This is a genomic window from Priestia sp. 3CA3 (genome assembly GCF_056836725.1).
In genome coordinates this window covers 1-57,309 of record NZ_JBXENJ010000009.1, presented here as the reverse complement: position 1 = coordinate 57,309, position 57,309 = coordinate 1, and the positions used below count along the sequence as shown (strand labels likewise).

Sequence of the window (57,309 nt, the reverse complement as noted above, 5' to 3'; positions counted from 1 at the left end):
ATTCATTTGATTGAAAACGATACTTTTCCGGTTCTGTTCGTGACTGTAAAATACCTGCAGTTCCGATAGTAAGAATACGATGAACGCCGTAATGCTTCATGCTGTTTATAATAAGCGGAATACTTTTTGAAATGGTCTCTGCACCATCTGTATTTAACGCGCTGACTACGATATCTTGGTGCTTGAGGGCAAAGCTGATATTTTCTTGATCAAGGACATCGCCTTGTAAGATATGTAGGTTTGGATGACTAATCTTTAGCTTATTGCGGTCTCTAACAAGTACCGTAACGTCGTTTTCATCTTTTAGCATCATTTTTAATAAAGACTGTCCAACTCGTCCTGTTGAGCCTAATAGTAAAATTTTCATTGGTTGCACCCCTCTATAAAAGATAGTATCTATTCTTTAGAATATACAATTTGTATACTTATTCATAATAAAAAGCATGTGTAGCATAAAGTAATACAAAGTTGATGAAGAAAATATTCAACATCAAAAAAATTTGATATGATAAAAAGACAGAAAAATCAAAAAATAGGAGAGTGAATGTCTTTTGGGAGACTTGCCTCTGAATCAAATGATGATATTAGTCGTTTTGCTTATGTTATCAGCTTTCTTTTCATCTGCTGAGACAGCCTTTTCAAGCGTAAATAAAATTCGTTTAAAACATTACGCTGAGAAAAAATATCGAGGAAGTAAAAAAGCGCTGCATATTGCTGAACACTTTGAGCAGACGCTATCGACAATTTTAGTAGGAAATGTTGTCGTAAACATTGCTGCGTCCTCTTTGGCAGCTAAAATTGCCCTCGATGTGTTTAAAGGAAACCTAGCACTTGTGATTAGTATCATCGTTATGACCATCATCATTTTGATTTTTGGTGAAGTCTTGCCGAAATCGTTAGCGAAAGAGCATGCCGAATCTTTTGCGCTGAGGATTTCTTCCTTGTTATTTCTTATTATTAAATTATTAACCCCGATTTCCTTCTTATTTTTACAGGTGAGAAAAGGAGCTTCTCACTTGTTAGCGTCTGCTCCCACACCAACGATCACAGAAGATGAAATTAAAGTGATGGTAGATTTAAGCGAAGAAGAAGGAACGATTAATAATATTGAAAAAGAGCTAGTTCATCGTTCACTCAATTTTAATGACATTGTGGTGGGGCAAATTTTAAAACCTAGAATAGATGTCACAGCAGTTGACGTAAATGCTGATATTGATTCGGTTTGTCAAATGTTTCTTGAAGAGAGATATTCGAGAGTCCCTGTATACGAAGATCATATTGATAACATTATTGGCATTTTATCAGAAAGAGAATTTTTAACCTGTTTAGTCCAAAGAAAAGAGATTTTTATTCGTGATTTGTTGAGACAACCTATTTTTGTAGTAGAATCCATGAAAATATCTGTACTATTGCCAGAGCTTCAAAAAAGTAAGGTGCACATGGCAATTGTAGTTGATGAGTTTGGTGGAACGGCCGGTCTTGTGACCTTAGAGGATATATTAGAAGAAATTGTGGGAGAGATTTGGGATGAACATGATGAAGCTGTTAAGTATGTACATCAGGTAGGGGAAAAGGAGTACGAATTTAACGCAGACATCCCTATTGATGAATTTTTAACCTATGTAGCAGTTAGTTCTCCTGACAGTACGTGCCATACCTTAGGGGGATGGATATATGAGCAGTTTGATCATATTCCTGCTAAAGGAGACTTTTTCTCATATGAAGAGATATTGTTTACCATTAAGGAAGTAGAAAATCGACGCATTCGCAAAGTTTCTGTAAAATCATTTGCGAATAAGAATGAGGAAGCTGATTAAAAGAAATTAGAAAGCGCTCCAAGAGATCTTGGAGCGCTAAAGCCATAATATGAAATTAGTTAATATTAGTACTTGCCGCCTAAGTTTTGCTCAGCTAATTGTACTAAACGTTTTGTGATTTCGCCACCAACAGATCCGTTCGCACGAGCTGTTGCATCTGGTCCTAAGTTTACACCAAACTCACTAGCGATTTCGAACTTCATTTGATCGATAGCAGCTTGAGCACCAGGCGCTACTAACTTGTTTGATGAATTTCTGTTTGATGCGTTTTGATAATTTGCCATGTGTATTCATCTCCTCGTTAGATAAAATAGATTTAATGGTTGAGTTAGCTGGAGTTGAACCAGCCGAGCAGATGCATCGATTAGATCTGCTTGCCTACCGCGGCGTAACTCAATGTTTGCGAGCTGTTGTGCTCGGTTGTTACTAGTATTATGGCGAAAGGGAAAAAAACATATACATAGAATTTTATTGGTAATTTATAGAAATTTTTGTGTGGAGTTTGATAAAGAGTAAGAGAGTTTTATTCCGTGCATATTATAGGTACATATTGATCAGGTAAAGCGAGGTGTGCGGATGTCGATTTGTTCTTTATGTAATGGGTTTAGTGATGTACAAATGACGTGCAAAGCATGTGGAGAAGTGCTAGGGGATATGGGAAAAGTCAGCGATTATTTTGATGATTACAGTGCTTACATGGAAATCGATCAGTTAAAAGTAGAAAATGGGTATCCTAGTGATTTAGCAAATCACCAATGTATTCATCTCTTTTACTGCTCTACTTGTCACAGTGAGGAATTGAAGCAAATACAGGAATAAAAAAAGACCCCTAAGGGTCTTTTTTATTCGTGTTCAGCACGGATGCGCTGTTCAGATTCTGCATCAAAGAAATGCGCTTTGTTCATATCTAATGCTAAGTCTAGAGACTGAAGCGGTTTAATATCTGTTCTTGAATCTACGCGTGCTACAAAATCTTGTCCGCCAAGTTTAGAATAAAGCATGGTTTCAGCTCCCATTAACTCGGATACATCGACTTTAATGGTAACTTTTGTGCCGGGTGAAGATTCAATAAATACAGGCTCATCATGGAAATCTTCAGGACGGATGCCTAAAATAATTTGTTTATTTAAATATCCTTGCTCGCGAAGTATTTTCATTTTACCTTCCGGAACTGCAAGAAGAGAATCGCCTACTTGAACCTTTCCGTCTTTTAACGTTCCGGTTAAGAAGTTCATAGCAGGAGAACCAATAAACCCGCCTACAAATACATTTTCAGGTTTTTCATATACTTCTTTTGGTGTACCAACCTGCTGGATAATCCCATCTTTCATAACAACCAGACGAGAAGCCATTGTCATTGCTTCGGTTTGGTCATGTGTTACGTAAATTGTTGTTGTACCCAAACGCTGGTGAAGCTTCGCAATTTCAGAACGCATTTGCACACGTAATTTCGCGTCTAAGTTTGATAAAGGTTCGTCCATTAAGAAGACCTTAGCATCACGAACGATTGCACGACCTAGAGCTACACGCTGACGCTGTCCGCCGGATAATGCTTTTGGCTTGCGCTCTAAATATTGCTCAAGTCCTAAAATACGAGCGGCATCTTTTACGCGGCGTTCGATTTCATCTTTTGGTAATTTACGAAGTTTTAAGCCGAAAGCCATGTTGTCATATACGCTCATATGCGGATACAATGCGTAGTTTTGGAATACCATTGCAATATCGCGATCTTTTGGAGCAACGTCATTTACACGCTTGCTGTCAATATAAAAATCACCTTTGGAAATTTCCTCTAGCCCTGCAACCATACGAAGCGTTGTCGATTTCCCGCAGCCTGAAGGCCCAACAAATACAATAAATTCTTTATCTTGAATGTGAAGGTTAAAATCTTTTACCGCCGTCACATCTTTATCATACATTTTATAAATATGTTCTAAACGTAATTCAGCCATTTCCATTTCCCCCTTGTATGTACTCTGTGAAACCGTTTTCTTAACTCTAGTGTAATTTTTTTTAATGAAACGGTAAATGGCAAACATGCACAAAAAAAAGAAAGAGTTTTCGTGCACTATTTACGAAAACCCTTTCATTTTATTTTTTATCCTGCGAATTTTTTAACGCAAGAATAGCTAAGTAAGCAGACACAGCTCCTGTGAAGTGTTTGATATCAAGGTGTGTGCGATCAATAAATTTCTCAATTCTATACTGCAAGCTGTTGCGATGCATGTACAAATTCTTAGCAGCAAGAGATACGTTTAAATTACATTCTAAATAAACTTTAATCGTTTCTAAAAGATCTCCATCATCTTTTACTAAGTCAAGTAAATGTATCATATGATTTTGGATTGCCTCTGAAGACTCTTGCAGAACCAAATGGGGTAAAACGTCGGTAAAATGGATAACATGGTTTTGTTCGACTGTATGCTTAATTTGATAAAACCATTTCTTTTCACGCTCAAAAATTAATCGCGGTGAAGACGGAAAAAAGTGAATTTGTCCTTCAAAGAACTGAATTGAAGTTTCAAAATCATGACATAGCACCTCGATAGAATCTGATAAATTTTCAGTTAAGTCATTAGGATCATCAAAGGTTTCGATAACGATACCTGATTGTTTATCAATCCACAACACAGTAATCGAGGTAGAATACAAGGCGTGAAGCGCATTTTCAAACTCTATTTTTTGTTCAAACAAACGTTTAATTAAAAACTGGGTAAAGCGAAAAGAATGGTGCGTATGATGAGAGTGAATGACTTTTTCAGGTGCTTTAAATAACAGGTTTGACCAATACAATTGTTCTGGCGTCAGGAAAGAAACTTCCTCATCATAAGGCGTTAAAAAAGCAGAAAGTAATGCCTGCTCTTTTTGAGACAAAGCCGTGTGTTCAATTCCAATGAAGCCTTCATCACATGAAAACCATTTGTATCGTTCAAATTGAGAAGGGATTTTAGCCTTAATCATTTTATCCCCAAATAGTGTGTGCAGCTGTTTCATCTGTGCTCGTTCCCTTCGGTGAAAGCTTACTATTCATAAACGTGAAAAAGCATAAGCTCATGAATATAATCAATTAATTGTGTTTCATCTATTTGATTAGAAAGCGCAGTTTTCCATACAATTTGTCCATCTTTTAAATAATCAGCCTCGTAATAAACCCGATTCATATAAAACGAGATGTGCCAGCCCGGCATTCGATTATTTTGATACAGTGGTTTAACCTGAAAATGTGCAACCATAAAGAAAATCTCCTTTCTCAAGTAGTTATTATAAGCTTACCATGAGAAAAGGAGATGAAAAATCATTTAATCTAAAAATTTTGTTAATTTGTAAAATATGTTGCATATGTGTTTAGCACCTTGCGTTTGAATGTCTGTTTCATCAAAAATCATCGGTTTTGCATTCACTTCAAACAGATAATAATGACCTTGGACTGACTTTGCCATATCAAGAGAAAATTCTTCAATGAGAGGGAAGGACTTTTGAAGGACTTGCCCGCACGTATTTACAAAAGACGAAAGAAAGGAAGTATCTACTTCATCTTCAAGATCTTGAGAAGGTGAAATGCTTCCGCCGTTTAACGTATGTGTTGTAATGGAGTGATAGGGACTATGTCGAATACCGACGCCGCTAATAACATACCGGCTATCTTTGTGATGCGCTAAAATACGTAAGTCATAGCGCCGGTCTTTGAATGGCTGCGTCTCAATTGCTTCTTGAATGAGATAAGCAGACCTGGGAAGGTCAATTGCTTGTAAAGAAGAAAATTCTTCTTTGCGTGTATGATCTTGATAAATAATCGTATGCTTATCGGAAGATAATCGGAAAATTCCAGCGCCTTTACTGCTGTTAATAGGCTTAAAATAAAGAGAAGAGTGTTTTTGCAGAAGCTTAGCAATATCAATTTCTGGTGTTAAACGATAGGTTTTAGGAAGGTGAGAAGATAATAGTGGATGTTTTGAAAATAACTGATACACTTTCCATTTTGAAAAAAAAGCGGAATTAAAAAGGGGGATGTGCCTGCTTTTTATTTTTTTGTGTAAAGATTTCAGCTTTTTGGTTTCTGATTTTCTTCCTGGATAACGATTATATATAACGTTTGGCAGCGGCAAAGTTGTTTTGATCCACTGCTTTTTTGCCCCGTCAAAGCAATACCCTTCAAAGAAGTGATGAGACATTGTTTCTTCAGCGAATAAAGCAAGAAGCCCGCCTTTCTCTTGCAGGGTATGATGTAAGAGTTCTAATAAAGGACGCTGTTTTACATTCAGTTTTTCCAAAACAGCTTTGTTCGTTAAAACTCCCACAATAGGACCTGCTTTTTCTCCTTTTAAACGAAGAAAAGCTTGAGTAGAAGAAATGCTTTGAATAAAGGGAAGTTCAATTTCTTGAACTCCCCATGTGTAAGAGGCTGAAGGATTATTATGAAACCACTGCTGCTTTTCTTTGTGATAGTAAATTGTAATCATATGCTGATGCCTTCAGGTGTATTTAGATAGTATCCAGATAAGTAAATCGCATATTCTAGAGAAAGTTTTCTAGTTTGTTGATCCGCTTTTCGTAAGGCAGGGTGTGAAAAAATAGAGCGACCGGGCTTAGAGTTAGCTTCAAACAGCCACACGTTTCCTTGATAATCCACTCCAAAATCGAATCCAAGCTCTCCAATTAATCCGTTCAACTCCTGTTCAAGCACATGACTAATTGAGATAGCGGCATCTTTTAGCTTATTTTCAATTTCTTTTTTGTAAGAAGGGTTAGTGAATATTTTGGCTGTAGCTTCAATTTCTCCGCCGTAATCAAGATGCGTAGTGATGCTGTTGGGACCGGCTACTTTAGCAGCTAGAGCAGTAAGCACCCATTGGTTATTCCCGTCTTTATTCGTATGCACGCGAAAGTCTACACAGCGCTTTTCTTTTTTGATTAATGAAATACCTTGCTGAGCAATGTATGAAGGATTAGCAAGTAAATATTCAAATTCTGATAATAGTTCCTCTAAGGTTTCTTTTTCTTGAACATGAAGACCTTTTTCTCCTTTGTAAGTCAGCGTGTACATGGAATCCTTAAAAGCTAGCGTATAAATGCCGCGGCCTAAGCTTCCGTTTTTCGGCTTTAAATAAACGGTTTGATGAAGAAGCAGAAGTTTTTTTATTTGCTCACACGAAGGACTTTCAACCGTGTAAGGTAACAAATAGGCTGTCTGCTCGTTCAGTTTTAAAAGCTCATGAATTTCCCACTTGTTGAAAAAATCAGGATTAAAAAATGGAATGCCGTAATCAGTCATCATCTTTTCTTTAATGAACTTAAAAGGAGCTAACCCCTCTGTTTTTCGATTTGGCAAACGGTTATATACAACGTTAGGAAGCGGGACTTCATGCTGTGTCCAGCCGCTTTCTTCGTAAAAATAGCCGTTTATGGTCCCGGTTTCCCAGTTGATATGATGAGTTCCAAAAATAAAAGGAAGTCCCCCTGTTATACTTGCAGTAGAAAGAAGTTTAGCTAAGTGAAGGGAACGCTTTCCAATTGGCCGTAGCAGAGAACCAGTAAAACCAGCGGATAACACACCGATTAAAGGTCCTAAGTGAATGGTCTCATTCACAATAATAGGTTGCATCATATGGGCGAAAGGAATTTGAAGTTTTGTCATTAGCTCAGCTGAAATCTGAATTTCTTCACGTTCTGAAGATTGTATAAGGCATGGAGCTGTCATTGTTCCAAAAGCTGCTTGTTTCAAGGAGTCTTTGTAAAGAGATGCAGGAACAGAAAGATCGCAGCCTAGCTGCTCTACTACAACAAGGCGAGTAAGAGTTTTTTTCATAGCATTACTCCTTACGATACGATAGTGTGTTAGCTAAATAGACGCAGTAAGACAGGACATTTTTATACATGACTTCTTTTTGTTCAGGTGCTGTCTCCATTACTATTTTTCTTCCCGGTTTCGAATTTAAATCTAGAATCCAGATGCTGAAGTCTCTCGAGATACATAAATCAATACCTAATTCAAAAAGAGAAGGGAAGTGATTTTCCAGCACGGACGGAATCGTTTTACAAATGGTGTTGATTTCATCCATTACATATTGACGATGAACGCGAGGGATGCGAGGTAGCAAGTTCTCAAAAGGTACAATAGATGCTCCTGAACTTACATTTGTTACGATGGAGTCCCGTTCACCTTGTCTAATTCCTCTTCCAATTTCTTTCCAAGCACCATCGTTTCCTTTTTGTAATAGCAGTCTTATATCAAAAGGAGTGCGCTCATAAGGGAAAAATGAAATATGGGGCTGAGCAATATACAATACATCACGGGCCGTTTTCGTAAACCAGTTCTTAAACTCCTGAAAAGAGGAAAATAGAATGGTGTTTACAATGTCATTTTGTTGATAAGAAGCTTCAATTTCACGTCCACGCTGTCTTAATTTCACAATTCCTTTACCTTGTGAGCCGTTGGCAGGCTTAATCATTAGGCTATCGTTTGTTCGAAGCAGCTGAACAAGCTGCTCTACACTTTCGATTGGAGTGGTAGGAGGAATATATGAAGATAAATAGCTATCTTTTTTAATGGCTTCATAGACATCTAGCTTATTGGGCAATCCATGGCCTAAAAATGTAACATCTTCCCGCTGTTTAAGCCAGTTTACAATAGGGCGAGCCTTATTAGACAGCGAGTCTTTTCGATAAAAGCAGCGATCGTAAATAAACGAAGGAAGTAAAAAGGAATCTTCTATCCATTTCTTTTGTTGTAAATCGTAGCGGAAGCCTTCAATATTTTCGGTGTTAGGATGAATGTTAAAAGGAGTAAAACGGTATATTTCAATTGAAAACTCAGAAGCATGTTTAGCAATTTCGGTCACATACTCCACTTCTTGCTGTGGGTGAATCGTTAAAAAGCCTAATGAAATCATCGTAAATCCTCCTTGGCAAATTGAAAATTCGTTGCATGCAGACAATAATCAAGCAGTGCTTTTGTTGAGGGACGAACAGAGAAAGCGCTTGAATCTAATTGTTTGGAAGGTTTGACATTTACTTCAATAATCCAAGGCTTTCCTTCTTGATCAATCGCTAAATCAATACCAAATTCTGCATAAAGTTCAGACGGGTGAGAAAGCTGTGTGCAAATTTCAATCGCAATCTCTTTTAAAAGTGAAAGGATATGGCGCGTCGTTTTTGAATCATAGAGCTGAGTTAAAACTTGCTGAGGAGGATGAATATCCCCTCCACGAGCAAGATTTGAGACGAAATTGCCGGGTTTTGATACACGTGTGACAATGGACGTGATTTTCCACGTCAAGTCGTCTTTTTTATGACAGAGAATGCGGAAATCAAAAGGGCACTGTTTGTATGTTTGCAGTGAAATTCCTTCTTGGATGAGAAATCCTTGCCTTTTTAATTGACTATAAAGCGTTTCAAATAAGTCATAGAGAGATTCATATTCTTTTTCATACGTGTGTGTAAACGTTGTATAGTCTAAAATATACTTTTCTTTCTTTGAAATTTTAAAAATATTTTTTCCTTGGCTACCATGAACAGGCTTCAGAAAAACATCGTCATGAAGTTCCAAAGCGTCAAGAAGATCTTGACGTGAACGAAGCTGATACGTTTTTGGCAAATATGGAAGCAAGTGTACAACATCTTTAAGCTGTTGAAAAACCGTCCATTTATTTAAGTAGCGTGCGTTAAAGAAAGGAACGTCATGCTCTTTCAAAAATGTTTTAAAGGTTTGAAAATCAGCGCTTTGCTCGGTTTTCCTGGCATGAATCCGGTTGTGTACGATTCCCGGAAAGGGAACGTCTGAATAAACCCATCGATCACCGCGATAAACATATCCTTTAGGGGACAATGACTTCACGTCGCTCAATTTGCTCACATAGCAAAAACACCCTAACTCCTTGCAAGCTTGAACAAATTCCTTACAAAATACAGAAATGGAGCCAAAGGGTTCTTCATCTTCTCGAACTTCTGTTACGATGCTAATCACGGGTCCCATCCTAAACGTGTTCTCTTCGTAAATGCCTCTCAGCTGATGCGTTTCATACGGAAAGCAAAAGTCTGCAAATAGAGCTTCCGACATCATGAAGCAGCATTCTCGATGCTGAAAAACAGTGGCTTTGACTTCTTTCGTGATGGAGCCTACTGTTAACGTAAACTCGTGCTTGCATTTCACACGTGAGAACAGAGCAGAACTAATGTAAATGTCGTCGCTCATATGGTTCTCTAGTGGTTTTAGAGAAATGGTAAAAGTATTCATAAACGAATCCTCTTTTTCTTTCCTTTAGTAGGCGAATGCTGATATATACTATGAGGAATTAGCCCAATCTGTGAAGAGAATTTATCGTTTTCTGAGAAAATAAAGGTCTTAAGCTGAATTTTATATAATAATTTGTTATAGTTAGGGAAGTCAAGAAATTATAGAACTGAATTAGGAGGAACTTAACGTGTCTGTAAACTTACATGATGTAGCAAATGATTTAGAAAAAGCAATTCGTCAAAGCGACGATTACACAAACTTAAAAAACTTATATGCAGCAGTAAACGCTGATCAAGGTTCAAAACAATTATTTGAGCGTTTCCGTACAATGCAAATGGAGCTGCAACAAAAGCAAATGATGGGCCAAGAGATCACTGAAGAAGAAGTTCAGCAAGCTCAACAAACAGTTGCAATCGTTCAACAAGATCAAAATATCGCGAAGCTAATGGAAGCTGAGCAACGTATGAGCATGGTAATTGGTGAATTAAACAAAATTATCATGAAGCCACTTGAAGAACTTTACGGTGCGGCTGAATAAGAGATAGAGAAAAGAGGAAAAGAGAAATCTTTTCCTCTTTTTTTATGCGGAAATTCCTTCTAATTGTGCAGTTCTGCTCATAAGCTTAGTAACAAGGCTACACATGCCGACTATCATGAAAAGGTCATTTATAACCGTATCCTAACGGATTAGACATCTATGAAAGAAGGGGTTTTCATATGGCTTATCGATTGCTAGCGTTGAATATTGATGGAACCATTTTAAATAGCCAAGGGCGCGTTACAAAAGAAACGAAAGACGCAATTCAATTTGTGAAAAATAAAGGGGTTTACGTTACGTTAGTAACAAACAGGCATTTTCCGTCTGCTAAAAAAATTGCTCGATCACTTAAAGTTCATCCAGCAATGCTCATTACTCATAGCGGTGCCTTTATCGGAACATCGATAGACAAACCGATACTAGATAAGAGAATTAGCGAGGAAAAAACATTTAATCTCATTCAGCTTTTTGAAAATTTTAATTGTCATGTCCGCATTTTGCATGAAAGGTTTTCAATTGGAAATCGTGTAAAGCTTCCTAATAATATCGTAGCTAAAAGCGTGTTAAAAACGGGAGAACCGCTCTTTTATCCCGTGCAGTTCGTAGATTCATTAGGAGATACGCTTCGTGATGAACCTGTTTCTACTCCAAAAATAGAAGTGTATTTTGCAGATCGTAGAGAAAAAGAATACGCTGAGCAAACAATTGCCAGTGCAGTTCCGGATATTGAATGGTTTTCGTATCCAAATGAAAATAGATGCTATATTACGCCAAAAGGAGCCACAAAAGCTGCCGGCGTTCGTTATGTAGCAAATCGTCTAGGGATACCGATGGAAGACGTAGTAGCCATTGGAAATTGCTATGATGATGTAGAAACGATTGAACACGCGGGAATGGGTGTGGCCATGGGCAATTCACCAACGGAATTAAAAATGCTTGCGGATTGGGTTACTCGTTCTAATAATGAAAATGGTGTAGCCTATATGGTGAAAGAATTATTTAGAAAGCAGCAGCGTCTTGGTTATCTTCATCAAATTGACAGCTTTCGTTTAAAATAAATAAAAGTATGTTAGTTGAAGGGAAATCCGAACGAAGAATCCAACTCGTTCGGATTTTTTTCATTGGTAGGATAAACGTCAGCTTCACGTATGTAGCTGTTTCTAACTGTTGATTGAAGGGCAAGGCGAAGACTCCTGCGTAAATCAACAGAAGTGTAACAAGCAATTCATATGAGCTTATTTATCCCATTTGTTCGTCTGTAGGTTGAATTAATGTAATTATGGCTCAATCTCTTTTTCCGTTTGTTTCCTGTCCGCGTATTCCCTTGAGCTGAGCACCTTGACCGGACATACGTAGGTTTTGTAAACTGATTACTTAGATAGAATTGATTTGAAAGGTGATTATATTGAACATTTATATAAAAGGTATAGAAGATGAGCGTTTTTTACGTCCGCTTCACCGAATTTCAGATTTGTTTTTTGAAGAAAGCAACGTCTCCTTTGAGGATGATAACGAAGCTCAGCTGAAGGTTGAAGTAGAGCTAAAAGTTCATGAAGAAATTTATGCGAAAGCAGTGCTGCATGATGCTGCAACGGACAAGGTGTTTACAGAAGAGCTTTCTAAATCGTTTACGCCGTATGAAACAGAAAAAGAAAAATTTAAGCAAATAAAAAATGTGGTGCTTCGCGTCTACTTATCTGTGTTACAGGAGTATACAAACATTGTTCAAAAATGGGGTATTTTAACCGGTATACGTCCAACGAAGTTGCTTCATATGAAACTGCAGTCAGGCAAAAGTAAAGAACAAGCACATCGTGAGCTAAAGGAAGAATATTTAATCACTGATGACAAAATTAATTTAATGCAGCATATTGTGGATCGTCAACTAGCAGCTATTCCCGATTTACATGAGTTAAAGAACGAGGTAAGCATTTATATAGGCATTCCGTTTTGTCCGACGAAGTGTGCATACTGTACATTCCCAGCCTATGCGATTAACGGACGTCAAGGATCTGTTACGTCATTTTTAGGCGGCTTGCATTATGAGATGCGTGAAGTAGGGAAATGGTTAAAAGACAATGACGTCAAGATTACAACCGTCTATTATGGCGGAGGCACACCAACGAGCATTACGGCTGAAGAAATGGACATGCTGTATGAAGAGATGTATGAATCGTTCCCTGATGTACAAAATATCCGTGAAATTACGGTAGAAGCAGGAAGACCCGATACGATTACGGAAGAAAAGCTAGCTGTTTTGAACAAATGGAATATTGACCGGATTAGTGTAAATCCGCAGTCTTATATTCAAGAAACCTTAAAAGCTATTGGACGTCATCATACAGTTGAAGAAACGATTGATAAATTTCATCTTTCTCGAAAAATGGGGATGAATAACATTAACATGGACTTAATTATTGGGCTTCCAAATGAAGGTGTAGAAGAATTTCAGCATACGCTAGACGAATCTAAAAAATTGCTTCCTGAATCTTTAACTGTTCATACGCTATCGTTTAAACGCGCGTCTGAAATGACTCAAAATAAACGGAAATACAAAGTAGCAGATCGCTATGAAATTGGTAAAATGATGGATTTAGCGACTGAGTGGACTCAAGAACAAGGATATGAACCTTATTATTTATATCGCCAAAAAAATATTTTAGGTAATTTAGAGAACGTTGGATATTCATTCCCTGGTCAAGAGAGCCTGTACAATATTATGATCATGGAAGAAAAGCAGACGATTATTGGCCTTGGGTGCGGGGCATCCAGTAAGTTCGTGCATCCAGAAACAGGCATTATTACAAGGTTTGCGAATCCAAAAGACCCAAAATCGTACAACGATGGATTCGAGCACTATACGCAAGAGAAACTCAAGATTTTAGATGAATTGTTTAGGAAATAAAAAGGTCACTTTTTAGTGATCTTTTTTATTTTCAGCAGGGAAATGTCGGAATCTGTTGAATATATAAGAAAGTTGTAAGCGTTTTCTTATTATGACGATGCGAGGTGCCGCTTAATGATGAATGTACAGTTAACCGTACCATCTATGATGGAAAGAGCTGAAAAGCTGTTTGGTAAAAAAGAAGTGGTTTCTAAATCTTCAAAAGGGATTCAACGTTTAACTTATAATCAGTTAATAAAACGGACTCGGCAGCTCTCTAGTATGCTAGAACGAATTGGAGTGAAGCGAGGAGAAAGAGTCGGAACGTTTGCATGGAATCATCATAGACATCTAGAGGCTTATTTTGCTGTACCGGGAATAGGCGCTGTGCTTCACACAATTAATATCCGGTTAGATTCTGAGCAAATTGTATACATCATTAACCATGCACACGATAAAGTCATTTTACTTGATGAATGCTTTTTACCTTTATTTGAAAGCATTCATCAAAGGCTTCCACATGTTGAAGCCTATATCCTTATGTCAGATGAAGGTGAGCTGCCAGAAACAGAGTTGCCAGTGTATCATTACGAAAATTGGATTCAGCAAGGGGATGCATCGCATTCCTTTGTTCAAGATTTAAGCGAAGAAGAACCAGTAGGCCTTTGTTATACCTCTGCTACTACAGGAGAGCCAAAGGGCGTTGTATATTCTCATCGCGCTATTTATTTACACTGTATGGCGCTAGGACTTGCTGATAGTGCTGGATTATCAGAAGGTGATACCGCTATGCCTATCGTTCCAATGTTTCATGTAAATGCATGGGGAATTCCTTTTGCTGCGGTCTGGTTTGGGACAAAGCTCGTGCTGCCGGGCGCTTTTTGTACCTCAGAGACGATTGCCTCTCTCATTGAACAAGAGAAAGTAACTCTTGCTGCAGCAGTACCTACCGTTTGGTTAAATTTTTTACAAGAGTTAGAAAAAAAGCCTTACGCAGTTGATAGTTTGCGGGCTATTTTATGCGGCGGATCAGCGGCCCCAAAAAGCGTCATTCGAGAATTTCAGGAAAAATATCAAATTGAATTTATGCATGCATACGGAATGACGGAAACAAGCCCTGTTGTAACCGTCTCCCGCTTAAAAAGCTATCAGTACAGCGAAGACCCTGAGTATCAGCTCAGCGTAAAAGCGAAGCAAGGTTTCTTAGTTCCTGGCGTTGAAATGAAAGTAATAGGTCAAAATGGAGAAGTTGCTTGGGATGGAGTGGAAATGGGTGAGCTATTACTAAAGGGGCCATGGGTAGCTTCTGAATATTACAAGGATAAAAGAACAGAAGATACGTTTAAAGACGGCTGGCTGTATACGGGAGATATTGTGACGGTTGACGAAGAGGGAACGATCAAAATTGTAGACCGAACAAAAGATTTAATTAAAAGCGGAGGAGAATGGATTTCATCGGTTGATCTAGAAAACGCGCTGATTGCCCATGAATCTGTTTTCGAAGCCTGTGTCATAGCAGTCCCTCATAAGGTGTGGCAAGAGCGTCCAGTTGCTTGTGTCGTGTTAAAAGATGCATATAAAGGTGTCGTTTCGTCAGAAGAGCTGCTCAAATTTTTAGCGCCGCAGTTCGCAAAATGGTGGCTTCCAGATGACATTTTATTTATGGATGAAATCCCAAAGACAACGGTCGGAAAGTTTTTAAAACGTACGCTTCGTGAACAAGTCCTCAATCATTATCAGAAAGGGTGAGTAAATATGACCGTCGAATTAAAAGTAGTAGAACTAGTTTTGCAAGAGCGTGTCGCCACAATTTCGTTTAACAGGCCGGATGCGTTAAATGCATTAAACGAAGAAGTGCTAGAGCAGTTTATTCAATGTTTAAAAGTTGTCGAAGAAAGTGAAGTGGACTTCTTAGTAGTAAAAGGAAACGGAAAAGTGTTTTCAGCAGGGGGAGATATTAATATGATGATGTCACCTTCACAATCAGAACGTTTTGAGCAGGTGATGGATTTAATTAATGAAGCCGTGCTGACTTTATACAGCCTGCCTCAAATGACGATAAGTGTACTGCACGGTGCGGCAGCAGGGCTAGGGCTCAGCATTGCGCTTGCTTCTGATTATATTATTGCAGAAAGACACACGAAAATTGCGATGAACTTTATCGGCATTGCTCTAATTCCAGACGGAGGCGGTCACTTTTTACTAGAAAAGCGCATCGGTTCTCATCGTGCGAAACAGCTGATTTGGGAAGGAAAGACATTAAAAGCAGAGGAAGCTCATCAATTTGGCATAATTGATGAAATAAAAGAAGGAGATTTGGCGAAGTGTGTAGAAGATTATCTCTCATATTGGCTAAAAAAACCTTCACGTGCTTTGAAGGAAACAAAGCGAATTTATGTGGAGACATCTATTTCACAATTAAAGCAAGTGCTTGCGCTTGAGAAAAGAAGTCAGTTTGCTATGAGCCAAAGTTCGGATCATAAGGAAGGTGTACGTGCGTTTCTGGAAAAGCGAGCGCCTGTTTTTAATCAAAGTGAAAAAGATATTTCCGAAAATTAAGTGAACTAGTTTAAAAGCCAATATTTTTGTCTATCATATTGATAGAGCATGTTTAAAAGTTGCAAAACAGTGGTAACACAAGATAATGTAGAAACTAATGAGGTGATTGGAAATGAACAAAACAGATTTAGTAAACGCAGTGGCAACAAAATCAGAGTTAACAAAAGCAGATGCATCTAAAGCAGTTGACGCATTACTAGAAACAATTTCATCAACGCTAGGTGAAGGTGAAAAAATTCAGTTAATCGGCTTTGGTACATTTGAAGTACGCGAGCGTGCTGCTCGTACAGGCCGTAACCCTCAAACGGGTGAAGAAATGCAAATTCCAGCATCAAAAGTACCGGCATTTAAAGCTGGTAAAGAACTAAAAGAAGCTGTAAAGTAATATAAAACGCCGGAAAGCTAAACCTTTCCGGCGTTTTGTATTAACGATGAAATAATACAAGTTTTCCGCTAGAGCTAACGCATCGATGTGTTTTTTCTAAGTAGGCAAGCTCTTCTAACTTTTTGGTGCCGATTGTCTTTGCTTCTGTTTCAGAAGCTGCTTCGAAGCTTTCATCTATTAATTTTTCTCCAGTCTTTTCAAAAGCGGTTAATGTATAAGTACTCATAAAATCTACTCTCCTCTTATAGTATAATTGTAAGCGTATTCAACATATTTCTCGTCTTATTCCTCTAAATCCTGCTAAGGTTTACAGATATCATTTTTTTCCATACAATAAACATAGGTTTATTTACAAAGGAGGAATTAAATGTCTCTTTCTATCCGTGAAGTTTCAAAAAGGTACGGTGAATTTACAGCTGTAAATGAACTATCCTTGCAAATTCCAAAGGGTGAAGTGTTTGGTTTTTTAGGTGCAAACGGTGCTGGCAAAACAACGACGTTTCGAATGATTTTAGGGCTCATTGAACCAACCTCAGGTCACATCCAATGGAATGATAAATCTTTAACTTACAGTAGAAGCCATCTAGTTGGTTACCTTCCAGAAGAAAGGGGATTATATCCGAAATTAAAAGTCAAAGATCAGCTTGTTTATCTAGGACGGCTGCGCGGGATGAAAAAAGCTAACGTGCTGCAAGAAATGGAGCGCTGGTTATCTCGATTTAATATTCCTCAATATGCTTCAAAAAAAGTAGAAGAGCTATCCAAAGGAAATCAGCAAAAAATTCAATTTATCGCTTCCGTTATTCATCGTCCCGAGCTGCTTATTTTAGATGAACCTTTTAGCGGCTTGGATCCTGTAAACGTAGAGGTACTAAAAGAAGCGGTACTTGATTTGAAAAAACGCGGGACGACGATTGTTTTTTCAAGTCATCGAATGGAACATGTGGAAGAACTTTGTGAATATTTATGTATTATGCATCATGGTACGCCTGTTGTATATGGAAGACTGCCGGAGATCAAGCGTTCATTTGGCAAGAAAAACGTCATTATACATGGGAAAGGTCCGTTTGAGAGAATTACGGAGCTTGAAGGTGTTGTAAAGGTGAAAAAAACGGTTGAAGGCATGATTGTTCAAATTCAGCATGAATCCGTATCGCAACTCATTTTTCAAGAACTTAAACATTTTTCATTTGTATCTAAATTTGCAGTGGAAGAGCCTTCATTAAATGATATTTTCATTGAACAGGTAGGTGCTTCCTATGAATAAATTTTGGGTCATCGTTTTTCATACATATCTTAATAAATTAAAAACAAAATCTTTTATTATTACGACGATTATTACTGCTCTTATTCTAGTTGCTCTTACAAATATGGAGAAAATTATCGACGTTTTTAATTCAGACGATAATGGCACAAATGTGGGTGTCATCTATGAAGTGGAAAGCGTATATACGTTGTTCAAACAAAATGTAAATGCTATGGATTCAGACATTCATTTAAAAGAATTTACGTCTGAGGCTAAGGCAAAGCAAGCGGTAAAAAGCGGGCAGCTCGATAGCTATTTACTTTTATCTTTAAACGATAAGCAGCTGCCTCAAGCTGTGTACAAAGCTAACTCTTTGGCCGAATCAAATCTTTCATCTACCTTAGAACAGGCGGTACAGCAAACAAAAGTGGCTATGGCTACAGTGAAAATTGGTTTAGAAGAAAAGCAAATTGATCAGCTTTACAGCCCTGTTTCATTTAAAAAAGAAGCGTTAGTTGAAAATGCCAAAACAGAACAAGAGCTAAATCAAGCAAGAGGTCTTGTGTATGTTCTGCTGTTTGTTATTTATTTTGCCGTTATCATGTATGGGAGCATGATTGCGATGGAAGTAGCTACTGAAAAATCATCCCGCGTTATGGAGATCCTCGTATCGAGCGTATCACCTATTACACAAATGTTTGCTAAAATCATTGGAATTGCACTGCTCAGCTTAACACAGCTTGCAGTGATACTGAGCGTGGGCTACACATCGTTAAAAGCCAGTGTGGAAACAAATCATAACGGCATCTTTTCTTATCTCGGATTTAATGATGTTCCGCTGACTACATTCGTGTATGCATTTGTCTTTTTCATATTAGGGTACTTTCTTTTTGCTACGCTCGCGGCTTTTTTAGGTTCTCTTGTGAGCCGTATTGAAGATGTACAGCAAATGATTACGCCCATGACCCTTGTGATTGTGGCCGCTTTTTTAATTGCTATGTTTGGACTTGGTGATCCTGAAACCACAATCATTACGGTCACATCTTTTATCCCGTTTTTTGCTCCGATGATTATGTTTTTGCGTGTAGGTATGTTAAATGTTCCTATGTGGGAAGTGAGTGTATCGATAGGGATTTTGGTTGTGACGATTACTGCTTTAGCTATATTTGGTGCCCGTGTGTATAAAGGAGGGGTCCTTATGTATGGTCAATCTACCTCTTTTAAAGATATTAAAAAGGCGCTGCAGTTAACGAAAAAAGAAACATAAAGAAGTGAGAGGCTGAGACAAAAGTAGATTAGTTGAAGGGAGGTCCGGACGAACAATCTAGATTCTTGATGGAGAATCCAACTCGTCCGGATTTTTTTATTGGTATGGTGACCATAGTTTGCATGTATGTAGTTGTTTCAAGCTGTGTATTGGAGAGCAAGACGAAGACTCCTTGGGAGAAAGCGGAAGCGACGAGGAGGCTCAGCGGCTGCCGGAAAGAGAAGTCTTGCACGGAAATCAACAGCGGTGCCTCAAGCGATTCATACTAGCTCCTTTATCCAATCTGTTTGTCTTTAGATTGTATTGATTTTGTTGTGTCATAATCTCATCTCTTATGAAAAAGCGTCTACCCGTGCATTCGGTGCCAAGCGATGGTAAAATGAAATGTAAAGAGCTGTAAATAAGCGGACGAAGCGATAAGAGCTTTGCTATCAAATACATAGAATGAAGTGGTAAGGAGGAAAAGGGCATGACAAAAGGAATTGCTCAATACGAAGTAGGAGAGCAAGTTGATCTTTATTTTTTAATTAAATCCTCAACGAGAGGAATTGCAAGCAATGGAAAACCATTTTTAACGGTAATCCTACAGGATAAAACAGGTGATATTGAAGCCAAGCTGTGGGATGCATCTCCAGATGACGAGGAAAATTATGCTGCTCAAAAGATTGTGCGAGCTGCTGGAGAAGTAATGAATTACCGCGGGCGCAACCAGCTGAAAATACGCAACATTCGTCCTGCACAGCCCCAAGACGGAGTGCGCACATCTGACTTTTTAGAAGTGGCGCCTTTATCTCAAGAAGAAATGGTGGAACATATTACAAAGAGTATATTTGAAATGAAAAATTCAAATGTCCAGCGCATTACTCGCCATTTGTTTAAAAAATATCAAACGGAATTTTTAGAATATCCGGCAGCAACTAAAAATCACCATGAGTTTGTATCGGGGCTTGCCTACCATGTGGTGTCTATGCTGAAGCTGGCTGAGTCATTTTCAACCCTTTATCCAAGCTTAAACCGCGACTTGCTGTACGCTGGAGTTATTCTTCATGACCTTGGCAAAGTATTTGAACTTTCAGGTCCTGTTTCGACGATATACACAGTCGAAGGGAACTTGCTTGGCCATATCTCGATTATGGTGAATGAAATTGGAAAAGCGGCGGAAGAATTAGCGATTGAAGGAGAAGAGGTCATGCTTCTTCAGCACCTTGTATTATCGCATCACGGTAAAGAAGAGTGGGGAAGTCCGAAAAAGCCGTTAATTAAAGAGGCTGAGATGCTTCATTTGATTGACAATGTAGACGCTAAAATGAATATGCTGGACCGAGCATTAACAAAAGTGAAGCCTGGTGAATTTACAGAGCGTATTTTTGCACTTGATAATCGTTCATTTTATAAACCAACTATTGATTAAAAAGGTATAAGTCTTTCTTCCTTCGCATATAGTGGTTGTAAATAACTGTGATGGGGGATCAATATATGGTGACACTACCAATTTGGATTTATTTAGTTGTAGCAGGCATTTTCTTTAGTGGATTTATGGCAATTCGTGCTGCACAACATGATAAGCAAGTGGATGATTCGTTTATTGAAAAAGAGGGACAAGTCTTCATCGAAAGAATGCAAGTGGAAAAAGAAAGACGCAACAGCGATTCTATCTGATTATATAAAAGAGCCTGTCACATGAGTGACAGGCTCTTAGCATTACTGCTGAGGAGTTTCTACGCCAGATTGACTATCTGTCGCACCTTCTTCGAAAATTGGTTTTACATTTTTATCTTTGACTTCCACTTTTGCTTTATCAAGCTCTTTTTGAATCTTCTTGTTCGCTTCTGCTTGATCTACTTTTGAACGTTTGATTTGCTGCTCAAGTTCGGGTTTCTTTTTCTCAAACGATTCTACTTTCTTTTTATCGACTAGTTTAATGATATGGTAGCCGTACTCTGTTTTGATTGGTTTACTTACTTCACCTTTTTTCAGCTTGTAAGCCGCTTCTTCAAATTCTTTAACCATTTGGCCTTCACCGAAGTAGCCTAAATCGCCGCCGTTAGCTGCAGACTGCTGATCCGTTGAATATTCTTTTGCTAGACTAGCAAAGTCCTCGCCTTTTTTGATTTTCGCTTCTACTTCGTTTGCTGTCTTTTCGTCTTTTACTAAAATATGACTTGCGCGAATTTGAGGTTTTTGAGCTTTATATTCATCATAAGCTTTTTTCAGTTCTTTGTCCGATACTTTAATGCCTGCCGTAGCAGCTTTTTCACGGAGGATATCTACTTTTAGCATATCTTTGACTTCTTTTTCGCCTTTTTGCTTAATAACTGAATCCACCTGATCACCGTATTGTTCTCTTAGAATGTTCAGCTGCTGATCAAGCTCTTTATCCGTTACTTTATATTTTTTACTCAATACTTTTTCTTCGGTAACGCTTCGTACGAGTGTATTAAATTGGTCTTGTCCGATTGTATCTTTCATTTGCTTATACAAATCACCTTGAGTGATATTGCCTGCTTTTGTTTCTACAATTACTTTTGAAGAATCGTTTGCATTTGAAGCATCATTTCCCCCACTGCATGCTGATAAAGCAACGAGGCTGGCTGCCGTTGTTAGTGCAACTAAGCTTTTTTTCATACGTAAACACTCCTACTCATCATTTTTACTTATGTAGCTTGACTCAAGATTTACTATATCACATTTCCTGATGTTAGCAAATGAAGTTAAAACCACGTAAATTTACATTTATTTTCCACTAAGCGTGGAGTGATTATACGCTTATGATGGCTTTTTTATAAAGCGTTTTCAAAATGGTGGACAAACTCACAGAGTAATCTCCAAACGAGAAGCAAGAGAAATAAATTATGGAGTTTGGGCTAAAAGCCTAGACGTTTTTTGAGCTGATGCATAAGATGCAGTATTAGTAAACAAAGGGGGTGCTCAAATGAGCGGATGCGGATATGGAGGCGGTTTTGCACTATTAGTTGTACTGTTTATCTTATTAGTCATTGTTGGTTGTGCATGTTACCACTAGGAAACAGGTGAATATAAAAGGAAAGGGGCGATAGATATGGGTTCTTACGGATGCGGATACGGCAGTGGATTTGCTCTATTAGTCGTATTATTCATCTTATTAGTTATCATCGGCGCTAGCTGTTTTTGCTAAGCCTATAAAAAAGCGGTGAGACATCTCACCGTTTTTTATGTAAATGATACTTCAATATAAGATGAAACTAATAAAATGGTAATTAATACATTAATCGTACGAAAAACTTTAGGCTGTTTTTCAGCTGGAATTTCTTTTTGAATACACAATGTATTTGTTAGTGCATTGATGTAGAATAAAATGAATAGTGCAAATACAATAAAGAATATGTACATAAAAATCCCCCTAACAAAATCAGTGTGACGAAGACAAAAAGTCTTATAGTCATTTATATAGTACAGCTTTGTATGAATTTACAAATATCTATATTAACATTACCAAAAAAGCGGTAAAATAGATAGTTATATATACAGTTGAGCAAAGAATTTCAAAAGGTATTTACACAGAAATGCGGTTTTTATTTTATAAAGGGTAGTTAAGAAGTTGAGAAATAGGTTTTAAACGAAATAGCAAAGTGAATGGATAAGAAATGAGTAACAATCAGCCATTGTGCAAAAGGATTGTTAAAAAGGACAGAGGGATTTATATTAATATATGCAGTGAGTACATAATCAGTATATGAAAATCTTTATACGGTGCTACTCAAACAGGAAATGTGATTGACGAAGAAAGAATTATTTGGAAGAACATGAACGAATCATGTACAATATGGAGTAGAGATATATGAACGTTGAAGGAGTAGGGGAAGCGGATGGAAACTTTAGAATCTCGAGTATCACGTTTAGAATATTACATAAAACTGTTATCTGGGACATCTGAACAAGAAGCTAAACCATTTATTGATTTAGTGGTAAGAAATCAGCTTACAAAGAGGGAAGTAGAGGAAATTTTAATTCTGTGTGAAGATACAAAAAACGAATATATTGAGCAAAAAGCGGAAGGCCTAACAGACTTTGTTCCGCTTCTTACACAATTTGTTGGTATGCTGAATTATAAATTAACTCCCAGAGAGACGGTCGAATCGCTTCGTTATCAACCTTCTTATCAAGATGTGATGAATGAATTTTTTGAAATTATTCAATGGATAAGGGACTAACCATTAAGAGTTTGAAATAGTCTCCTGGTGGTTCTCTTTATCTTTCTTGACAAGCTTGCCATCTTCTTCAGTGAATTCTTCTTCGATATGATGGAAAGATCGCTCGAAGATATCCATAAAATCTTCACCGTAAATTTTGCGGATGACGGTCATTAGTTCCATAAACTCAGGGAATTTGCCGTACAAGTCGCGCAACGGAAGTGCGCCGCTGAATACTGAATTATTAGAAGGTTCGTAATGTTCCATTAAATCCAGTAAAATGGCCTCGCCTTTATCTGTCAGCTGAATGTACGTATTTCGCTTGTCGCTTTCTTTTTTAGAAAACTCAAGTAAACCTCGTTCTTCTAGTTTTTTGGAGAAGTTAAATGCAGTAGAAACATGCATAACTCCAAACTTGGCAATTTCGGAAATGGAAGCCCCGTTTAAATGATATGAAATCCACAAAATATGATGCTCGTTAATATTAAGGTCATAAGGCTTAATCCATTGCTGCCAATCCTTCTCTACGGTTTTCCAAAGGGCTTTACTTAATTGGGCAATACGTTGGCTAAATAGAAGTGCTTCTTTCAAACTGTAATCCTGATCACTAGTCTTTTTCATCTTCTCCCACCTACTTAGTCTCTTTTTTTATTTATCTTCTATTATGCCAATAAAATAAAAAATTATAAAGATGTAAATTTACAAAATTTTAAAAAATTAAAAAAGAAGGCGCTTTAACCTTCTTTTTTGTCAATTTTTTCATTGGGATTTTTAGTTGTCTGTACATGTTCCTCTAGGTTTGACAAAGAATTTTGGATTTCTTTCAAATGATGCTGAATGGATTCCTTATGAGGGACAATTTCTTCTTTAAACTGACCAAGGGTAGTAGAAAGGTCACTTGCGATATTTTTCACTATAGTATTTCCTTCTCTGGCGGTCATTTGTACTTGTTGAGAAACAGCTTTTATTTTTGTTGAGAGCTCTTGTTGTGAAGCGTTAACTCGGTCTTTTCGAGAACTGACACGCTGTTTAAGTTCTCGTCCTGAATATGGAGTAATAAGAAGCGTTGTAATAGCGGCTACGGTGCTTCCGATTGCTGCTCCAGCTGCTAGTTTTTTCATTCTACTCATTATTTATTTCCTCCTATGTAGTAAAGTAATTGCTAACACTTCCTTCTGACATAATCATAAAAAAATAGCATAGATTTATACAAAAGAAGGAGGTTATCAACATGGGATAGCTTTATTCATTCTTTTGATGATTAGCCTGAGTTTTTTTCTCGCTGCTTTTAAATGGTTTAGCCTTACGACTAGAACGGCATCATATCCACCTAAACATGTGCTTAAACAAAAGTCTCTTACATGTGCGACAGTGGCTTTTGCGAGTTTTTTATTGGCGCTTATACTTTATTATGTAACCTAGGATGGGGAACTTAAACCTTTATTACATAGTAAGTCTTCATACCTATTGTATGAGCTGCAAATGAAATTTAAGTGAAAAGCATCCTGTATCATTTCTTTTTAAGCAACAAGTTAAGAGCCGGACTTTAGATTGTCTCTAAAAGATCAGCAACATACTATAAATGAACCGTTTTATCTAAAGGTCCGCCACGCTTTGGCGGGCCTTAGCTTTTGGTGTAAAAAAAGAGCCTGATTCTTAACTAAATCAGGCTCTTGACGTTACGATAATTTTGCTTTGATGCTTGTACGTTTTAGCACGGATTGAACAATTGGATAAATAACGACCATAACGATTGTATTCACTACTGTTGCAGGTAACACAACCGCAGCAACAAGCGCCATGACGCTGTTTCCGCTCGGTAAGCCGACGATTAGCGCGGCAGCAGACAAGAATACGGTTCCTGATACGAGCGTGCCAACAGCTGTTAAAGCAGCGGCAACTGGTGTTTTCATGCCTATTGCTTTTTTTACAAGCATAAATAATGCAAAGAAAACAAATGCTGTAATTGGTTTATCAATCAAGTTTGCAATTTGTCCGCCAGGAAAGCTTGTTGTTAAAGCAGAAATAACTGCTGTGGTTAAGCTAACCAATGCAACATTTTTTACGCTAGGAAACAACAGGATTGCTAAAAACATCATTGTTAACATCATATCTGGCTTCATTCCAAATAAAATGGGAGGTACCACCGTGTGGAGAACCGCTCCAATTCCGACTAATAACGCTAAAGAAACTAAAACTTTTGTATTCATTTCTCATCTCTCCTCTTCTAAGCTAAGCTCGAAATATACCAATAGTGCGTCTATGCCCATTGCATATATTTACATACTGATTATAACATATTTATGTGAAAAAAGAATCAGCTAATTCTGCCAATTACGCGTTTGCCTGCGCAAATTCATCCATAAAGACGGCAAGAGCTTCACACGCTTCAAGCGGCACAGCATTGTAAATAGAAGCGCGGCATCCGCCGATTGAACGGTGTCCAGCTAATCCTACAAAGCCTTTTTCTTTTGCTTGCTGTAAAAACTCAGCCGTTAGCTCATCGTTTGGTAAAGTAAACGTGACATTCATAATTGAACGGCTTTCCTCTGTAGCGTGAGGAGTATAGAAACCGTTTGAACGTTCCATGCTTGCGTAGAGTAACTTAGCTTTTTTATGATTTTGAGCTTCAATGGCTTTAACGCCCCCTTGTTCTTTAATCCAATCTAAAACAAGTGAAAGCATATAAATACCAAACGTTGGAGGAGTGTTGTAAAGAGAATTGCTCTTTACGTGAGTCTCATAGTTCAGCATTGTTGGTAAACCTTCAGGGATACGTTTAAGCAATTCTTTCTTCAAAATGACAACTGTTACACCAGATGGTCCGAGGTTTTTCTGAGCACCAGCATAAATGAGTGAGAACTTAGATACATCAATTTGACGGCAAAGGATGTCGCTTGACATGTCAGCAATTAAGTCTACTCCTTCAATAGAAGGGTAGTCAGCCCATTGTGTACCAAAAATGGTATTATTGGATGTGATATGCAAGTACCCAATCTCTTCTTTTGGAAGCTTTATATCATCTAAAGCTGGAATAGAGCGGTAGTTCTCTTCTTTAGTAGAAGCAACAACTGCTGTTTTTCCAAGTTTCTTTGCTTCTTTTAACGCTTTTTCCGACCATGATCCCGTTAGCACATATGCCCCGACTTGATCAGGAGCTAAAAAGTTCATTGGAATCATAGAGAATTGCAGGCTTGCTCCGCCCTGCAGGAATAAAATTTCATGTGTATCTGGAATATTAAGCAATTCCGTTAGTGTTTCTTTAGCATGTGTTAATACATCTTCAAACTCTTTGCTGCGATGTGATAATTCCATCACAGACATACCTGTATTTTTGAAGTTAACTAGCTCCTCTTGAGCAAGTTGTAAGACAGGTAGGGGAAGCGCAGATGGACCTGCATTAAAATTATAAGCTCTGTTTAACGTAATCACATTAATTCCTCCTCAAATTAGTTCGAACACTCATCATACAAAATGGCTAATGACTGATGTCAGAAAGAATATCATTATACTATCATGAAAACCATTGGTTGTGGAGGTAACTTTTCAAAAATTTAAATTAATCTGTAAAGAGAAAATAATAGAAAAAAGATAAATAAAAAGTATATGTAAACATGTTTTGGCAAACATGTAAATGAAATGTTTATATGCTATACTGATGGAAGAAATAATGTGGAGGAACAGAATGAGAGTATTAAAATATGCAATATTAGGGCTCTTAAATCAGGAGGAGCTCAGCGGGTATGACATTACCAGACTTTTTAAAGAAGAGGTTGGTAATTTTTGGAGCGCTAAACACAGCCAGATTTATCCCGAGCTAAAGCGATTAACAGAAGAGGGATTTATTCGCTATGAAACGGTGATTCAAGGCAAAAAATTAGAAAAAAAGATGTATTCGATAACGGAAGAAGGAAGAGTGGAGCTAAGCAAGTGGCTCACTACGATTGATCCTATTCCTGAAACAACTAAAGATGAATTTATGTTAAAAGCTTATTTTGCTTCATCCATGTCAATAGAAGAGTTAAAGCAACAAATAGATAACCAATTATCAAGCAGGAAAATGAAGCTGACTTTTTTAAAGAAACGAATGGATGATCTTTTAGAAGAAGTTAATCACCACATTACCGTTTCTTCTCCTCAATTTGGTCATTACTTGGTGCTATCTCGCGCTCAAGACCGGGAGACAAGCTATATCAATTGGCTTGAACGTACGCTGAATTTAATTGAAAAAGAACAATAAGAAAAGGTGAGCAGATCATGAGTTGGTGCATAAAATCATTTCAAGAGCTGACAAATGATGAGCTTTATGAAATTCTACAGCTTCGCACCTCTATTTTTGTTGTGGAACAGAAGTGTGCTTACTTAGAAGTAGATGGAAAAGACAAATTTGCTTATCATTTGTTCAAAAAAGAAGATGAGAAAATTATCGCATACCTTAGAGTTTTACCAAAAGGAATTAGCTATAAAGAAGCTTCTCTTGGACGTATTATTGTAAAACAAGCACAGCGCGGTACAGGTTTCGGAAGAGAACTAGTAGCAAGAGGAATTGCTTTTCTAGAGAATGAATTGCACGAGAAGACAATTAAAATTCAAGCTCAAAGCAGACTTCAAACATTTTATGGATCGTTTGGTTTTAGACCTATTTCCGATATTTATTCAGATGAAGGACTCCCACACGTCGATATGCTAAAGACACCTTAGAAACTTCACCATTTGTGTGAAGTTTTTCTATTTTTAAAACGGGTAAGGTGAAAGAAACGTGTAGGGTTTAGTGGCATGCAGATAGAATCGATATGACTACTACTAAATTAGTAATTTATGAATAAGATAGATAGTGAATTTGTTTCTTTTTACTTATTCTTTGATTTTCAGTAAGTGATATATTGAAGAAAGTAATAATATTGTATATAATGATTTTTGTAACAAAAATGTAACAATTACGTAATATTCTTAATGTTTATTGAGAAAGAAATTTGTTGTACATATTGCTTGGAGGCATTTTTATGAGTGCAAAAGAAAAGAAAAATAGGTATATATATAGTTTGGACGGACTTCGGGCCTTTGCTGTCATGGCTGTGATTGCTTATCACTTAGGCTTTGGATGGGCGTCTGGAGGATTTTTAGGAGTTGACGTTTTCTTTGTATTATCTGGGTATTTAATTACCTCAATTTTACTGGTGCAATCTTGGGAAAATCCTTTAAAGAATTTGAAGCATTTTTGGATTAGCCGTACGAGAAGACTTCTTCCAGCTGTGTATGTGATGGTCGTATTAACTGCAGCGTGGGTTATTTTATTTAACCGACCATTGTTAACAACGCTACGAGGCGATGCATTATCGTCTATTTTTTATATGAGTAACTGGTGGTTTATTTTTCATAAAGTTTCATATTTTGATAGTTTTGGATCACCGTCACCATTAAAGAACTTATGGTCACTTGCTATTGAAGAGCAGTTTTATATTGTATGGCCACTTGTTTTATTGTTGGGTTTGAAATTTATTAAAAAGAGAGGAATTCTTTCTCTATTTATTTTAGCTGGAGTAATGGCCTCAGCCATTCTGATGTCTTTTCTATATGAGCCAGGAGGAGATCCTAGCCGCATTTATTATGGAACCGATACTCGGCTGTTTGCCCTTTTAATCGGTTGTTTACTTGCATTTGTCTGGCCGATGTATCGTTTATCATCAAAAAATCTTCCAGCTGTAGGCAAGCAAGTATTAAACGCAGTAAGTATGGTAAGCTTCTTTGTATTTATTCTCTGCGTATGGAGCGTTGATGAGTATACGCATGCATCTTTTCTTTATCAAGGTGGCATGCTGCTGATTTGTTTAAACGCTGCTGTGCTGGTTGCAACGATTAGTCACCCTAGTAGCTTTTTAGGAAAAGCTTTGTCGTTTAAACCGCTTCGCTGGCTTGGTACTAGATCATACGGTATCTATTTGTGGCATTATCCGGTTATTGTTCTTACAACACCTGTAGCCGAGATTGGCCGCCCGGTCTATTGGCATGCGCTGTTACAAGTAGGAATTACATTTATCATTGCTGAACTTTCGTACCGTTACATCGAGGTGCCTATTCGCACACGCGGTTTTCGCTATTATTTCCGGCACTACCATCCAAGAGAGCTTTTTAAATGGCGTAATCTCTCTCGTTCGAGACAAGCGGTTTTGGGCAGTCTCATTTTCTTTTTGGCGTTGTTTACAGCGGATATGACAAGCTTTGCTATTAGTACGCAGCAAAAGGATGAGACCGAAACAAAACAAACAGAGGTTAAAATTCAAACGAATCATAAAGAAAATGCTTCAACTTCTGTCAAAGACAAGAACAAAGCGGAGGATGAAAAAACAAAGAACGCGGAAAAGAACTCCGCAGAAGAAAAATCTGATGCAAAAGAAGAACAGCCGCCGAATTCTTACAGAGATGTTCTTGCGATTGGAGATTCGGTCATGCTGGATATTGCTCCTAATCTTAAAGAGATGCCGCTTAGTATTACGATTGACGGAAAAGTAGGAAGGCAGCTCAATGAAGCACTGCAGCTAACTCCTAGTTATCAAGCATTTAATAATCCGAACAGCGCAGTGATTATTGAGTTAGGAACGAACGGTTATTTTACCAATGAAGAACTTGAACAACTGTTAAAAGCTTTTTCACAAGCGGACGTTTACTTAGTGAATACGCGCGTTCCTCGTTCCTGGGAAAGCACCGTGAACAAGAACTTGAAAGCTGCTTCTGAAAAGTTTGATCACGTCACGCTTGTAGATTGGTACTCTGAGGCTTCTAAGCACCCTGAATACTTTACATCAGATGGTGTCCACTTGGTACCTGAAGGATCAAGAGCATTAACAAAATTGATTGAAGAGCGTATGAATTTAGAAGTTAAGGAAGAAAATGGTTCATAATGAGCGAGAGACGTATTGAGTTTTATATCATAAACTGATTAATAGATAAAACAAAAAAAGCTTACATGTGTAAGCTTTTTTTGTTTCAAGAAAGGCGAGAAGAAATATTGCCAGCGATTTCTTGAAGTTTTTCAGGCGTGTATTCGCTTGTATGCTCTTTCCATACAGCACCGAATCCATCGCCTTCCCCGTAGCGTGGAATAATGTGCATATGATAATGAAACACGGATTGACCAGCTTTTTCACCATTATTATTTAAGATGTTTAAGCCGATTGGGCTGTATGTTTCTTTAATTGCATTTGCAATTTGAGGAACCACTTCAAATAAATTGCGCGCAATTTCCGGTGTTAGTTCGTGAATGTCTTTTTTATGTACTTTTGGAATCACCAGCGTATGACCTTTTGTTACTTGACTAATGTCTAAAAAAGCTAATACATGTTCGTTTTCAAATACTTTTGCACCTGGAATTTCACCGCGAATAATTTTGCAAAAAATACAGTTTTCATCATGTGTGCTCATTATGTTCACCTTCCGTTACTAATATAAATGTATGGGTATACATGTACGTTTATTTTACCACAAAGTAGAAATGCAATCAGCAGGCAAGAAATAGCCACTCATATTTTATACACAAAAACGGGATGCAAACGATTATGCATCCCGTCATGTGAAGAAGGAAAAAATAGCTTTTAATGCAGCATATGATCTTTAAGGAACACCTCATTTACGTAATTACATTGCCTAATGAAACAGTAACTTGAAAAAGTATATTCTCTTTAACAAACACCTCATTTAAGCATTGAGCTAAAAAAATATACAATGTGAACGAAATCGTTCTTGGTCTTTGACAAACACCTCATTTACACAGTAATAAATGAACATTATTGTCTACCCATTATATATATTCTTACTACGTTCATGACTACCATCCCCTTATGAATCAAACATACATCGATTTACAATAAGGTTTTCTGAAATATGCCTGCTGTAGACACCTCATCCCAAATGTAAGAAGCTTTGTAATGATTAGTTGTAATCAATAACTTGTTTTCCTTCTTCCCTATATAGAATGTCCCGATATTTCGATTATATTCTGGAAAAATTAACCGAAAAGAATTGAAAACGATGTGAGGACGAAAAAGATTTGGTACAATAGAGCAAATAGCGCTTGCGCTTGTAGACAAAAAAGAACAAATAAAAGGAGATCGTGATGGGTTCTTTATTGCAAATTAACAATATTACAGGGGGATATACGAAAACTCCCGTCTTAAAAGATGTATCGTTTGATGTAAATGCAGGTGAATTAGTTGGGTTAATCGGCTTAAACGGAGCCGGAAAAAGTACAACGATTAAACATATCATTGGATTAATGGAAGCAAAAAAAGGAAGTGTATCCATTAATAATAAAACCTTTCAACAAGACCCAACAGGCTATCGAAGTCAGTTTACGTTTATTCCAGAAACTCCTGTGCTCTACGATGAATTAACATTAAAAGAACATTTGGATATGACAGCTATGGCTTATGGACTTGAGCCTCAAGCATATGAAGCACGTCTGCAGCCGCTTTTAAAAGAATTTCGTTTAGACCGGAAGTTAAAATGGTTTCCCGCGCATTTTTCAAAAGGGATGAAGCAGAAGGTTATGATTATGTGCGCTTTTTTGGTTCAGCCGTCTCTTTATATTATTGATGAACCTTTTTTAGGTTTAGACCCGCTTGGTATTCAATCTTTACTTGATTTGATGACGGATATGAAAAAGCAAGGTGCAGGCATTTTAATGTCCACACACATTTTGGCGACCGCGGAGCGCTACTGTGATAAATTTGTTATTTTACATAACGGAGAAGTAAGAGCGCAAGGAACGCTTAAAGATCTTCAAGAAGAATTTCAGATGCGCAATGCTACTCTTGATGAAATTTATATTGAATTAACAAAGGAAGAAGGCTATGAGTAAGATTGACGCATTATGGAAGCAACGATTTCAGCAGTATTTAGTGGATGTAAGAAGATATACAAAATATATCTTAAATGATCACATTAAATTAGTGTTAATTTTTGCGATTGGCGGTTTAGCCTACTATTATCAACAGTGGTTGAGTACATTAACACCTGCGTTTCCTTCGGCTGTAGTGATTGCGGTCCTTATGGGATTGATTTTAACAATGGGCCAAATTCAAACGTTTTTAAAACGACCTGATTTAGTCTTTTTGCTTCCTTTGGAGACGAAGCTGCAGCCTTATTTCAAAAAATCTTTTTGGTTTACCTTTACGATTCAGCTTTATATTTTATTATTTGCAACGGGTGCAGCAGCGCCTCTTCACGTAAAAGTAATGCATGATTCTTACTCAAATATTTTTGTGTTTTTTCTGCTATTACTCATTCTGAAAGTTGTAAACTTAGGCATGTCTTGGTGGGCCGTATGGTTTGAAGAAAAGTGGGCGAAGTGGACAGATTATATCGTCAGATTTTTCTTAAACGCAGTTTTTACTTATTTCTTATTTTCGCATGCATACGTATTTTTCACAGGAATTGTAGCGGTAATTATGATTGCGCTAGCCGTTTATTATCGCTCTCTTACAAAAAGGAAGCCGATTAAATGGGAAAAGCTAATTGACTTAGAAGAAAAGCGCATGGGCTATTTTTATCGATTAGCTAATTTATTTACGGATGTTCCACAAGTCAAAGAACGAATCAAACGCCGTAGATATTTAGATTGGCTAGTAACACGTATTCCATTTCGTCAAAATGCCACTTACCATTACTTGTACACCAGAACATTTTTGCGATCAGGAGATTATTTAAGTTTGCTCGTTCGCTTAACTGTCATTGGCGGATTTTTAATTGTAGCTGCGCCGTTTCAATACGGCAATATAGTGGTTGTTTTATTTGTTGTATACATGACGGGTTTTCAATTACTCCCGCTTTGGAAGCAGCACAAGCAAATTTTATGGCTTTCTCTTTATCCAGTCGAAGCTAAAGAACGAAAAAGGGCATTTTTGGACGTATGGAAAAAAGCGCTGTATGTACAAATTCTTGTGCTCGCCATAGTGGTGGCTTTTTCTAATATAGTTGCTGCACTGCTTTCCTTGGCAGCAGGTGCTATATTTATTCACTTATTTGTAAATGCATATGTAAATAAAAAATTAACGTAAAAAAAGCTCCGAATGGAGCTTTTTTTACGTTTTTAGACTACTTTTGAGACGAAGATAATATCCGAAAGCGATAGACGTTCATCGCTACTTTTGTGAGATGATCAAGAAGCTGATAATTCGCATACGCACCTACAACAGCTCCAATTCCCGGCATCAGCTGAAACATTTTCACAACATCAATGTAATCGCGATATTCTTGTTGAAAAGCTTTCCAATCAAGCTCAAGAAGTTCCTCTTTCTTTTCCTCCCAGCTTTCTACTACTTCGAGCAGCTTCGTTCTATGGTCGTCGCTGCAAAAGGCAAGATGAAAAATATACAGCATATAAATGCGTTCTTCTTTTTCTTTTACATCAAAACCATACGTCGCGGCAATGTCAAATAAGCACTTCATTTTTATGGAAAGAAGAAGTGGGAAATCTGCTGCGCCTAAAAGGAGACCACCTGCACCAGTACCAGCTCCTTCTACAGCAGCTGTTTTTTTGTACTTAGGTATGAGCTCCAAAATTCTTTTCTCTTTTTCTTCAAACGAAAGACCGCTGACATCTCTTTTTTTAGTCGTGAAATCGGACCCAACAAGCGTGGTTTCAACCATTTTTTTTATACTTTCAGTTATAATTCTATGGACTTTAGCAGGGATTTTTTCATTTAGTTTAAGCTGTAAGGCTTTTGCGGTACGCTGAAATTTAGAAGGTCGTTTCAACATGCTAAATTTCCAATGTTCAGCTTCTCGTAACACTTTTTCTTCATACGTATTCAAAAAAGTCACCTCTTTTCAGTCGATATAAATACTACGTTTTAAGTGAGAAAAAGTTTCCTAAAATAAAACAGCAAGCAATCGTCTGTTTATCTGTACGAATGCTTGCTGAATGATTAATTCGCTTTTATTGCGTTTTTAGAATGAGCTTGTTCTCTTAAATACTCAACAGCAGTCGTACCAAGCGTTTTCGCTGCGATAAGCATTGCTTTTTCGTTAAAATCAAATTTAGGATGATGATGAGGATAAGGAGCATCTACACCTTCTGGCTGAGCTCCTGTAAAGAAGAACGTTCCTTTAATATGCTGCAAATAATAAGAGAAATCTTCTCCAGTCATGTGAGGCTCCGTTTCTTCGACTGTATGAACTTCATCGATTTGAGAAGCAGCAGAAGCAAGAAAGGCCGTTTCTTCCGGGTGGTTTACGACGGAAGGATAGCCGCGCGTATAACTCAGCTCATAAGAAGCATCAGCTGTTAAGCATGTACCTTGGACAATTCGTTCGATTTCTTTTTCGACATCATTTCGTACATCTTCATTAAATGTTCTTACCGTTCCAATTAGTCGAGCAGAATCAGCGATAATATTAAATGCATTTTCCGCTACAAAAGAACCTATGCTTACAACCGCTGAATCAATTGGATTTACACGTCTACTTACAATTTGCTGTAAATTAACAACAAGCTGAGAGGCGATGACGATTGAGTCTTTTGTTTTGTGGGGCTGTGCACCGTGTCCGCCTGCTCCTTTGATCGTAATTTCAAAGCGATCAGCAGCAGCCATAATAGGGCCCGTTCGATATTGAACCACACCAGTGGGAGTTAATGACCATAAATGCGTTCCGAATATCGCGTCTACACCGTCTAAGCATCCGTCTTCAATCATGGACTTGGCGCCTCCGGGAGCATACTCTTCGGCGTGCTGATGAATGAAGACGATTTTACCAGGGAGAGAATCTCTTATTTCAAAAAGCGCTTTAGCAAGGACTAAAAGAGTAGCCGTATGACCATCGTGGCCACATGCATGCATCACGCCCGGAACAGTTGATTGATAGGGTACATCTTTTTCATCTTGAATAGGAAGGGCATCAAAGTCGGCTCTCAAAGCTACAGTAGGACCAGGTTTTCCTCCTTGAATACTTGCTACAATGCCGTTTCCTCCTACATTTGCTCGGTAAGAAATACCGATCTTGTCATAAAAAGACCGAATGTAGGCAGCAGTTTGAAATTCTTTAAAAGACGGTTCTGGATACTGATGCAGATATCGGCGAATTTGAACCATTTCATCAAATTTTTCTTCAAGTAAAGTATGTAGCTTGGAGTTCACATAACCATATCCTTTCTGTGTAAGTTGAATAAAGTTTTGAATTTTTTGACATTTTAATCATTATATCATTATCTATAAAAAAGAAAAGAATGTAAGCGTTGTTATTGAAAAAAGTAATTGAATCATGAAATATTTTATATACATAATAGATACATAAGATGAGAAATAGGGACAAAGAATGAGTTTTTTACCAATTTTCTCGTGAGATGATAGGAGGTAACGATATGGTAGATTCACAAACTGTATCTCTGTACAAAAAATTGATGTGGGCGTTTGGGATTGCGGGTCTCGTTTTTTTAGGAGTGTTGTTTGCTGTGTCGACAGATTCTTTTCAAGGAGACCGCTGGCTTGTTTCAGCTATAGATGACAGCACTATTCTTCAGTCAGCGTCATCTGTTTTTCACGGCCTGTCTTTTTTAGCTTCAAAAGTGATGATTATGGTTCTTTTAGCTGTACTTATTGTTTTTTTATTTTTAAAAAAAGACTATATTGGCATGATATCCTCATTTTTACTTATTTTAAGCGGCGATATTATTAATAAAGCAGTTAAAGATGCGGTAGAACGAGCCCGTCCTCTTGAAGGCATCGAAGGCTACAGTTTTCCAAGCGGCCATGCAATGATGGGAATTCTTATCTACGGTCTGATTTTCTTTTTTCTGATCAAGCATATAAACAATCAAAAGGTGGCCAAGTGGTATCAGCGGGCAATTACTTTAATTGTTTTGTTAATCGGCGTGAGCCGTATTCTGTTAAGAGAACACTTTTTAACAGATGTATTAGCTGGCTACAGCTTAGGGCTTATGTGGCTAATTGTAGGCATTTTCTTCTATACGCTTGTTTATGCGTATGTAAGGCCGTCAGCGGAAAAAGAGTTTCCAAAAGGTATGTAACAAATATATACATATAACCCCCTTCATCAAAAGAAGGGGGCTTTTGTTTAAACTAGGAACATTGCGACAATCGTTGTAACAACTAATCCAATCGCTACAGGTTTTAAATTGCGTCTAGCGAGTTCAAACGGACTGACTCCACAAATCGCAGCAGCTGGAATGAGCGCCCATGGAATCAACGTTCCCCCTCCAACCCAAATCGCAGCAATTTGCCCCAAAGCAGTTAGCGTGGCAGCGCCCGATCCTAAAGCAGATGCAAATAAATGAGAGACAGAGCCTACGAGTGAAATACCTGAAAAGCCTGAACCGTCTAACCCTGTAATAGCTCCTAGCGCAGTTATCGTCACAGTAGCGACCTGTGCAGTTAACGGTACAGTCGAAGCAAGCGCAACGCCTAGGTCATTGACAAGTCCATGTGATCCTTTCGGAAGAAAGTCACCAATGATTGTTTTGAATCCAGCATCTCCTAAATAGAAAAAAGCGGCAATCGGAATAACGGGACCGAATACTTTAAACCCAAACTGCAAGCCTTCAATCAAGTAGGAAGTTGTTTGTTCGAGACCTTTTCCTTTGTGAGCAATAAGCGACACCACTACTAAAATAAATAGAGCTGTACCTCCAACGAGAGCAGTGGCATCTCCTCCCTGTAAATGAAGGGCGAACATTGCCCATACGTCTATAGCAAAGAAAAGAGGAACTATAATGGCTAAGGCCCGGCGTAATGAAGGAGAAAGAGGTGTGGATTGGTTAGAAGAGCTGCTTGTTAAAATTGTCGGTTGCGCCTGAATTTTATTGTGCTTCATATCTTGTTTTAGAAAGTAAAAAGCAGAGAGTGTGGTAACGACTCCCATCACAATGACAAGAGGGACACTTGCTTGAACAACCTCGTGAACCGGAAGACCTGCTGCGTCAGCGGTTATCTTAGGGGCAGCTTGAATAACAAAGTCTCCTGAAAGCGCAACGCCGTGGCCGAATAAATTCATCGCTACAGCTACGCCTATAGCTGGAAGCCCTACGCGGATGGCAACTGGTAAAAGCACGGCTCCAAGTAAAGCAACGGCTGGAGAAGGCCAGAAAAAATAGGAGATGGTCATCATAACTAATCCAATAACCCAATAGGCAAGAGTAGGTGTTTTAATGAGGCGAGCAAAAGGTGAAATCATCGATTCATTTATTCCTGTAGCCATTAAGACTTTGCTCATGGATACAATAATTGAAATAATTAAAATGGTAGGAAGCAGTTCTGTAATGGCATAAATGAAGCTGGAAAAAACAGCGCTGACGGAGTGGCTTAACGAAGAGGTAGCCGTTAAGGAAAGCAAAAAAATCCCGAGTATACAAAGGATACTCGTATCTCGCCGCATAATCATAAAGCCGATAATCAAGGCGATAAAAAGGACATACATCCAATGAAGAGCTCCAAGCTCTATGCCCATAAAAATTCCTCCCAATAGGTGATGTAGTATACAATATGACGTTTGTGCCTATTGTGATACTCGCCTACTAGGAGGATGTTTACTTATTTAACTACGTGGTATGAGGTCACATAAGAAGGGCGAGAGAAAATCGATGGCTGCTGATCCACGCCTTCTGACGTACCGCGTTTTTTGTGTGCTTCATTATAGGCTTTTGAAGACTGCCAATCGCTAAATGAACTTTCATCTTTCCATCCTGTAAAGATAATGTATGTGTCATTTTGCAGTGGACGAAGCACACGAATAGCTGAAAAGCCTGCTTCATTTTCAATTAAACGAGCGCGTTGGCTAAATCGCTGTTCAAACAAAGGACGGCCTTCATCTGTAACTGAAATATTATTTAGTACAGCAAATCCGCTATCTGCAAGATCTCCAGAAGCATCTAATACTTCATAAGCATGTCCTTCTTTAAAAATTGTATCTCCATCTGTTTCGTGGACTAGTGCAAATTGATCGTCATCTTTGTGAAGCAGTAATAAACGTTCACTCGGATGTTCGTCGATCAACTTTTGAAGGTAAGGGCCTGTTCCGTAAGTAATAAAGATCTTCATGGATTATACTTCCTTTCTAATTGGGAATTGCATACAATTTACAATTGTAAATCATACTAAAATTATAAATTTTTACACACAAAAATTCAAAAATTGTGAACTTCTAATGAAGATGGTAAAGTAAAACATTGATGAAGTTGTTTTCCATATTATCAAAAGTTTAGCGGAAGAAAAGGGGTGGCACGATGTACAAAAAAGGCTTATACGCAATTGCTGCCTTAGTTGGAATTTTTCTATTAGGATTGATTGGATATATTATCATCTTGTTTCTTGGAAACTATGTAATTGATGAGAAAAAAATCGTCATGGACTCGGCTACGAGATTAGTCGATGAAAATGGAGACGAATTAACAAAGCTCTATGTGAAAAATCGGGACTTAGTTTCAATTGACAAGATTCCAAAGCATGTGCAACAAGCATTTATTTCAATTGAAGATGTTCGTTTTTATGAACACCACGGAATCGATTTTAAATCTATTGGCCGAGCATTATACCGAGATATATTGGCTGGGGGAAGTGTTGAAGGAGGAAGTACTTTAACACAGCAGCTGGCTAAAAATGTGTTTTTATCGAATGATAAAACGCTGCTTAGAAAAACAAAAGAAGTAGTGGTGGCCATTAACTTGGAGCAGCGTTACAGTAAGCAAAAACTGCTTGAAATGTATTTGAATCAAATATACTTTGGACACGGAGCCTATGGAATCCAAGCTGCATCCAAGCTTTACTTCAATAAAGATGTCTCCGAATTAACGGTAGAAGAAGGTGCACTTCTCGCTGCACTGCCAAAAGCACCGAATTCCTATTCTCCTATTTTACATCCAGAAAAAAGTATAGAACGTAGAAATGTTGTGTTAAATGCCATGCAAAAAGCAGGTTATTTATCAGCTGAAAAAAATGTCCGTTTGCAAGGAAGAACGCTGGGGTTGAACATAAAGGAGCAGGCTAAAAATCCAGCGTATTTAACCTATATCGATATGGTTATCCAAGAAGCAGAGAAGAAATACAGCATTTCGGGCAATGAGCTTCTGCGAGGAGGTTATACGGTCAAAGTACCGATGAATATAAAAGTACAAGAAGCCGCCTACGAGCTGATGAAAGAAAATCGTTATTTTCCAGGTACAGATAACAGTGCCCAAGGTGCTTTTGTATTAGTCGATAACAAAAGCGGAGGAGTTTTATCTGTTATGGGAGGCCGAGATTATGTACAAAAATCGCTCAACCGCGTAAATGTCAAAAGACAGCCAGGTTCTACGATGAAACCTATTGCGGTATATGGCCCTGCGTTAGAAGAAGGTCAATTCAAGCCTTATTCGTTGCTGCAAGACAAGCTTAGAAGCTACGGGGGATACACACCTAAAAACGTAGACGGCCAATATGCTAAAAAGGTAACGATGTATGATGCCTTAAAAGATTCTAAAAACGCAGCTGCCGTCTGGACATTGAATCAGCTAGGAGTTGAAACAAGCAAGCAGTATCTCACAAAGCTAGGAATTCCGTTAGAAGATAAAGGGCTTGCGATTGCTCTTGGAGGATTAAAAGAAGGAATTACACCGCTTCAATTAGCAGGAGCGTACCGGGCATTTGCTGAAAATGGAGAAAACATCCAACCGTACTTTATTCAAGAGATAAAAGATCAAGATGGAAAAGTGATTGCAAAAGCTGTTCCCGACACTCACAAAGCATTTTCAAAACAGACGGCTTGGTATATGACAAAAATGCTTCAAGGAGTTGTTAAAGAAGGAACGGCAAAAAATGGAGAGTTTAAAGGAGAGTTAGCAGGAAAAACAGGGTCTACTTCGTATACGAATGTTAAAGGAGCCACAAGAGATGCTTGGTTTGTTGGATATACGCCAGATGTTGTAGGAAGCGTGTGGATGGGATATGATTCTACAAATGACCAGCACTATTTAACAAAGGGAAGTTCTTATCCAACTCTATTATTTAAAGACATTCTAACAAGAGCTGGTTACGACGAAGCTGCATTTCAAAAGCCAGCAGGCGTTAAAGATCTGCCAAAACCAATACGTTTAGAGCAAGTTAAAGACTTAAAACAAGAATTAACATTCCATCCATTTGGTTTGCTAACGGTAAGTTTATCGTGGACACCTTCACCTGATAAAAGAGCTGTTTATTATGTTTATGAGAAAAAAGGGGATAAAGCCGAATTGATTGGCAAAGTGAAGGGAAAAGGAGCATTTGAAAAAGAGCGTGTGAATCTGCTCGACAGTCCTACTTATTATGTAGTTCCTTACAATTCCCAAACACAACAAAAAGGAAAAAAATCCAACGAAGTAACACCTGCTCTTTTTCAATAAAAAAAGGAAGAGTAGGGCGATTTTTTGACATTTTTAGCAGGTGGCTATACAAGTCGTAAAGAAATGGGTATAGTGACAAGTAGAGAATATAACGTGAAACTTTAATCAGTAGAGGAACCGGTATGTTCCTTTGCTGATTATTGTCTGTCTAATCGAAGAAAATACGGATGGAAGACAATCGAGAAAGGTGGAAATTATGAGTCAAGGAACGTTTAACGATACTTTTTTAAAAGCCTGTAGAGGGGAAAAAACGGATCATGTTCCGGTTTGGTATATGCGCCAAGCAGGGCGTTCACAGCCGGAATACCGAAAGCTAAAAGAGAAGTACTCTCTATTTGAAATCACTCATCAGCCGGAGCTTGGGGCATACGTAACACGCCTGCCCGTTGAACAGTACGGAGTGGATGCAGCTATTTTATATAAAGATATAATGTCACCGCTTCCTTCAATTGGAGTGGATGTTGAAATCAAGTCAGGAATTGGTCCTGTCATTTCTAATCCAATTCAATCTTTAAGCGATGTAGAAAAGCTAGGAGAAATTACCCCGGAAGAAGATGTTCCGTATGTATTAGATACGATTAAGCTGTTAACAACAGAACAGTTAAACGTACCTCTAATTGGTTTTGCCGGTGCTCCTTTCACAGTAGCAAGCTATATGATTGAAGGAGGACCTTCAAAAAACTATAATAAAACAAAAGCATTTATGTACACGGAACCTAAAGCATGGTTTGCGCTAATGGATAAGTTAGCAGATATGACGATTACATATGTAAAAGCGCAAATTGACGCTGGAGCAAAAGCCATTCAAATCTTTGATTCATGGGTGGGGGCTTTAAATGTAGCGGATTATCGTTATTTTATAAAGCCTGTTATGGAGCGGATTTTTACCTCTTTGCGCGAAAAAAATGTACCTCTCATTATGTTTGGAGTAGGAGCAAGTCATTTGGCAAAAGAATGGCATGATCTGCCGCTGGATGTAGTGGGATTAGATTGGCGAACGCAGCTGGATGAAGCACGTGCACTAGGCTTAACAAAAACACTGCAAGGAAACTTAGATCCTGCTATTTTGTTAGCTCCATGGGAAGTTATTGAAGAACGTGTAACAGAAATATTAGATAAAGGGATGGCCAGTCCTGGTTACATCTTCAACTTGGGGCACGGCGTCTTTCCACAGGTTCAGCCGGAAACGTTGAAGCGTTTAACAACCTTTATTCATGAATATTCTGCAAATAGACAATAAATTGTCAAATAATTTGGAGCGCTAAACTTTGAATTTTTCTTTTTATTCATGGCAAAATGAAGACAAGTATCGAATCTAACAAAGAGGTGTCGAACACATGAGTAAAAAAGTAATGGGATTACTTGTAATGGCATATGGAACACCATATAAAGAAGAAGATATTGAACGTTACTATACACATATCCGCCGCGGACGTAAACCTTCACCGGAAGCCTTGGAAGATTTACAAAACCGCTACGAAGCAATTGGGGGCATTTCACCTCTTGCAAAAATTACGCAGCAGCAAATGGAAAGTCTAGAAAAGCGCTTGAATGAAGTACAGGATGAAATTGAATTTAAAGCGTATCTTGGCTTAAAGCATATTGAACCGTTTGTTGAAGATGCAGTAGAAGCCATGCATAAAGACGGAATTAAAGAAGCGGTCAGCATTGTGCTTGCACCTCACTTTTCAACGTTTAGCGTAAAATCTTATAATGGACGCGCCAAAGAAACAGCTGAAAAATTAGGAGGACCAATCATTCATTCCGTAGAAAGCTGGTACAGTGAGCCAAAGTTCATTCAGTACTGGGCTACACGTGTTAAACAAACGTTTGATTTAATAGACGAAGAGAAACGCCAAAAAGCCGTATTGATTGTTTCTGCGCATAGCTTGCCAGAAAAAATTATTGCAGCAGGAGATCCATATCCAAATCAGCTTCAAGAAACAGCGGATTTAATTGCACAAGCAGCTGGTATTGAACATTACGAAATTGGCTGGCAAAGTGCTGGAAATACGCCTGAGCCATGGATAGGTCCTGATGTCCAAGATTTAACAAGAGAACTGCATGAAGAAAAAGGCTATACGTCGTTCGTCTATACCCCGGTTGGATTTATCGCGGATCACTTAGAAGTACTTTATGATAACGACTACGAATGCAAAGTGGTAACAGATGAAATTGGGGCTGATTATTACCGTCCTGAAATGCCGAATGCACAGCCTGAATTTATCGATGGGTTAGCTACAGTTGTGTTAAAACGAATTGCCCGTTAAGTCAATATAGATTCTTTGTACGTTGAACAGGGACGAAAAGTAACTTATAATCAATATAAAGAAAAGTAAGAAGCGAGCTATGGGTTTCCATAATCGCTTCTCTTTATATTGAATTTTACAGAAAAGGCGATGATAACATGACGGATAGACGAAAAAAGGTTGTCATCATCGGTGGAGGAATAACAGGTCTTTCAGCTGCCTATTATTTGCAAAAAAAAATAAAGGATCATCAGCTGCCTATTGATCTTCAACTAATAGAAGCGACGCATCGGCTTGGCGGGAAAATTCAAACGGTCAAACGAGACGGTTATTTATTTGAAAAAGGTCCTGATTCATTTTTAGCGCGTAAGCTAGCTGCTACAAAACTGGCAAAAGAAGTGGGGCTAGATCGGGAGCTAGTCGGAAATGAAAAGGGAAAATCCTATATTCTAGTAAAAGATACGCCGCATGCGCTGCCTGATGGTGCTGTAATGGGGATACCAACCAAGTTATCTCCTTTTATCACAACAGGGCTATTTTCGCCTGTTGGCAAGCTGCGCGCAGCAGCTGATTTTTTTATACCGAAGACAAAAAATCAGGATGACCGTTCGCTAGGCGTATTTTTTAGAAGACGGTTTGGTGATGAAGTTGTTGAAAATTTAATTGAGCCTCTATTATCAGGAATTTACGCAGGAGACGTTGATCGTTTGAGTTTAAGATCAACATTTCCACAGTTTTTGCATGCTGAACATAAGTACAGAAGCTTAATTGTTGGAATGAAAAAGCTAAAAGAAATTCACCCACAGCACGGTGATGATTCGGAGTTTAAAAAAAATAGCGTCTTTTTAACATTAAAAGAAGGTCTTCAATCGCTAGTAGATGGGGTAGAAAAAGCAATAGATCCTGATATTATTACAAAAGGAATAAAGGTAGAGAAAATTTATAAAGAAGATACCACATATGAATTATCCTTAAATAGCGGGAAAGTAATAAAAGCAGACAGCGTTATTGTAACTTCCCCTCATGCAGCTGCTCAGTCTATGCTCTCGGAATATAAAATATTCGAACCGTTAAAGCATATGCCTTCCACTTCAGTAGCTACTGTTGTGATAGCCTTTGCACAAGAAGCGCTGCAAGACAATCTAGATGCAATGAACATCGCCGTTTCCAGAAATAGCGATTACACGATTACGGCATGCACGTGGCTAAATAAAAAGTGGCCGCATGCAGTTCCGGAAGGAAAAGTGCTGCTAAGATGTTTAGTTGGACGAACCGGGGATGAAGCTGTGGTGGATCAGCCTGACGATGAAATTTTTAAAATTGTCCTGGAGGATTTGAAGAAGCTCATTACCATTTCTGCTGAGCCTGAATTTTACGCGGTAACGAGATGGAAGCAGTCAATGCCTCAGTATACGGTCGGACATCACGATATGCTAGATACAATGAACGAACAGCTTGAAAAAGAGCTTGCCGGTCTTTATGTAGCGGGAAGTTCATACGAAGGTCTGGGTATACCAGAATGTGTAGAGCAAGGAGAAGATGTGGCTAAAAAAGCGGTTAAATATGTGCAGCAACTGTAGAAGTGGAGCGGTGAATCAATGCTCCGCTTTTTTGTCTACTACCCGTAGAGAAAGGTTATACTAAGAGAAGAGATTGTGGTTGAAAAGCAAAAGAAACTTATGCTATAGTAAAACCGTACTTGTTGACTGAAATATTCATTTGGTCAGAAAGAAGGGGATAACGTGGCGATAGACCGAAAGCAATCAGTTGTTGATGCAGCGTCAAAATCATTTGCGCTGTTTGGATATAAAGCAACGACTATGGAGCAAGTGGCGAAGCTTGCAAATGTCGGAAAAGGAACGATTTATACTTTTTTTAAAAACAAAGAAGAGTTATTCGATGAAATTGTGACACGAATGATTCGAGAAATGACAGATGCAGCTGAAACTGTCATTGACAGCAGCCGTCCTTTTTTTGAAAATGCCCAAGCAGCCATTTTTCGAATCTTAGAATTCCGCACTGAGCATCAGCTCATGCTGAAGCTGGTACAGGAACAGCAGTTAGGCACTACAGCAGTGCAAGAAGTGCTGGTGCGAGTAGAAGAAGAGATTTTGACTTATATAAAAAACAAAATCGAAATTGCGATTTCTAAAAAAGAAATCAAACCGTGCAATCCGGAGCTCACAGCTTTTTTACTATTTAAAATGTACATTGCACTCGTCTATGATTGGGAAAAACGGCATGAGCCGCTTTCAGAAGAAAAAATTGCTGAATTAATTGAACTATACTTTTTACGCGGTCTGTCTCAGTGAGATGGGCTTTTTTCATAGAAAAAACAAAAAAGGTCTCATGACGAGACCTTTTTTTATTGTTCATTATCATCTTTTTTTACGCCGTTTAATTCTGTATTTCCTGTTTTTGCATCTTCTTCTTTTTGCTCTACTTCTTTTTCGCCTTCTTTTTTAAGATCGAAGTAAGCTTTAATAGAATCGCCTGTAATAGTTTTACTTAACGTATTAGATGTACCTGCTACATAAGCAGAAGGGATTACGACCGCTACGGCTACTTCGGGATTATCATAAGGTGCGTATGAAACGAATGTAGAGTTACGGACGCTTACGCCTTTGTTAAATGTTTCAGCTGTACCAGATTTACCAGCGATATTATACTGACTGTATTTTCCTGTATTAAGTAAACGCCCTGTACCATGTGAGCTAGTAACTACGCGGCGGAAGCCCTGCTTAACAATGTCAATTTCCGACTGACTCATTGTAATACGGTTTAATACTTCCGGCTCAAACGAGCTTTGTACGCTCCCTTTTAGTTCACTATCAAGCTCAGGCTCACGAATTTCTTTTACTAGGTGGGGTTTCATACGATAGCCACCGTTAGCAATTGTTGAAATGTATTGAACAAGCTGAAGAGGTGTGTACGTATCATACTGTCCAATACCAAAATCTAGTGCTTTACCTGGTTCATTTGTGACGCTGTTACGAATACCGGTTGATTCGTTTTCTAATTCAATTCCCGTTGAAATTCCAAGACCAAACTGGCTATAGTATGAGCGCAGCTTATTAAAGATAGACGGTGGAATGTTCAGTCTGCCGCCAGGGCGGTACGTTTCACCAGCCATGCTCATAACCGTGCGGTACATAAATACGTTTGATGATTGTTCTAGAGCTTTTTCGATTCCAGTAGCTCCCATATTATGTGAGGACTTTTTCTTAGTGCCTCCAGCAAATGTCATCGGTGCATCATAAAACACCGTTCCAGGCTGAATAGCGCCTGAATCAAGACCTGCAAGAACAGTAGCTCCTTTTACAGCTGAACCCACTTCATAAGAAGTTGTCATGTTACCAAGAGCAAAATCTTGTACTTTTCGTGCTCCCGTCTTTTTATCTGTAACGAGCTGTTTTCCACCCATTGCTAAAATGTCTCCCGTGTGAGGGTCCATCATAATAGCAAACGCGCGATCCATTAATCGTGAACCAGCTGCTCCAGATGTCACAGCTTTTGTTAAAATATCTTCAACTTGTTTTTGAAGTTCCATATCAATTGTTAAAATCAAGTCACTGCCGCGCTGACCTTCTGTAACGGTCTCTTGGCTAACTAAGTTGCCAGAGCGGTCCGTTATGTTTTGCACGCGAGCTTTTTGACCGCGAAGAACGTCTTCATACTGTTTTTCTAAATAACTTTTTCCTACTCTATCGTTACGGCTGTAGCCGTGGGACAAGTAGTACTGTAAGTTTTCGCTTGGCAATCCTTCATCTGCCGATGTGATTTTACCAAGCAGCGTGCTAAGTAAGCCATCGTATGTATACATACGGTCCCAGTAAGTTGTTGTATCAACGCCTGGCAAGTTCCCTAATTGTTCACTAATAACGGCAAGCTCTTTATCTGTTAAGCCGCTTTTAATAATTTGAGCGGTTAACGCGTAGCCGCCTTCCATCTTGCTTTTAATAGCAATCACTTCAAGGTCATCTTTCACCGATAAAAGTTCGTTTTTGGTGATGCGCTTCAGCTGAAGAGGATACAAATCATCTTCAGAAAGCTGACCTTCTTTTACTTTTTGCTTATCTGCTGCGGTAATTTTTTTCGCTGCTGCTTTTGGATGAGTTGCAATCCAATAATCTTTTAAGTCGCGTTCTGTTAGCTTAATCGTATTTTTATCTTTCTTTTTATCCGATTTGCCAAACACGTCTGTTGTAACAGGAACATCAATAAGAGTGGCAAGCTTTTTAGCTACTTTTAGCTTGTCTTCTTGAGTGACGCCCTTCAAACGCGTGTACGTGACAGCGTTCAACGGTTTATTATCCACGATAACGCGGTCATAGCGGTCTAGCATCTTTCCGCGAGGAACCGGTGAATCTACCGTTTCATCTTCTGTTTTTTCAACTTCTCGTTTATAGTTCTCTCCGTACACAATCTGTACGAAGCCTAATCGTAAAATGAGTGCAGAAAAAAGCAGGAAAACCACAATAAACAGCCAGTTAATTCGAAATGAGACATGTGTTTTTTTGCGCTTTTTAGTTTTCATGTAAACCCCTTCACTTTGTTTATACAAGTTAAAAAAATTCATAAATTTTCTTATGAATCTATCACTCTACATATTAACATAATTTTGTCTATAAATGTTATTAGGTGGAATAAAACAGATAAAAATTTTATAGAAATTTTTGCGGAAGAAGAAAGACCTGTCGAAGGGTGCTGAAGGGGGGTGTTCAATATTTTCCACTCGGTTGTTCAATATTGTTACCTGTTCAAATGTCCTAGAATCGGTAAAATAAAGAGAGATAGATATCAAGGGGGGCAAAACGAATGAAAATGAAAAGGCTTTCAATAATGTCTGGCGTGTTAGCAACATCACTTTTATTTGCGACAGCATGTTCAAACTCAGGTACGGATTCAAAAGCAAGTAAATCAACAGGCTCAGGTGATCAAGTTGTTATTGATATGTTCCAGTTCAAAGTGGAAATTGCAGATCAGCTGAAAGAATTAACGGATGAATATACAAAAGAACATCCAAACGTAAAGTTTAACATCCAAACAGTCGGCGGAGGAGCGGACTATGGTGCAGCATTAAAAGCACAGTTTGCCTCTGGAAATGAACCTGATATCTTTAATAATGGAGGGTTCCAAGAAGCGCAAACGTGGAAGGATAAATTAGAAGATTTGTCTGATCAGCCGTGGGTAGATAATCTGTATGATATCGCTAAAGAACCGATGACAATGGACGGGAAAATCTATGGTCAGCCGCTAAACTTAGAAGGTTATGGTTTTATTTATAATAAAGATTTATTTGAAAAAGCAGGCATTAAAGAATTGCCTAAGACGCTGTCGGAATTAGAAGCAGCTTCTAAAAAGCTTAAAGCAAAAGGCATTACGCCATTTTCTAACGGATACGGCGAGTGGTGGGTGCTAGGTAACCACTTATTTAATATTCCAATGGCGCAGCAAGATGATCCAGATGCGTTTATTAAAGGTCTAAACGAAGGAAAAGCAAAATTTGAAGGCAATGAAACGTTTAAGCAATTTATGAATCTGTTCGATTTAACGTTAAAGTATGGAAATAAAAATCCATTAACGACAGATTACAATACACAAGTTACTCAATTTGCTTCTGGTGAAACAGCGATGATGCAACAAGGTAACTGGACGGTAAATATGATCACGAAAATCAATCCGGACATGAAAATGGGCTTTATCCCAATGCCGATCAGCAACGATGCGAAGAAAAATGATAAATTAGCAATCGGAGTTCCAAATAACTGGGTAGTGAACAAAAATGCACCAGATGCAGATAAAAAAGCAGCGAAGGAATTCTTAAATTGGATGGTTTCTTCTAAAGAAGGTCAAAAATTCTTAGTTGAAAAGTTCAAGTTCATTCCAGCGTTCAAAAACATCGATGGAAAAGGAATCGATTCTTTATCTGATGATATCTTAAAATACTCTGAAGAAGGCAAAACATTATCTTGGAACTGGTTTAAGTATCCAGAAGGAACGGTTCAAGAAGTAGGCGCAGCAATGCAGTCTTACGCAGGCAAACAAATGACGGAAGAAGAGTTTATGAAGAAATTAGATACAATTTGGGCAAAAATGAAAAAATAACCAAAAAGTCCGCGTGGAAAACGCGGACTTTTTGGTGTGAAAAAAATAGCTGGTTAGATTCATAGTTATGAAAAAATAATAGTTAATTGAAAGCGCTTTTAATGTATAATAATAGTCATAATGTATGACATTAGTCAAAGGAGGTTAGTTGTGAAAGGCTGGAGCATACGCAAGAAATTAATTTTGTTTTTCTTATTCGCAACCGTTATTCCCTTTTTAATTTCAACGATTTTTACGTATCAATACACAAAAGAAACGGTTAAGAATCGATTTATTTCTACCAACTATCAAGTTATTAAAAATGGAAGCAATGATTTGAGTGATTACTTAAATGAAATTGCTAATATTACAAAAAGGCTGTACGGCTACCACCCATTTATTAAAGTGTTAGATGAAGGCGTATCAAGTGACTTAGGAGCCAATCAACTGGAAATATCACGCACTCTTCTTTATTTATATAATACTCGTCCAGAGATTGAACAGCTCCATCTTTATATTGAGAACGGGCATGACTCGTATACAGCTTATAATTCGAAAGTGAGCAGCAGAGGGAAGTACGATGATATTTACACTCAGCCTTACTATTCTTATTTAAATAAACATCATAAATTTCTTGCCATTGAGCCTACCCATGAAATTTATAGCTACAATAATTTATCAACGTTAATTGACTCACTGCCGAATCAAGTTATTAGCTTTCATCAGCGGATTGATGAAATTCCATCAGACAAGTTGTTAGCTTATCTATCTTTAGACATTAACATGACACAAATTCAATCTATATCGCAGCGCTTATATAATGAAGAGTCAGAAGATTTTTATTTAATGAACAATAAAGGGAAGGTTTTGTATTCTTCGGATTCAAAGGTTATTGGAAAAAACGAAAACTACCCGTGGCTAAAGGCGCTTACGTCTCAAGAGGATCACAGCATGGAATGGGAAGATAAAAGCTTCTCAGGCGTATTAATGTATGAAAAGCTTAAACAGCCTTTTGAGGACTTATACATTGTGAAGCGAATTCCTTACAGTGTTTTATATGAAGATGCAAGAAAGACAGCACTTATGAATGTATTAATTGGCCTGCCATTTTTGTGTATGCTCGTTATCGCTACGCTTTTTATATCGGTCCGTTTTACACAGCCGATTAACGTATTAATTCGCAATATGAAAGAAGTGGAAAAAGGATCATTTGAAGTCCGGTTTAAATCGCTTGGAAACGATGAATTTGGTGTTTTAGGAAGGCACTTTACCTCTATGGTAGAAACAATTAATGACTTAATTGAACGTAAATTCCGATTGGAGTTAGAAAATAAATCAACGCAGCTAAAAGTGTTGCAGTCACAAATTAATCCGCATTTTTTATACAACGCATTTCAATCGATTGGAACTCTTGCCCTTAAGCATAAAGCAGTTGAAGTATATTCTTTATTAACCTCACTTTCTCACATTATGCGTTACAGCATGAATATGAAAGAGGATATCGTTAGCTTAAAGCAAGAAGTCGATCACGTAAAAGCTTTCTTGAGTCTACAGAAGCAGCGGTTTGGTTCAAAGTTTGAGTATGAGTTAAATATCGAAAAAGAGGCAGAGCTTATGCGAATACCGAAAATGATCTTGCAGCCTCTTGTTGAGAATTCTTTTAAGCATGGATTCGAAACCCGCACAGGAAGCGGAAAGCTGTTGATTTCAGCGAAGTTAAACGGAGAAGAACTGATTCTAACTGTTTCTGATAACGGAAAAGGGATAGGAGAGAAAGAGTTGAATCAATTAAAAGCGAGACTTCAGCAATCGTATAATCAAACAGATGAGCATATTGGGTTGCAAAATATTTATGAACGACTTCGCATCTACTATGGAGATCATGCTTCAATGCAAATTAGCAGTCAAGAAAATCACGATTTTACCGTTGTCATAAAGCTAACAACAATTGAAGAAAAGAGGGATAGTGATGAAAGTATTAATCGTGGATGATGAAGAGCATGTAAGAGAAGGAATAAAGCTGCTTGGACAGTGGGAAGAGCATGAAATTACAGATGTGATAGAAGCTGATAGCGGTGAGCAAGCGATTGCGCTTATTGAGGATCACGGACCGGAAATCATTTTTACTGATATGAAGATGCCTAATATCGATGGAATTGCTTTGTTGGAGTGGATTAAAGAGAATTCACCTTCTAGCAAAACGATTGTGGTAACAGGGTATGATGACTACCACTATATGCGTAAAGCTATTCATTTTGGAAGTACGGATTATATTCTAAAGCCAGTGGATCCTTCGATTTTAAACGATACGCTTGTACGAGCTGTAACTCAATGGAAGAAAGAAGAAGAGTCCAGAAAAGTCCATAATAGCAGCTATCGTTTAATCAATGAAATGAAGCCGATTTATCGAGATCGAAAACTAACGCAGTTAATGAACAATTATTTGCTAAATCAATCAATCTATGAAGAGTTTGGTTTCCATCTGACTAGAGAATATGAAGTGGGGATTGTACGTGTAGATGAATCCATTATTCGTTCTTTTGGCGGTGACCGGGATTTAGCCTATTTTTCAATTTTAAATGTAATCAATGAAATGCTGATGGCAGAAGAAAATGGGGTAGCCTTCCGTTATTTATCAAATAAGTGGGAAATTATCATTATATTTTGGAATGATTTTGAACGCATAACCTCTTTGCTGACGACTTTACATACAGCAATTCGCCGTACGTTAGACGTGAGCTGTCGGATTGCAAGAGGATGCAAAGTCTCTTCTATTGATCAGCTAATGAAATCCTATGAACATGCGAAAAATTCGCTTTTATTAAGCAATGTTCTTGATCAAAATAAAGTGAAGGTCTACGGCGAGCAAGACGTTTTAGCAAGTGCTTTATTAATAAATATGATGGATTATAACAGTAAAATTGAAGAGGCGCTGCAAGTAGGGAAGTTTGAAGCTTTTTTGCCGGTATTCAACGAAATTATCACAGCTTTTGAAGCACAAAATTATCTATCATTAAAGCAAATTCTGCATTTTGAGCAGGAATATCAGCTGTTAAGCCAGCATTGGTTAAAAAGATATCACATTCCTTATACGATAAGTAATGGTCCTGAATATGTTCTTTCTTTTTTCTATAACCAAGATGGGCAGTTTCAGCTAGCAAAGTATGTAGAGAGAAAAAAGCGTGAAGTAAAGCGTTTTTTAAAAGTAATAAAAAGGTATAGCAAGCAAAACAATCGCGACGTTATTTATGAGATCGAACAATTTTTGCAGCAAAATTTTCATCGAGATGTGAAGCTTCAAGAAATATCGGAACGTTTCTATTTAAGCCGTGAATACATTTCGAGAAAGTTTAAGCAAGAATTTCAAGAAAATATTTCAGATTATATGGTGAAAGTCAGAATGAATAAAGCCAAATCACTTTTACTAAATGAAGAACTAAAAATCTATGAAATTGCGAATATGATTGGATATCATGATGATAAATACTTTCGAAAAGTGTTTAAAAAAGTAGAAGGCATTACGCCAAACGAGTATCGCAGTTTGACCGTATAAAAAAAAGCTGAAACTGTTATAAAACAGTTTCAGCTTTTTTTATTTCATGATATCTAGGCAGTGATCGCATTTGTTTCCATAGCACTCATGCTGTTCCTCGATGTCGTTTCCGCATTCTACGCACTTTTTATTGGGTAATCTTTTGAAAAATTCAGTCATTTTTTCTAACATTTAAATCCCCTCCGTTGTTTTTTGTTACTAACATTGTATTATAACAGATGTTGAAATGTCAATTATGTTTTATAACAATTTAGCCTATTTTGCTATTCTAAGTGGTTATTTGTTATATAACAATGAGTTATTTCGATAAAATAGGCAAAACGAGTATCTTTCAGTTAGTTTTCAAAAAAAAGTAGGGTATACTGAACGTAATAAAAATAGTACGAAAGGGTGATTGAAATGAAAGTAACTGTTATTGGTTTTTGGGGAGGATATCCTGCTGTTTCAGAAGCTACTTCTAGCTATTTAGTTGAGCACGATGGATTTCAGCTGCTTGTTGATTGTGGAAGCGGTGCATTGGCTCAGCTGCAAAAATATGCAAAACCAGAAGAAATAGATGCGATGATTTTATCTCATTACCATCATGACCACGTGGCTGATGTCGGAGTATTTCAATATGCTCGCCTCATTCAGACTCATCTAGGGAACGCTGTTAAGGAACTTTCTATTTACGGACATACATATGATCAGGAAAGCTTCAACAAACTTACTCATAAAGGAATTACCAAAGGAGTAGAGTACGATCCGAGTCAAAAACTTGACGTTGGGCCTTTTACAATCGAATTTATGAAAACGAAACATCCAGTCGTTTGTTATGCCATGAAAATAAGTGCTGGCAATCAAACCGTCGTGTACACAGCGGACTCGAGCTATTTAGAAGAATTTGTTTCTTTCTCAGAAAATGCAGACCTTCTTATTTGTGAATGTAACTTTTATGCTAGCCAAGATGGAAGCGGTGCTGGACACATGACAAGTACAGAAGCCGGTACACTTGCTTCTAAAGCAAGTGTCAAACAACTCATGCTTACTCACCTTCCACACTACGGAGAACACCAACAGCTAGTAGAGGAAGCTGCTGCTCATTATCAAGGTACGCTTACGTTAGCTGAATCAGGATACGTATGGGAATAACAAGGAGGAAAATGAATGTTATTTATTGATAATCAAAAAAATTATGATCCCCGAATTAACTTAGCAATTGAAGAATATGCGCTCAAGCATCTAGATATTAATGAGACATATCTGCTGTTTTATATTAATGAACCTTCTATTATTATTGGAAAAAACCAGAACACCATTGAGGAGATTAATACAAAATATGTTGAAGATCAGCATATTCATGTAGTGAGACGTCTATCTGGAGGCGGTGCCGTTTATCATGATAAAGGAAATTTAAACTTCAGCTTTATTACGAAAGACGATGGAAATAGCTTTCATAATTTTAAAAAGTTTACCGAGCCAGTCGTGGAAGCGTTAAAGAAATTAGGAGTCAATGCTGAGTTAAGCGGACGAAATGATTTAATGGCGGAAGGACGTAAAATTTCTGGAAATGCTCAGTTTTCGACGAAAGGAAGAATGTTCAGCCATGGAACTCTTCTTTTTGATTCAGAGATTGAAAACGTGGTATCAGCGTTAAAAGTAAAAAAAGATAAAATTGAATCCAAAGGCATTAAGTCTATTCGAAATAGAGTAGCGAATATCAGTGAATTTTTAGAACAGAAAGTAACGGTGGAAGAATTTAGAGAAATGCTGCTTCGGTATATCTTTGAGGGAGAAGAAAATATAACAGAATATAAACTAACGGAAAAAGATTGGGAAACGATTCATCAAATTTCTAAAGAGCGCTATCAGTCATGGGATTGGAACTATGGAAAATCACCTAAATTTAACTTACAGCACTCTCACCGCTTTCCTGTGGGACAAATTGACGTTCGTTTGGAAGTGAATAAAGGGAAAATCGATGCTTGCACCATCTATGGAGATTTCTTTGGAGTGGGAGATGTCGAGGAAGTACAGGGGAAATTAACAGGTGTTCGTTATGAAAAAGCTTCTATTGAACAAGCCTTAGAGGACATCGATATTCCACATTATTTTGGTAATATTACAAAAGAAGAGTTTGTTGAATTAATCTATTAAGAAAAAAGTCTGCCACATCAGGCTTTTTTTCTTTTTAAACAGATGAGTCTTGTCAATAGAACAGCAGTAACATTATAATAGAATAGAAGAAGTAAGAATTTTTCCATTATTATGACTTAATAATGAATGGTTGTTCATTCATTCGTTATTAAAAGGAGGAAGTTATGAGATGAATTTGTCAGCACAGCTTCATAAAACAGCTGAGCAATTTCCGCAAAAATCGGCATATGTTTTTATGGATCAGGAAACATCTTATGCAGATCTTGATGCATCGGTATCTAAGTTTGCTAATGGTCTGAAGCAATTAGGTGTAAAAAAAGGAGATCATATCGCTTTAATTGTCGGCAACTCGCCTCATTTTGTTATTGGATTGTACGGTGCTCTTCGAGTAGGAGCTACTGTTATACCCATTAATCCTATTTACACAGCGGATGAAATTAGCTACATGCTTCAGGATGGAGATGTAAAAGCAGTTATTGCGGTTGATTTACTTCTCCCTGTTTTAAAAAAAATCATTGGACACACTCCATTTTTGGAACACGTTATCTTATGTGAAATGACAGATACAGTGGAAAGTATACCTTCTTATTTTCACACGTTTTCGCAAGTTGTAAACAGAGGGGAAGCTACATATGATTTTCTCGAGTTAAAAGAAGAAGATGTGGCCATCATTCTGTATACGTCAGGAACGACTGGAAAACCAAAAGGAGCTATGCTTACGCATAAGAATATTTATTCAAACGCTCAAGACGTAGCAGATTATTTAAGTATAAATGAGAATGACCGAGTCGTAGCTGCTTTGCCGATGTTTCACGTATTTTGTTTAACTGTTTCATTGAATGCGCCTTTAATGAATGGAGGAACGATATTAATTGAACCAAAATTCAGTCCATCTTCTATATTTGAATTAATTCAAAATCGACAAGCGACTATTTTTGCTGGTGTTCCGACAATGTATAATTTTTTACTTCAGCATGACAAAGGGAAAAAAGAGCACTTTCACACGGTAAGGCTTTGTATATCAGGCGGGGCATCAATGCCGGTGGCACTTCTAACCCATTTTGAACGTAAGTTTGGGGTCATGGTAGCAGAAGGCTATGGATTATCTGAGGCTTCTCCTGTGACATGTTTCAATCCGATTGATCGAGAGAGAAAAGCAGGTTCTATAGGCACATCTATTATGAATGTTGAAAATAAAGTGGTAAATGAACTAGGAAAAGAAGTAGAAGTAGGACAAGTTGGCGAACTTATCGTCAAAGGCCCTAATGTGATGAAAGGGTATTATAAGCTTCCTGAAGATACGGAATATGCTCTCCGAGATGGTTGGCTGTATACAGGTGACTTAGCAAGAATGGATAAGGAAGGTTATTTTTATATCGTTGACCGTAAAAAAGATTTAATTATTGTAGGAGGATATAATGTTTATCCTCGCGAAGTAGAAGAAGTGCTATATGCGCATCGGGATATTGTAGAAGTGGCTGTTATCGGAGTTCCTGATCCTTCTTTAGGTGAATGTGTGAAGTGTTACGTGGTTTGCAATAATCAAGAGATAACGGAAGAGAAGCTTATTGCCTACTGCAAAGAGCACCTTGCTAAATATAAAGTGCCAAGTGAAATTGAATTTTTAAAAGAACTTCCTAAAAATACAACGGGAAAAATTTTAAGGCGTGCACTGAAGCAACAGGTATCTCAGGAGCGATAAAATGAAAGCGATTCCAATTTGGAGGTGGTAAAAGAATGTCATCTATTTCTTATGAAATAAAGGGACACGTCGCCCATGTGATACTGAACCGTCCGGAAGCGATGAATGCTTTTAATTACGATATGCTTAAAGAATTGGAAGAAGTAATTGAAGGAATTCGTATTCAAAAAGATATTCGCGTTGTGACGTTTAAAGGGGCAGGTGAAAAATCTTTTAGTGTAGGTGCGGATTTAAAAGAACGTAAAACCCTCTCTGATCAAGAGGTAAAGCGCAATATTTACAAAATAGGAGAAGTGTTTTCTAAGATAGAGCAGCTTCCTCAGCCAACGATAGCAATCATCAACGGATATGCATTTGGAGGAGGAATGGAGCTGGCTTTAGCATGTGATTTCCGGATCGCTTCAACAGAAGCGCTTATGGGTTTAACGGAAACAAGCTTAGCGATTATACCAGGCGCAGGAGGAACACAGCGTCTCCCTCGCCTAGTTGGTGAAGCAAAAGCAATGGAACTAATTTTAACAGCTCAGCGCCTCACGGCATCAGAAGCAAAAGAATGTGGTCTAGTAACGAAGGTAGCTCCTGGATATCAAATAGAAGAAACAATAGATATTTTTATCTCGCTTTTATTAAAAAATGGGCCAATTGCACTTCAGCAAGCAAAATTTGCTATCAAAGAAGGAATGAAGGCCGATTTGCAGACTGGTTTGCAAATTGAACGAAAAGCATATGAGTTAACGATTCCGACAGAAGATCGTCTAGAGGCGCTTCAAGCATTTGCTGAGAAGAGAAGACCTAGTTTTAAAGGGAAATAAGAAGGGGCTGTCTAATGGACAGCTCTTTTTTAATTTCTTCGTATAATGAAGAAATTGAAAAAAGTAAAGGGTTCAAGAATAGAGAAGGCAAAGTTTAAACCTAGCTTTTGCCTATAATATGATGATATGATCTAGATAAAACAGCCATCTGAATCAAAAAGTAATGATTTCGAATTTTTTTGTTAAAAAATGTTGACTTTAATAAAGATATATTTTATTATTATAAAGCGTCGTTGAGACATAACAGTAACAACGAAGCTGAAAAAAGAATTTTAAAAAGTTGTTGACATTACGTCGGTAACTTGATAAG

Annotated in this window: 57 protein-coding genes (1 of these 57 only partly in view); 34 read left to right on the top strand and 23 right to left on the bottom strand. The window is 37.9% G+C overall.

Annotated features, from left to right (window positions below):
* On the bottom strand, nt 1–367 hold the 5' portion of the coding sequence (locus AC1VNJ_RS21650; protein WP_028412573.1) for an NAD(P)-dependent oxidoreductase. The gene continues 254 nt to the left of window position 1, outside the view; only the first 367 of its 621 coding nucleotides appear in the window; it begins with the start codon at nt 365–367; the stop codon falls past the left edge of the window.
* A gap of 184 nt (nt 368–551) precedes the next feature.
* Between AC1VNJ_RS21650 and AC1VNJ_RS21645 the strand changes: the two genes are divergently transcribed.
* The gene (locus AC1VNJ_RS21645) at nt 552–1,817 is read left to right on the top strand and encodes a hemolysin family protein (RefSeq protein ID WP_482641285.1); all 1,266 of its coding nucleotides are present in this window, start codon (nt 552–554) and stop codon (nt 1,815–1,817) included.
* A 65-nt stretch (nt 1,818–1,882) separates the two neighbouring features.
* Here the strand turns inward: AC1VNJ_RS21645 and AC1VNJ_RS21640 are convergent, their stop codons facing one another.
* On the bottom strand, nt 1,883–2,101 hold the full coding sequence (locus tag AC1VNJ_RS21640) for an alpha/beta-type small acid-soluble spore protein (RefSeq protein ID WP_013055290.1): 219 nt from the start codon (nt 2,099–2,101) through the stop codon (nt 1,883–1,885).
* A 292-nt stretch (nt 2,102–2,393) separates the two neighbouring features.
* Between AC1VNJ_RS21640 and AC1VNJ_RS21635 the strand changes: the two genes are divergently transcribed.
* Nucleotides 2,394–2,636 carry a hypothetical protein gene (locus tag AC1VNJ_RS21635; protein ID WP_034268022.1) on the top strand — a complete coding sequence of 81 codons (243 nt, stop codon included), beginning with the start codon at nt 2,394–2,396 and terminating at the stop codon, nt 2,634–2,636.
* A gap of 23 nt (nt 2,637–2,659) precedes the next feature.
* On the opposite strand, the gene AC1VNJ_RS21630 is transcribed toward AC1VNJ_RS21635, so the two are convergent.
* The 7 genes from AC1VNJ_RS21630 to AC1VNJ_RS21600 form a co-directional block, all read right to left on the bottom strand.
* Nucleotides 2,660–3,769: an ABC transporter ATP-binding protein gene (locus AC1VNJ_RS21630; protein ID WP_025752961.1), complete on the bottom strand. Its 1,110-nt coding sequence runs from the start codon at nt 3,767–3,769 to the stop codon at nt 2,660–2,662.
* A 139-nt stretch (nt 3,770–3,908) separates the two neighbouring features.
* On the bottom strand, nt 3,909–4,811 hold the full coding sequence (locus AC1VNJ_RS21625) for a PucR family transcriptional regulator (protein WP_033580652.1): 903 nt from the start codon (nt 4,809–4,811) through the stop codon (nt 3,909–3,911).
* A gap of 29 nt (nt 4,812–4,840) precedes the next feature.
* Nucleotides 4,841–5,050, bottom strand: coding sequence for a YheE family protein (locus AC1VNJ_RS21620; protein WP_028412569.1), 210 nt, complete (start codon nt 5,048–5,050; stop codon nt 4,841–4,843).
* A gap of 66 nt (nt 5,051–5,116) precedes the next feature.
* Nucleotides 5,117–6,277 (bottom strand): YheC/YheD family endospore coat-associated protein, encoded by a 1,161-nt coding sequence (locus tag AC1VNJ_RS21615; RefSeq protein WP_482641284.1) that lies wholly within the window; start codon nt 6,275–6,277, stop codon nt 5,117–5,119.
* Nucleotides 6,274–7,623: a YheC/YheD family endospore coat-associated protein gene (locus AC1VNJ_RS21610; protein WP_482641283.1), complete on the bottom strand. Its 1,350-nt coding sequence runs from the start codon at nt 7,621–7,623 to the stop codon at nt 6,274–6,276. The genes AC1VNJ_RS21615 and AC1VNJ_RS21610 overlap by 4 nt, the downstream gene beginning before the upstream one ends.
* Nucleotides 7,624–7,627: 4 nt before the next feature.
* On the bottom strand, nt 7,628–8,707 hold the full coding sequence (locus AC1VNJ_RS21605) for a YheC/YheD family endospore coat-associated protein (RefSeq protein ID WP_482641282.1): 1,080 nt from the start codon (nt 8,705–8,707) through the stop codon (nt 7,628–7,630).
* Nucleotides 8,704–10,050 carry a YheC/YheD family endospore coat-associated protein gene (locus AC1VNJ_RS21600; protein WP_482641281.1) on the bottom strand — a complete coding sequence of 449 codons (1,347 nt, stop codon included), beginning with the start codon at nt 10,048–10,050 and terminating at the stop codon, nt 8,704–8,706. Before AC1VNJ_RS21600 ends, AC1VNJ_RS21605 begins: the two co-directional genes overlap by 4 nt.
* A 187-nt stretch (nt 10,051–10,237) precedes the next feature.
* On the opposite strand from AC1VNJ_RS21600, the gene AC1VNJ_RS21595 reads away from it, so the two are divergent.
* The 6 genes from AC1VNJ_RS21595 (at nt 10,238) to AC1VNJ_RS21570 (ending at nt 16,416) form a co-directional block, all read left to right on the top strand.
* Entirely contained in the window at nt 10,238–10,588 is a 351-nt protein-coding gene (locus AC1VNJ_RS21595; protein WP_013055299.1) for a YlbF/YmcA family competence regulator, read from the top strand.
* Nucleotides 10,589–10,767: 179 nt separating this feature from the next.
* Complete coding sequence (locus AC1VNJ_RS21590) at nt 10,768–11,646, top strand: Cof-type HAD-IIB family hydrolase (protein WP_028412564.1); 879 nt, start codon at nt 10,768–10,770, stop codon at nt 11,644–11,646.
* 344 nt (nt 11,647–11,990) lie between these two features.
* Nucleotides 11,991–13,493, top strand: coding sequence for a coproporphyrinogen III oxidase (locus tag AC1VNJ_RS21585; protein WP_182029536.1), 1,503 nt, complete (start codon nt 11,991–11,993; stop codon nt 13,491–13,493).
* A 114-nt stretch (nt 13,494–13,607) separates the two neighbouring features.
* The gene (locus AC1VNJ_RS21580) at nt 13,608–15,221 is read left to right on the top strand and encodes a long-chain fatty acid--CoA ligase (protein ID WP_049162849.1); all 1,614 of its coding nucleotides are present in this window, start codon (nt 13,608–13,610) and stop codon (nt 15,219–15,221) included.
* 6 nt (nt 15,222–15,227) lie between these two features.
* Nucleotides 15,228–16,031 (top strand): enoyl-CoA hydratase, encoded by an 804-nt coding sequence (locus tag AC1VNJ_RS21575; RefSeq protein ID WP_099330612.1) that lies wholly within the window; start codon nt 15,228–15,230, stop codon nt 16,029–16,031.
* A 112-nt stretch (nt 16,032–16,143) separates the two neighbouring features.
* Complete coding sequence (locus tag AC1VNJ_RS21570; RefSeq protein ID WP_013055305.1) at nt 16,144–16,416, top strand: HU family DNA-binding protein; 273 nt, start codon at nt 16,144–16,146, stop codon at nt 16,414–16,416.
* A 40-nt stretch (nt 16,417–16,456) separates the two neighbouring features.
* Here AC1VNJ_RS21570 and AC1VNJ_RS21565 read toward each other — a convergent pair whose 3' ends face one another.
* On the bottom strand, nt 16,457–16,642 hold the full coding sequence (locus tag AC1VNJ_RS21565) for a YhzD family protein (protein WP_028412560.1): 186 nt from the start codon (nt 16,640–16,642) through the stop codon (nt 16,457–16,459).
* A gap of 141 nt (nt 16,643–16,783) precedes the next feature.
* Here AC1VNJ_RS21565 and AC1VNJ_RS21560 point away from each other — a divergent pair, with 141 nt between their 5' ends.
* The 4 genes from AC1VNJ_RS21560 to AC1VNJ_RS21545 all read left to right on the top strand — a co-directional run bounded on the left by AC1VNJ_RS21560 (nt 16,784) and on the right by AC1VNJ_RS21545 (nt 20,588).
* Nucleotides 16,784–17,683 carry an ABC transporter ATP-binding protein gene (locus AC1VNJ_RS21560; protein WP_482641280.1) on the top strand — a complete coding sequence of 300 codons (900 nt, stop codon included), beginning with the start codon at nt 16,784–16,786 and terminating at the stop codon, nt 17,681–17,683.
* Nucleotides 17,676–18,929 (top strand): ABC transporter permease, encoded by a 1,254-nt coding sequence (locus AC1VNJ_RS21555; protein WP_048020592.1) that lies wholly within the window; start codon nt 17,676–17,678, stop codon nt 18,927–18,929. The genes AC1VNJ_RS21560 and AC1VNJ_RS21555 overlap by 8 nt, the downstream gene beginning before the upstream one ends.
* Before the next feature lie 469 nt (nt 18,930–19,398).
* Nucleotides 19,399–20,340 carry a 3'-5' exoribonuclease YhaM gene (yhaM, locus tag AC1VNJ_RS21550; RefSeq protein ID WP_013055309.1) on the top strand — a complete coding sequence of 314 codons (942 nt, stop codon included), beginning with the start codon at nt 19,399–19,401 and terminating at the stop codon, nt 20,338–20,340.
* A gap of 65 nt (nt 20,341–20,405) precedes the next feature.
* A complete protein-coding gene (locus tag AC1VNJ_RS21545; RefSeq protein ID WP_013055310.1) occupies nt 20,406–20,588 on the top strand; it encodes a sporulation YhaL family protein in 183 nt (60 codons plus the stop codon).
* A 42-nt stretch (nt 20,589–20,630) separates the two neighbouring features.
* Here the strand turns inward: AC1VNJ_RS21545 and AC1VNJ_RS21540 are convergent, their stop codons facing one another.
* Nucleotides 20,631–21,554 (bottom strand): peptidylprolyl isomerase, encoded by a 924-nt coding sequence (locus AC1VNJ_RS21540; RefSeq protein WP_013055311.1) that lies wholly within the window; start codon nt 21,552–21,554, stop codon nt 20,631–20,633.
* A 307-nt stretch (nt 21,555–21,861) separates the two neighbouring features.
* Between AC1VNJ_RS21540 and AC1VNJ_RS21535 the strand changes: the two genes are divergently transcribed.
* Both AC1VNJ_RS21535 and AC1VNJ_RS21530 read left to right on the top strand, forming a co-directional pair.
* Entirely contained in the window at nt 21,862–21,951 is a 90-nt protein-coding gene (locus AC1VNJ_RS21535) for a YjcZ family sporulation protein (RefSeq protein WP_074682953.1), read from the top strand.
* Between the two features lie 36 nt (nt 21,952–21,987).
* Nucleotides 21,988–22,083 carry a YjcZ family sporulation protein gene (locus tag AC1VNJ_RS21530; protein WP_016762974.1) on the top strand — a complete coding sequence of 32 codons (96 nt, stop codon included), beginning with the start codon at nt 21,988–21,990 and terminating at the stop codon, nt 22,081–22,083.
* A gap of 35 nt (nt 22,084–22,118) precedes the next feature.
* Here AC1VNJ_RS21530 and AC1VNJ_RS21525 read toward each other — a convergent pair whose 3' ends face one another.
* Nucleotides 22,119–22,298 (bottom strand): hypothetical protein, encoded by a 180-nt coding sequence (locus AC1VNJ_RS21525; RefSeq protein WP_013055312.1) that lies wholly within the window; start codon nt 22,296–22,298, stop codon nt 22,119–22,121.
* Nucleotides 22,299–22,774: 476 nt separating this feature from the next.
* Here AC1VNJ_RS21525 and AC1VNJ_RS21520 point away from each other — a divergent pair, with 476 nt between their 5' ends.
* Complete coding sequence (locus AC1VNJ_RS21520; RefSeq protein ID WP_028412557.1) at nt 22,775–23,119, top strand: DUF1878 family protein; 345 nt, start codon at nt 22,775–22,777, stop codon at nt 23,117–23,119.
* 3 nt (nt 23,120–23,122) lie between these two features.
* Here AC1VNJ_RS21520 and AC1VNJ_RS21515 read toward each other — a convergent pair whose 3' ends face one another.
* Nucleotides 23,123–23,719 carry an HTH-type transcriptional regulator Hpr gene (locus AC1VNJ_RS21515; protein WP_014461677.1) on the bottom strand — a complete coding sequence of 199 codons (597 nt, stop codon included), beginning with the start codon at nt 23,717–23,719 and terminating at the stop codon, nt 23,123–23,125.
* Nucleotides 23,720–23,832: 113 nt separating this feature from the next.
* A complete protein-coding gene (locus AC1VNJ_RS21510) occupies nt 23,833–24,228 on the bottom strand; it encodes a YtxH domain-containing protein (protein ID WP_028412556.1) in 396 nt (131 codons plus the stop codon).
* 73 nt (nt 24,229–24,301) lie between these two features.
* Between AC1VNJ_RS21510 and yhzF the strand changes: the two genes are divergently transcribed.
* Nucleotides 24,302–24,520 (top strand): membrane protein YhzF, encoded by a 219-nt coding sequence (yhzF, locus tag AC1VNJ_RS21505; RefSeq protein WP_465245805.1) that lies wholly within the window; start codon nt 24,302–24,304, stop codon nt 24,518–24,520.
* Nucleotides 24,521–24,777: 257 nt separating this feature from the next.
* Here the strand turns inward: yhzF and AC1VNJ_RS21500 are convergent, their stop codons facing one another.
* Together AC1VNJ_RS21500 and serC are read right to left on the bottom strand one after the other, a co-directional pair.
* Nucleotides 24,778–25,308, bottom strand: a complete 531-nt coding sequence (locus tag AC1VNJ_RS21500) for a tryptophan transporter (protein ID WP_482641279.1) — start codon at nt 25,306–25,308, stop codon at nt 24,778–24,780.
* A gap of 124 nt (nt 25,309–25,432) precedes the next feature.
* Complete coding sequence (gene serC / locus AC1VNJ_RS21495) at nt 25,433–26,530, bottom strand: 3-phosphoserine/phosphohydroxythreonine transaminase (RefSeq protein ID WP_033580646.1); 1,098 nt, start codon at nt 26,528–26,530, stop codon at nt 25,433–25,435.
* 253 nt (nt 26,531–26,783) lie between these two features.
* On the opposite strand from serC, the gene AC1VNJ_RS21490 reads away from it, so the two are divergent.
* From AC1VNJ_RS21490 to AC1VNJ_RS21480, 3 genes are all read left to right on the top strand, one after another.
* A complete protein-coding gene (locus AC1VNJ_RS21490) occupies nt 26,784–27,338 on the top strand; it encodes a PadR family transcriptional regulator (RefSeq protein ID WP_028412553.1) in 555 nt (184 codons plus the stop codon).
* Between the two features lie 17 nt (nt 27,339–27,355).
* A complete protein-coding gene (locus tag AC1VNJ_RS21485; protein WP_482641278.1) occupies nt 27,356–27,799 on the top strand; it encodes a GNAT family N-acetyltransferase in 444 nt (147 codons plus the stop codon).
* Nucleotides 27,800–28,101: 302 nt separating this feature from the next.
* The gene (locus AC1VNJ_RS21480; RefSeq protein WP_154992351.1) at nt 28,102–29,997 is read left to right on the top strand and encodes an acyltransferase family protein; all 1,896 of its coding nucleotides are present in this window, start codon (nt 28,102–28,104) and stop codon (nt 29,995–29,997) included.
* Nucleotides 29,998–30,082: 85 nt separating this feature from the next.
* On the opposite strand, the gene AC1VNJ_RS21475 is transcribed toward AC1VNJ_RS21480, so the two are convergent.
* A complete protein-coding gene (locus AC1VNJ_RS21475) occupies nt 30,083–30,517 on the bottom strand; it encodes an HIT family protein (protein ID WP_014461670.1) in 435 nt (144 codons plus the stop codon).
* A gap of 691 nt (nt 30,518–31,208) precedes the next feature.
* On the opposite strand from AC1VNJ_RS21475, the gene AC1VNJ_RS21470 reads away from it, so the two are divergent.
* Nucleotides 31,209–31,952 carry an ABC transporter ATP-binding protein gene (locus AC1VNJ_RS21470; protein ID WP_034267986.1) on the top strand — a complete coding sequence of 248 codons (744 nt, stop codon included), beginning with the start codon at nt 31,209–31,211 and terminating at the stop codon, nt 31,950–31,952.
* Entirely contained in the window at nt 31,945–33,150 is a 1,206-nt protein-coding gene (locus AC1VNJ_RS21465) for an ABC transporter permease (RefSeq protein ID WP_154992349.1), read from the top strand. The genes AC1VNJ_RS21470 and AC1VNJ_RS21465 overlap by 8 nt, the downstream gene beginning before the upstream one ends.
* A gap of 37 nt (nt 33,151–33,187) precedes the next feature.
* Here AC1VNJ_RS21465 and AC1VNJ_RS21460 read toward each other — a convergent pair whose 3' ends face one another.
* Entirely contained in the window at nt 33,188–33,907 is a 720-nt protein-coding gene (locus tag AC1VNJ_RS21460) for an EcsC family protein (RefSeq protein ID WP_154992348.1), read from the bottom strand.
* 113 nt (nt 33,908–34,020) lie between these two features.
* A complete protein-coding gene (locus tag AC1VNJ_RS21455) occupies nt 34,021–35,229 on the bottom strand; it encodes a M20 family metallopeptidase (protein ID WP_154992347.1) in 1,209 nt (402 codons plus the stop codon).
* A 224-nt stretch (nt 35,230–35,453) separates the two neighbouring features.
* Between AC1VNJ_RS21455 and AC1VNJ_RS21450 the strand changes: the two genes are divergently transcribed.
* Nucleotides 35,454–36,119 carry a phosphatase PAP2 family protein gene (locus tag AC1VNJ_RS21450; protein WP_028412547.1) on the top strand — a complete coding sequence of 222 codons (666 nt, stop codon included), beginning with the start codon at nt 35,454–35,456 and terminating at the stop codon, nt 36,117–36,119.
* Between the two features lie 47 nt (nt 36,120–36,166).
* Here the strand turns inward: AC1VNJ_RS21450 and AC1VNJ_RS21445 are convergent, their stop codons facing one another.
* A complete protein-coding gene (locus AC1VNJ_RS21445; RefSeq protein ID WP_034267976.1) occupies nt 36,167–37,555 on the bottom strand; it encodes a hypothetical protein in 1,389 nt (462 codons plus the stop codon).
* An 83-nt stretch (nt 37,556–37,638) separates the two neighbouring features.
* Nucleotides 37,639–38,145: an antibiotic biosynthesis monooxygenase family protein gene (locus AC1VNJ_RS21440; protein WP_013055327.1), complete on the bottom strand. Its 507-nt coding sequence runs from the start codon at nt 38,143–38,145 to the stop codon at nt 37,639–37,641.
* A 185-nt stretch (nt 38,146–38,330) separates the two neighbouring features.
* Here AC1VNJ_RS21440 and AC1VNJ_RS21435 point away from each other — a divergent pair, with 185 nt between their 5' ends.
* The 5 genes from AC1VNJ_RS21435 (at nt 38,331) to AC1VNJ_RS21415 (ending at nt 45,021) form a co-directional block, all read left to right on the top strand.
* Nucleotides 38,331–40,460 carry a transglycosylase domain-containing protein gene (locus AC1VNJ_RS21435; protein ID WP_033580640.1) on the top strand — a complete coding sequence of 710 codons (2,130 nt, stop codon included), beginning with the start codon at nt 38,331–38,333 and terminating at the stop codon, nt 40,458–40,460.
* 196 nt (nt 40,461–40,656) lie between these two features.
* Complete coding sequence (hemE, locus tag AC1VNJ_RS21430) at nt 40,657–41,700, top strand: uroporphyrinogen decarboxylase (protein ID WP_013055329.1); 1,044 nt, start codon at nt 40,657–40,659, stop codon at nt 41,698–41,700.
* 97 nt (nt 41,701–41,797) lie between these two features.
* A complete protein-coding gene (gene hemH, locus AC1VNJ_RS21425) occupies nt 41,798–42,730 on the top strand; it encodes a ferrochelatase (RefSeq protein ID WP_028412544.1) in 933 nt (310 codons plus the stop codon).
* Between the two features lie 137 nt (nt 42,731–42,867).
* Entirely contained in the window at nt 42,868–44,289 is a 1,422-nt protein-coding gene (hemY, locus tag AC1VNJ_RS21420) for a protoporphyrinogen oxidase (RefSeq protein ID WP_311265338.1), read from the top strand.
* Nucleotides 44,290–44,451: 162 nt separating this feature from the next.
* A complete protein-coding gene (locus AC1VNJ_RS21415) occupies nt 44,452–45,021 on the top strand; it encodes a TetR/AcrR family transcriptional regulator (RefSeq protein ID WP_028412542.1) in 570 nt (189 codons plus the stop codon).
* 53 nt (nt 45,022–45,074) lie between these two features.
* Here AC1VNJ_RS21415 and AC1VNJ_RS21410 read toward each other — a convergent pair whose 3' ends face one another.
* Complete coding sequence (locus AC1VNJ_RS21410; RefSeq protein WP_028412541.1) at nt 45,075–47,246, bottom strand: peptidoglycan D,D-transpeptidase FtsI family protein; 2,172 nt, start codon at nt 47,244–47,246, stop codon at nt 45,075–45,077.
* A gap of 281 nt (nt 47,247–47,527) precedes the next feature.
* Between AC1VNJ_RS21410 and AC1VNJ_RS21405 the strand changes: the two genes are divergently transcribed.
* From AC1VNJ_RS21405 to AC1VNJ_RS21395, 3 genes are all read left to right on the top strand, one after another.
* Entirely contained in the window at nt 47,528–48,817 is a 1,290-nt protein-coding gene (locus tag AC1VNJ_RS21405) for an ABC transporter substrate-binding protein (protein ID WP_013081692.1), read from the top strand.
* A gap of 150 nt (nt 48,818–48,967) precedes the next feature.
* Nucleotides 48,968–50,788, top strand: a complete 1,821-nt coding sequence (locus tag AC1VNJ_RS21400; protein ID WP_098112857.1) for a cache domain-containing sensor histidine kinase — start codon at nt 48,968–48,970, stop codon at nt 50,786–50,788.
* A complete protein-coding gene (locus AC1VNJ_RS21395) occupies nt 50,766–52,349 on the top strand; it encodes a response regulator (RefSeq protein ID WP_047751673.1) in 1,584 nt (527 codons plus the stop codon). Before AC1VNJ_RS21400 ends, AC1VNJ_RS21395 begins: the two co-directional genes overlap by 23 nt.
* Before the next feature lie 39 nt (nt 52,350–52,388).
* On the opposite strand, the gene yhfH is transcribed toward AC1VNJ_RS21395, so the two are convergent.
* Nucleotides 52,389–52,520 (bottom strand): protein YhfH, encoded by a 132-nt coding sequence (gene yhfH / locus AC1VNJ_RS21390; protein WP_013055337.1) that lies wholly within the window; start codon nt 52,518–52,520, stop codon nt 52,389–52,391.
* A 228-nt stretch (nt 52,521–52,748) separates the two neighbouring features.
* On the opposite strand from yhfH, the gene AC1VNJ_RS21385 reads away from it, so the two are divergent.
* From AC1VNJ_RS21385 to AC1VNJ_RS21370, 4 genes are all read left to right on the top strand, one after another.
* Nucleotides 52,749–53,480: an MBL fold metallo-hydrolase gene (locus AC1VNJ_RS21385; RefSeq protein ID WP_034267959.1), complete on the top strand. Its 732-nt coding sequence runs from the start codon at nt 52,749–52,751 to the stop codon at nt 53,478–53,480.
* A 15-nt stretch (nt 53,481–53,495) separates the two neighbouring features.
* On the top strand, nt 53,496–54,485 hold the full coding sequence (gene lplA, locus AC1VNJ_RS21380) for a lipoate--protein ligase (protein ID WP_034267956.1): 990 nt from the start codon (nt 53,496–53,498) through the stop codon (nt 54,483–54,485).
* A gap of 169 nt (nt 54,486–54,654) precedes the next feature.
* Nucleotides 54,655–56,187: a fatty acid--CoA ligase family protein gene (locus AC1VNJ_RS21375; protein WP_482641277.1), complete on the top strand. Its 1,533-nt coding sequence runs from the start codon at nt 54,655–54,657 to the stop codon at nt 56,185–56,187.
* A 35-nt stretch (nt 56,188–56,222) separates the two neighbouring features.
* Complete coding sequence (locus tag AC1VNJ_RS21370) at nt 56,223–56,999, top strand: enoyl-CoA hydratase-related protein (RefSeq protein WP_047751671.1); 777 nt, start codon at nt 56,223–56,225, stop codon at nt 56,997–56,999.
* The last annotated feature ends 310 nt before the right edge of the window (nt 57,000–57,309 follow it).

What these genes read in the sequence shown, in the direction of transcription:
- AC1VNJ_RS21640 (WP_013055290.1), bottom strand. Translation starts at nt 2,101, where the DNA reads ATGGCAAATTATCAAAACGCATCAAACAGAAATTCATCAAACAAGTTA.
- AC1VNJ_RS21635 (WP_034268022.1), top strand. Translation starts at nt 2,394, where the DNA reads ATGTCGATTTGTTCTTTATGTAATGGGTTTAGTGATGTACAAATGACG.
- AC1VNJ_RS21630 (WP_025752961.1), bottom strand. Translation starts at nt 3,769, where the DNA reads ATGGCTGAATTACGTTTAGAACATATTTATAAAATGTATGATAAAGAT.
- AC1VNJ_RS21625 (WP_033580652.1), bottom strand. Translation starts at nt 4,811, where the DNA reads ATGAAACAGCTGCACACACTATTTGGGGATAAAATGATTAAGGCTAAA.
- AC1VNJ_RS21620 (WP_028412569.1), bottom strand. Translation starts at nt 5,050, where the DNA reads ATGGTTGCACATTTTCAGGTTAAACCACTGTATCAAAATAATCGAATG.
- AC1VNJ_RS21615 (WP_482641284.1), bottom strand. Translation starts at nt 6,277, where the DNA reads ATGATTACAATTTACTATCACAAAGAAAAGCAGCAGTGGTTTCATAAT.
- AC1VNJ_RS21610 (WP_482641283.1), bottom strand. Translation starts at nt 7,623, where the DNA reads ATGAAAAAAACTCTTACTCGCCTTGTTGTAGTAGAGCAGCTAGGCTGC.
- AC1VNJ_RS21605 (WP_482641282.1), bottom strand. Translation starts at nt 8,707, where the DNA reads ATGATTTCATTAGGCTTTTTAACGATTCACCCACAGCAAGAAGTGGAG.
- AC1VNJ_RS21600 (WP_482641281.1), bottom strand. Translation starts at nt 10,050, where the DNA reads ATGAATACTTTTACCATTTCTCTAAAACCACTAGAGAACCATATGAGC.
- AC1VNJ_RS21590 (WP_028412564.1), top strand. Translation starts at nt 10,768, where the DNA reads ATGGCTTATCGATTGCTAGCGTTGAATATTGATGGAACCATTTTAAAT.
- AC1VNJ_RS21580 (WP_049162849.1), top strand. Translation starts at nt 13,608, where the DNA reads ATGATGAATGTACAGTTAACCGTACCATCTATGATGGAAAGAGCTGAA.
- AC1VNJ_RS21575 (WP_099330612.1), top strand. Translation starts at nt 15,228, where the DNA reads ATGACCGTCGAATTAAAAGTAGTAGAACTAGTTTTGCAAGAGCGTGTC.
- AC1VNJ_RS21570 (WP_013055305.1), top strand. Translation starts at nt 16,144, where the DNA reads ATGAACAAAACAGATTTAGTAAACGCAGTGGCAACAAAATCAGAGTTA.
- AC1VNJ_RS21565 (WP_028412560.1), bottom strand. Translation starts at nt 16,642, where the DNA reads ATGAGTACTTATACATTAACCGCTTTTGAAAAGACTGGAGAAAAATTA.
- AC1VNJ_RS21560 (WP_482641280.1), top strand. Translation starts at nt 16,784, where the DNA reads ATGTCTCTTTCTATCCGTGAAGTTTCAAAAAGGTACGGTGAATTTACA.
- AC1VNJ_RS21555 (WP_048020592.1), top strand. Translation starts at nt 17,676, where the DNA reads ATGAATAAATTTTGGGTCATCGTTTTTCATACATATCTTAATAAATTA.
- yhaM (WP_013055309.1), top strand. Translation starts at nt 19,399, where the DNA reads ATGACAAAAGGAATTGCTCAATACGAAGTAGGAGAGCAAGTTGATCTT.
- AC1VNJ_RS21545 (WP_013055310.1), top strand. Translation starts at nt 20,406, where the DNA reads ATGGTGACACTACCAATTTGGATTTATTTAGTTGTAGCAGGCATTTTC.
- AC1VNJ_RS21540 (WP_013055311.1), bottom strand. Translation starts at nt 21,554, where the DNA reads ATGAAAAAAAGCTTAGTTGCACTAACAACGGCAGCCAGCCTCGTTGCT.
- AC1VNJ_RS21535 (WP_074682953.1), top strand. Translation starts at nt 21,862, where the DNA reads ATGAGCGGATGCGGATATGGAGGCGGTTTTGCACTATTAGTTGTACTG.
- AC1VNJ_RS21530 (WP_016762974.1), top strand. Translation starts at nt 21,988, where the DNA reads ATGGGTTCTTACGGATGCGGATACGGCAGTGGATTTGCTCTATTAGTC.
- AC1VNJ_RS21525 (WP_013055312.1), bottom strand. Translation starts at nt 22,298, where the DNA reads ATGTACATATTCTTTATTGTATTTGCACTATTCATTTTATTCTACATC.
- AC1VNJ_RS21520 (WP_028412557.1), top strand. Translation starts at nt 22,775, where the DNA reads ATGGAAACTTTAGAATCTCGAGTATCACGTTTAGAATATTACATAAAA.
- AC1VNJ_RS21515 (WP_014461677.1), bottom strand. Translation starts at nt 23,719, where the DNA reads ATGAAAAAGACTAGTGATCAGGATTACAGTTTGAAAGAAGCACTTCTA.
- AC1VNJ_RS21510 (WP_028412556.1), bottom strand. Translation starts at nt 24,228, where the DNA reads ATGAGTAGAATGAAAAAACTAGCAGCTGGAGCAGCAATCGGAAGCACC.
- AC1VNJ_RS21500 (WP_482641279.1), bottom strand. Translation starts at nt 25,308, where the DNA reads ATGAATACAAAAGTTTTAGTTTCTTTAGCGTTATTAGTCGGAATTGGA.
- AC1VNJ_RS21490 (WP_028412553.1), top strand. Translation starts at nt 26,784, where the DNA reads ATGAGAGTATTAAAATATGCAATATTAGGGCTCTTAAATCAGGAGGAG.
- AC1VNJ_RS21485 (WP_482641278.1), top strand. Translation starts at nt 27,356, where the DNA reads ATGAGTTGGTGCATAAAATCATTTCAAGAGCTGACAAATGATGAGCTT.
- AC1VNJ_RS21480 (WP_154992351.1), top strand. Translation starts at nt 28,102, where the DNA reads ATGAGTGCAAAAGAAAAGAAAAATAGGTATATATATAGTTTGGACGGA.
- AC1VNJ_RS21475 (WP_014461670.1), bottom strand. Translation starts at nt 30,517, where the DNA reads ATGAGCACACATGATGAAAACTGTATTTTTTGCAAAATTATTCGCGGT.
- AC1VNJ_RS21470 (WP_034267986.1), top strand. Translation starts at nt 31,209, where the DNA reads ATGGGTTCTTTATTGCAAATTAACAATATTACAGGGGGATATACGAAA.
- AC1VNJ_RS21465 (WP_154992349.1), top strand. Translation starts at nt 31,945, where the DNA reads ATGAGTAAGATTGACGCATTATGGAAGCAACGATTTCAGCAGTATTTA.
- AC1VNJ_RS21450 (WP_028412547.1), top strand. Translation starts at nt 35,454, where the DNA reads ATGGTAGATTCACAAACTGTATCTCTGTACAAAAAATTGATGTGGGCG.
- AC1VNJ_RS21445 (WP_034267976.1), bottom strand. Translation starts at nt 37,555, where the DNA reads ATGGGCATAGAGCTTGGAGCTCTTCATTGGATGTATGTCCTTTTTATC.
- AC1VNJ_RS21440 (WP_013055327.1), bottom strand. Translation starts at nt 38,145, where the DNA reads ATGAAGATCTTTATTACTTACGGAACAGGCCCTTACCTTCAAAAGTTG.
- AC1VNJ_RS21435 (WP_033580640.1), top strand. Translation starts at nt 38,331, where the DNA reads ATGTACAAAAAAGGCTTATACGCAATTGCTGCCTTAGTTGGAATTTTT.
- hemE (WP_013055329.1), top strand. Translation starts at nt 40,657, where the DNA reads ATGAGTCAAGGAACGTTTAACGATACTTTTTTAAAAGCCTGTAGAGGG.
- hemH (WP_028412544.1), top strand. Translation starts at nt 41,798, where the DNA reads ATGAGTAAAAAAGTAATGGGATTACTTGTAATGGCATATGGAACACCA.
- hemY (WP_311265338.1), top strand. Translation starts at nt 42,868, where the DNA reads ATGACGGATAGACGAAAAAAGGTTGTCATCATCGGTGGAGGAATAACA.
- AC1VNJ_RS21410 (WP_028412541.1), bottom strand. Translation starts at nt 47,246, where the DNA reads ATGAAAACTAAAAAGCGCAAAAAAACACATGTCTCATTTCGAATTAAC.
- AC1VNJ_RS21405 (WP_013081692.1), top strand. Translation starts at nt 47,528, where the DNA reads ATGAAAATGAAAAGGCTTTCAATAATGTCTGGCGTGTTAGCAACATCA.
- AC1VNJ_RS21395 (WP_047751673.1), top strand. Translation starts at nt 50,766, where the DNA reads ATGAAAGTATTAATCGTGGATGATGAAGAGCATGTAAGAGAAGGAATA.
- yhfH (WP_013055337.1), bottom strand. Translation starts at nt 52,520, where the DNA reads ATGTTAGAAAAAATGACTGAATTTTTCAAAAGATTACCCAATAAAAAG.
- AC1VNJ_RS21385 (WP_034267959.1), top strand. Translation starts at nt 52,749, where the DNA reads ATGAAAGTAACTGTTATTGGTTTTTGGGGAGGATATCCTGCTGTTTCA.
- lplA (WP_034267956.1), top strand. Translation starts at nt 53,496, where the DNA reads ATGTTATTTATTGATAATCAAAAAAATTATGATCCCCGAATTAACTTA.
- AC1VNJ_RS21375 (WP_482641277.1), top strand. Translation starts at nt 54,655, where the DNA reads ATGAATTTGTCAGCACAGCTTCATAAAACAGCTGAGCAATTTCCGCAA.
- AC1VNJ_RS21370 (WP_047751671.1), top strand. Translation starts at nt 56,223, where the DNA reads ATGTCATCTATTTCTTATGAAATAAAGGGACACGTCGCCCATGTGATA.